At 41.3% G+C, this 57,671-nt stretch carries 48 protein-coding genes (1 of these 48 running past the window's edge); 9 read left to right on the plus strand and 39 right to left on the minus strand.

The annotated features are described in order from the left end of the window. Positions 1–219 precede the first annotated feature (219 nt). The 6 genes from radA to ACDD58_RS19125 form a co-directional block, all read right to left on the minus strand. Positions 220–1,605, minus strand: coding sequence for a DNA repair protein RadA (gene radA, locus ACDD58_RS19100; RefSeq protein WP_118209980.1), 1,386 nt, complete (start codon positions 1,603–1,605; stop codon positions 220–222). 74 nt (positions 1,606–1,679) lie between these two features. Next, a complete protein-coding gene (locus ACDD58_RS19105; RefSeq protein ID WP_370778709.1) occupies positions 1,680–5,615 on the minus strand; it encodes a fibronectin type III domain-containing protein in 3,936 nt (1,311 codons plus the stop codon). Between the two features lie 234 nt (positions 5,616–5,849). Beyond that, on the minus strand, positions 5,850–6,260 hold the full coding sequence (locus tag ACDD58_RS19110) for an endosialidase (RefSeq protein ID WP_117921102.1): 411 nt from the start codon (positions 6,258–6,260) through the stop codon (positions 5,850–5,852). Positions 6,261–6,371: 111 nt separating this feature from the next. Next, positions 6,372–8,819: an ATP-dependent Clp protease ATP-binding subunit gene (locus ACDD58_RS19115; protein ID WP_370778710.1), complete on the minus strand. Its 2,448-nt coding sequence runs from the start codon at positions 8,817–8,819 to the stop codon at positions 6,372–6,374. A gap of 22 nt (positions 8,820–8,841) precedes the next feature. Next, positions 8,842–10,119: a cadherin-like beta sandwich domain-containing protein gene (locus ACDD58_RS19120; protein ID WP_370778711.1), complete on the minus strand. Its 1,278-nt coding sequence runs from the start codon at positions 10,117–10,119 to the stop codon at positions 8,842–8,844. A gap of 69 nt (positions 10,120–10,188) precedes the next feature. Continuing rightward, the gene (locus ACDD58_RS19125; RefSeq protein WP_117921099.1) at positions 10,189–11,055 is read right to left on the minus strand and encodes a 4Fe-4S cluster-binding domain-containing protein; all 867 of its coding nucleotides are present in this window, start codon (positions 11,053–11,055) and stop codon (positions 10,189–10,191) included. Positions 11,056–11,187: 132 nt separating this feature from the next. Between ACDD58_RS19125 and ACDD58_RS19130 the strand changes: the two genes are divergently transcribed. Then, entirely contained in the window at positions 11,188–12,429 is a 1,242-nt protein-coding gene (locus ACDD58_RS19130) for a 6-phosphofructokinase (protein ID WP_370778712.1), read from the plus strand. Here the strand turns inward: ACDD58_RS19130 and ACDD58_RS19135 are convergent. Genes ACDD58_RS19135 through ACDD58_RS19145 form a run of 3 tightly spaced genes read right to left on the minus strand, consistent with a single transcriptional unit; the run spans position 12,404 to position 15,334 of the window. Next, on the minus strand, positions 12,404–13,330 hold the full coding sequence (locus ACDD58_RS19135; protein ID WP_117921097.1) for an alpha/beta hydrolase: 927 nt from the start codon (positions 13,328–13,330) through the stop codon (positions 12,404–12,406). The genes ACDD58_RS19130 and ACDD58_RS19135 overlap by 26 nt on opposite strands. 47 nt (positions 13,331–13,377) lie before the next feature. Further along, positions 13,378–14,043, minus strand: a complete 666-nt coding sequence (locus ACDD58_RS19140) for a DUF6320 domain-containing protein (protein ID WP_117921096.1) — start codon at positions 14,041–14,043, stop codon at positions 13,378–13,380. Further along, positions 14,036–15,334, minus strand: a complete 1,299-nt coding sequence (locus ACDD58_RS19145) for a hypothetical protein (RefSeq protein WP_207724053.1) — start codon at positions 15,332–15,334, stop codon at positions 14,036–14,038. Before ACDD58_RS19145 ends, ACDD58_RS19140 begins: the two co-directional genes overlap by 8 nt. A gap of 265 nt (positions 15,335–15,599) precedes the next feature. Between ACDD58_RS19145 and ACDD58_RS19150 the strand changes: the two genes are divergently transcribed. Both ACDD58_RS19150 and ACDD58_RS19155 read left to right on the plus strand, forming a co-directional pair. Further along, positions 15,600–16,346 (plus strand): hypothetical protein, encoded by a 747-nt coding sequence (locus ACDD58_RS19150; protein ID WP_118209988.1) that lies wholly within the window; start codon positions 15,600–15,602, stop codon positions 16,344–16,346. A gap of 22 nt (positions 16,347–16,368) precedes the next feature. Then, positions 16,369–17,199 (plus strand): hypothetical protein, encoded by an 831-nt coding sequence (locus ACDD58_RS19155; RefSeq protein ID WP_117921093.1) that lies wholly within the window; start codon positions 16,369–16,371, stop codon positions 17,197–17,199. Positions 17,200–17,316: 117 nt separating this feature from the next. Here the strand turns inward: ACDD58_RS19155 and glyA are convergent, their stop codons facing one another. The 11 genes from glyA to ACDD58_RS19210 form a co-directional block, all read right to left on the minus strand. Next, positions 17,317–18,558 (minus strand): serine hydroxymethyltransferase, encoded by a 1,242-nt coding sequence (gene glyA / locus ACDD58_RS19160; RefSeq protein ID WP_186899991.1) that lies wholly within the window; start codon positions 18,556–18,558, stop codon positions 17,317–17,319. 140 nt (positions 18,559–18,698) lie between these two features. Then, on the minus strand, positions 18,699–18,977 hold the full coding sequence (locus ACDD58_RS19165; RefSeq protein WP_370778713.1) for a DUF1294 domain-containing protein: 279 nt from the start codon (positions 18,975–18,977) through the stop codon (positions 18,699–18,701). A gap of 65 nt (positions 18,978–19,042) precedes the next feature. Beyond that, positions 19,043–21,202: a protein translocase subunit SecD gene (gene secD, locus ACDD58_RS19170; protein WP_370778714.1), complete on the minus strand. Its 2,160-nt coding sequence runs from the start codon at positions 21,200–21,202 to the stop codon at positions 19,043–19,045. A gap of 25 nt (positions 21,203–21,227) precedes the next feature. Beyond that, a complete protein-coding gene (gene scfB, locus ACDD58_RS19175; protein WP_370778715.1) occupies positions 21,228–22,601 on the minus strand; it encodes a thioether cross-link-forming SCIFF peptide maturase in 1,374 nt (457 codons plus the stop codon). 286 nt (positions 22,602–22,887) lie between these two features. Next, positions 22,888–23,028 (minus strand): six-cysteine ranthipeptide SCIFF, encoded by a 141-nt coding sequence (scfA, locus tag ACDD58_RS19180; protein ID WP_044998835.1) that lies wholly within the window; start codon positions 23,026–23,028, stop codon positions 22,888–22,890. Positions 23,029–23,175: 147 nt separating this feature from the next. Beyond that, positions 23,176–24,567 (minus strand): uracil-xanthine permease family protein, encoded by a 1,392-nt coding sequence (locus ACDD58_RS19185; RefSeq protein ID WP_370778716.1) that lies wholly within the window; start codon positions 24,565–24,567, stop codon positions 23,176–23,178. 195 nt (positions 24,568–24,762) lie between these two features. Further along, positions 24,763–25,155 (minus strand): TIGR04086 family membrane protein, encoded by a 393-nt coding sequence (locus ACDD58_RS19190; protein ID WP_117921090.1) that lies wholly within the window; start codon positions 25,153–25,155, stop codon positions 24,763–24,765. Between the two features lie 118 nt (positions 25,156–25,273). Then, positions 25,274–26,152 carry an aldose 1-epimerase family protein gene (locus tag ACDD58_RS19195; protein WP_370778717.1) on the minus strand — a complete coding sequence of 293 codons (879 nt, stop codon included), beginning with the start codon at positions 26,150–26,152 and terminating at the stop codon, positions 25,274–25,276. A gap of 120 nt (positions 26,153–26,272) precedes the next feature. Further along, complete coding sequence (locus tag ACDD58_RS19200; protein WP_006856484.1) at positions 26,273–26,926, minus strand: hemolysin III family protein; 654 nt, start codon at positions 26,924–26,926, stop codon at positions 26,273–26,275. 265 nt (positions 26,927–27,191) lie between these two features. Beyond that, positions 27,192–28,583, minus strand: coding sequence for an asparagine--tRNA ligase (gene asnS, locus ACDD58_RS19205; protein WP_117921088.1), 1,392 nt, complete (start codon positions 28,581–28,583; stop codon positions 27,192–27,194). A gap of 54 nt (positions 28,584–28,637) precedes the next feature. After that, the gene (locus ACDD58_RS19210) at positions 28,638–29,924 is read right to left on the minus strand and encodes a trigger factor (RefSeq protein ID WP_370778718.1); all 1,287 of its coding nucleotides are present in this window, start codon (positions 29,922–29,924) and stop codon (positions 28,638–28,640) included. A 138-nt stretch (positions 29,925–30,062) separates the two neighbouring features. Between ACDD58_RS19210 and ACDD58_RS19215 the strand changes: the two genes are divergently transcribed. Beyond that, a complete protein-coding gene (locus tag ACDD58_RS19215; RefSeq protein WP_186899998.1) occupies positions 30,063–30,356 on the plus strand; it encodes a hypothetical protein in 294 nt (97 codons plus the stop codon). A gap of 31 nt (positions 30,357–30,387) precedes the next feature. Here ACDD58_RS19215 and ACDD58_RS19220 read toward each other — a convergent pair whose 3' ends face one another. The 4 genes from ACDD58_RS19220 to ACDD58_RS19235 are packed head-to-tail and all read right to left on the minus strand — an operon-like array spanning position 30,388 to position 33,548. Further along, positions 30,388–31,134 (minus strand): hypothetical protein, encoded by a 747-nt coding sequence (locus ACDD58_RS19220; RefSeq protein WP_370778719.1) that lies wholly within the window; start codon positions 31,132–31,134, stop codon positions 30,388–30,390. 27 nt (positions 31,135–31,161) lie between these two features. Next, on the minus strand, positions 31,162–32,445 hold the full coding sequence (locus tag ACDD58_RS19225; protein ID WP_186900000.1) for a diaminopimelate decarboxylase: 1,284 nt from the start codon (positions 32,443–32,445) through the stop codon (positions 31,162–31,164). Between the two features lie 19 nt (positions 32,446–32,464). Next, on the minus strand, positions 32,465–32,797 hold the full coding sequence (locus ACDD58_RS19230) for a branched-chain amino acid transporter permease (protein ID WP_370778720.1): 333 nt from the start codon (positions 32,795–32,797) through the stop codon (positions 32,465–32,467). Continuing rightward, positions 32,787–33,548 (minus strand): AzlC family ABC transporter permease, encoded by a 762-nt coding sequence (locus ACDD58_RS19235; RefSeq protein WP_370778721.1) that lies wholly within the window; start codon positions 33,546–33,548, stop codon positions 32,787–32,789. The genes ACDD58_RS19230 and ACDD58_RS19235 overlap by 11 nt, the downstream gene beginning before the upstream one ends. Positions 33,549–33,711: 163 nt before the next feature. On the opposite strand from ACDD58_RS19235, the gene ACDD58_RS19240 reads away from it, so the two are divergent. Beyond that, complete coding sequence (locus tag ACDD58_RS19240; protein WP_370778722.1) at positions 33,712–34,806, plus strand: lytic transglycosylase domain-containing protein; 1,095 nt, start codon at positions 33,712–33,714, stop codon at positions 34,804–34,806. A gap of 103 nt (positions 34,807–34,909) precedes the next feature. Here the strand turns inward: ACDD58_RS19240 and ACDD58_RS19245 are convergent, their stop codons facing one another. The 4 genes from ACDD58_RS19245 to ACDD58_RS19260 form a co-directional block, all read right to left on the minus strand. Further along, entirely contained in the window at positions 34,910–35,365 is a 456-nt protein-coding gene (locus ACDD58_RS19245; RefSeq protein WP_117921081.1) for a MarR family transcriptional regulator, read from the minus strand. A gap of 169 nt (positions 35,366–35,534) precedes the next feature. Beyond that, positions 35,535–36,446 carry a S1 RNA-binding domain-containing protein gene (locus ACDD58_RS19250; protein WP_117921080.1) on the minus strand — a complete coding sequence of 304 codons (912 nt, stop codon included), beginning with the start codon at positions 36,444–36,446 and terminating at the stop codon, positions 35,535–35,537. Between the two features lie 266 nt (positions 36,447–36,712). Next, positions 36,713–39,007 (minus strand): sensor histidine kinase KdpD, encoded by a 2,295-nt coding sequence (locus ACDD58_RS19255; protein ID WP_117921079.1) that lies wholly within the window; start codon positions 39,005–39,007, stop codon positions 36,713–36,715. After that, positions 38,979–39,686 carry a response regulator transcription factor gene (locus ACDD58_RS19260; protein ID WP_117921078.1) on the minus strand — a complete coding sequence of 236 codons (708 nt, stop codon included), beginning with the start codon at positions 39,684–39,686 and terminating at the stop codon, positions 38,979–38,981. Before ACDD58_RS19260 ends, ACDD58_RS19255 begins: the two co-directional genes overlap by 29 nt. 494 nt (positions 39,687–40,180) lie before the next feature. On the opposite strand from ACDD58_RS19260, the gene ACDD58_RS19265 reads away from it, so the two are divergent. Then, the gene (locus tag ACDD58_RS19265; RefSeq protein ID WP_007888235.1) at positions 40,181–40,783 is read left to right on the plus strand and encodes a Type 1 glutamine amidotransferase-like domain-containing protein; all 603 of its coding nucleotides are present in this window, start codon (positions 40,181–40,183) and stop codon (positions 40,781–40,783) included. Between the two features lie 304 nt (positions 40,784–41,087). Next, positions 41,088–41,327, plus strand: coding sequence for a DUF6061 family protein (locus ACDD58_RS19270; protein ID WP_055156118.1), 240 nt, complete (start codon positions 41,088–41,090; stop codon positions 41,325–41,327). A gap of 76 nt (positions 41,328–41,403) precedes the next feature. On the opposite strand, the gene ACDD58_RS19275 is transcribed toward ACDD58_RS19270, so the two are convergent. From ACDD58_RS19275 to ACDD58_RS19315, 9 genes are all read right to left on the minus strand, one after another. Then, complete coding sequence (locus ACDD58_RS19275) at positions 41,404–43,611, minus strand: FtsX-like permease family protein (RefSeq protein ID WP_055156117.1); 2,208 nt, start codon at positions 43,609–43,611, stop codon at positions 41,404–41,406. Continuing rightward, on the minus strand, positions 43,601–44,368 hold the full coding sequence (locus ACDD58_RS19280) for an ABC transporter ATP-binding protein (protein WP_055156116.1): 768 nt from the start codon (positions 44,366–44,368) through the stop codon (positions 43,601–43,603). Before ACDD58_RS19280 ends, ACDD58_RS19275 begins: the two co-directional genes overlap by 11 nt. A gap of 111 nt (positions 44,369–44,479) precedes the next feature. Next, the gene (locus ACDD58_RS19285; RefSeq protein WP_055156115.1) at positions 44,480–45,493 is read right to left on the minus strand and encodes a HAMP domain-containing sensor histidine kinase; all 1,014 of its coding nucleotides are present in this window, start codon (positions 45,491–45,493) and stop codon (positions 44,480–44,482) included. Further along, positions 45,490–46,158, minus strand: coding sequence for a response regulator transcription factor (locus ACDD58_RS19290; protein ID WP_015520152.1), 669 nt, complete (start codon positions 46,156–46,158; stop codon positions 45,490–45,492). The genes ACDD58_RS19285 and ACDD58_RS19290 overlap by 4 nt, the downstream gene beginning before the upstream one ends. Positions 46,159–46,266: 108 nt before the next feature. After that, complete coding sequence (locus ACDD58_RS19295; protein ID WP_055156250.1) at positions 46,267–47,013, minus strand: DUF6040 family protein; 747 nt, start codon at positions 47,011–47,013, stop codon at positions 46,267–46,269. Then, positions 46,952–48,673 carry a MobA/MobL family protein gene (locus tag ACDD58_RS19300; protein WP_241070850.1) on the minus strand — a complete coding sequence of 574 codons (1,722 nt, stop codon included), beginning with the start codon at positions 48,671–48,673 and terminating at the stop codon, positions 46,952–46,954. The genes ACDD58_RS19295 and ACDD58_RS19300 overlap by 62 nt, the downstream gene beginning before the upstream one ends. Further along, the gene (locus ACDD58_RS19305) at positions 48,643–49,002 is read right to left on the minus strand and encodes a hypothetical protein (protein ID WP_015520150.1); all 360 of its coding nucleotides are present in this window, start codon (positions 49,000–49,002) and stop codon (positions 48,643–48,645) included. The genes ACDD58_RS19300 and ACDD58_RS19305 overlap by 31 nt, the downstream gene beginning before the upstream one ends. Continuing rightward, complete coding sequence (locus tag ACDD58_RS19310) at positions 49,002–49,316, minus strand: DUF3847 domain-containing protein (RefSeq protein WP_118017874.1); 315 nt, start codon at positions 49,314–49,316, stop codon at positions 49,002–49,004. The genes ACDD58_RS19305 and ACDD58_RS19310 overlap by 1 nt, the downstream gene beginning before the upstream one ends. 140 nt (positions 49,317–49,456) lie before the next feature. After that, the gene (locus ACDD58_RS19315) at positions 49,457–49,687 is read right to left on the minus strand and encodes a helix-turn-helix domain-containing protein (protein ID WP_004843519.1); all 231 of its coding nucleotides are present in this window, start codon (positions 49,685–49,687) and stop codon (positions 49,457–49,459) included. Positions 49,688–49,858: 171 nt separating this feature from the next. On the opposite strand from ACDD58_RS19315, the gene ACDD58_RS19320 reads away from it, so the two are divergent. Both ACDD58_RS19320 and ACDD58_RS19325 read left to right on the plus strand, forming a co-directional pair. Then, entirely contained in the window at positions 49,859–50,488 is a 630-nt protein-coding gene (locus ACDD58_RS19320) for a helix-turn-helix domain-containing protein (protein ID WP_055158601.1), read from the plus strand. Positions 50,489–50,574: 86 nt separating this feature from the next. After that, the gene (locus ACDD58_RS19325) at positions 50,575–51,870 is read left to right on the plus strand and encodes a tyrosine-type recombinase/integrase (protein ID WP_016304811.1); all 1,296 of its coding nucleotides are present in this window, start codon (positions 50,575–50,577) and stop codon (positions 51,868–51,870) included. 651 nt (positions 51,871–52,521) lie between these two features. On the opposite strand, the gene ACDD58_RS19330 is transcribed toward ACDD58_RS19325, so the two are convergent. Continuing rightward, a complete protein-coding gene (locus tag ACDD58_RS19330; protein WP_117921076.1) occupies positions 52,522–54,981 on the minus strand; it encodes a glycogen/starch/alpha-glucan phosphorylase in 2,460 nt (819 codons plus the stop codon). Then, positions 54,982–57,671, minus strand: partial view of an isoleucine--tRNA ligase gene (ileS, locus tag ACDD58_RS19335; RefSeq protein ID WP_157350400.1) — the 3' portion only. The gene runs 502 nt beyond the window's last position; the window shows 2,690 of its 3,192 coding nt (coding positions 503–3,192); its start codon lies beyond the right edge, outside the window; the stop codon is at positions 54,982–54,984. It lies immediately after the preceding gene.

Below are 57,671 nucleotides of genomic sequence, written 5' to 3' on the forward strand. Positions count from 1 at the left end.
TTCTGTTTGTCAACAACTTTTTTATTTTATTTTGGAAGTTTTTCCAAAATGAGGTTGTCCGCTGTAAGATTATGTCACATCTTGCGGTCAGCTTGACTATAATATCATCTGTCTCTTTTTCTGTCAACTCTTTTTTTATATTTTTTCATCTAAAAAATTTGCAGCCTGATTTAAATGCATTCATACACTTAAATCAGGCTGTAATCACTTCACTGCTTTTTACTTCAGTATCGCATCCATCGCATCTTTTACTGATCTGACACCGGTCAGGCGGATTCCTTTCGGTACAGTTCCACTATCTTTCATGGAATCCAGGCTGACCTGTGGCAGGATACATTCATTAAATCCTAGTTTTTTCGCTTCTGTCACACGCTGCTCTGCCATGCTGACTGCACGCACTTCCCCACTCAGACCCACTTCTCCGAAACAGATTGTCTTTTCATCGATCGGTCTTTCACGGTAGCTTGAGATGATAGCAAGTACAATTCCTAAATCGATTGCCGGCTCATTCATTTTTACGCCGCCTGCAATATTAACATAGGCATCACAGTCTCCCAGTTTTAATCCCAGCCTTTTTTCAAGCACAGCCATCAGGAGATTTACCCTGTTAAAATCTGTACCTGCTGCAGTTCTCCGCGGAATGCCAAAATTACTGTGGCAGACTAACGCCTGTACCTCCACCAGAATCGGTCTGGTTCCTTCCATGGAACATGCAACCACAGAACCGGATGCACCTTCCGGTTTTCCACTCAGCATATATTCTGAAGGATTTTCCACTTCCATCAGTCCGTTCTGCCTCATTTCAAACACTCCGATTTCATTTGTTGAACCAAATCTGTTTTTGACGCCGCGCAGAATGCGGTATGCCGCATGTCTGTCCCCTTCAAAATAAAGTACGGTATCCACCATGTGTTCTAAGACCCTCGGTCCTGCAACCACTCCTTCTTTTGTCACGTGACCAACGATAAAAATGGAAATCCCCATTCCCTTTGCGATCTGCATAAATACTCCCGTAGACTCACGCACCTGTGATACGCTGCCCGGCGCAGAGGAAACTTCCTCATTATACATAGTCTGTATGGAATCTATGATCACGATCTGCGGTTTTTCCCTGTCGATCACAGCCTTGATCGTGTCTAAGTTCGTTTCACATAAAAGTGTCAGCGAATCACCAAAGGTTCCGATACGTTCTGCCCTTATCTTGATCTGCTGCAGAGATTCCTCTCCTGATATATATAATACACGCACACCTTTCTCTGATAAATTCCGGCATACCTGTAAAAGCAGCGTTGATTTACCGATTCCCGGATCACCGCCTACCAGTACTAAAGAGCCCTGCACGATCCCACCTCCAAGCACACGGTCAAGTTCTTTCATGTCTGTCGACATACGCTTATCCTGTGTCATCTCGATCTGCGAGAGCGGAACTGTCTTCGCTTCCGTTGTTTTTGCTGCTACCCTGCCGCCTTTTGCTGCACTTTTTTTGTCGATCGTCTCTTCAACAAATGTATTCCATTCCCTGCATGCCGGACACTGCCCCATCCATTTCGATGATTCGTAGCCACACTCCTGGCAAAAAAATACGGTTGTTTTTCCCTTTGGCATATTTCTTCTCCATCTCTTTTTATTGCTTATCAGTATACTTACTTTTGCAGTAAAAAGCAATGTTGATGATAAGGTTATTTTTTTACTTTGATCTTTACTGCAGAACTCTGAGTTTTAAAGTCTGCAAGCAATGCATTTTTACCATTTACAACTACTTTGTAATAGTATGTCTTTTTCTTCTTTGCTTTCTTATCTGCAAAAGTTGTTTTCTTTGTGGTTCCGATCAGCGTATATTTACCGTTCTTTTTTTCTGCACGGTAGATCTGATATGTTTTTGCGCCTTTCACCTTATTGTAAGAAACTGTAACGGTTCCCTTTTTGTTGTTTTTCAGTTTTGCAGCAATTTTCACACCATACAGAATGGATGCAGGTTTACCGGAAGCATACTGGGTACCGCTTCCATAAGACATATAAGAAGCTATTCTTGTTCCCTTTTCTCCATATGCACAGACGGTATAGTAATAGGTCACTCCACTTTTCAACTGCGCCCTATCGTATGCCGTTGTCTTTGTGACAGAACCGGTCTCTCCATAATAATCCGTATAACAAGCCTCATTTTCGTATCCTGTATCATCATTGGAATCTTTTGCGATCAGATTTCCTGACACTGCATATAGTTTTTCATCTGAGTTATATACCGGCATTGATATGGAACGGTATACTTTATAATATTTTGCACCTTTTACCTTTTTCCAGGTAATTTTTACTGCTTTCTTTTTCGTATCATAAACAGCTTTAATGGACTTTGCTGCCGCAAGTGAAGTAGATTCTTTTTCTGCTGTCCATTCGCTGTATATTTTTTTTGAGGTATAGGCTCTTACCGATACGTTTACATATTCCCCACCTGCTAACCCTTTGATGGTATATTTATTTTTCTTTGCCGTAACCACTTTCGGTGTAGCTGTTTTTTTCCGTCCATATTTATCATATATTACATATCTGACCTGATAACCTGCTGCAAACTTGTCTGCATCCCATTTTGCATTTACATTCTTTCCTTTATTCGTAAGAACTACATTTTTTGGTGCTTCTAACTGCATTTCAACACTCGCTGATCTGGAAATATATTTTAATGCTTTTCCATCCTTATAATATGCATTTACAATATAAGTATATTTCTCACCTGATTTTAGTTTTTTATCCGTATAACTTGTTGTTTTTGCATTTGTGATCGTTTTTACCAGTTCATATTTTGAGTTATATACGTTGTTGGCAGAGTTTCCTGAATTTAAGGAGTTTTTAACTTCCGTCACATCCTTGTCAAGCTCAGAAGTTCTGTAAATCTCATATTTCGTTGCAAAAGAGACTTTTGTCCAGATAAGTTTTGCTGAATTTTTTGAACTTTTTACAACCTTTAATTCAATGTTATTTACACGGCTGGTACTTGCTGTAATGTTCTTATATTCACTGTAACTTTTTATTTTTCTGTCCGGATCATAATAATAAGAACGGATTTTATAAGTATATTTTGTATTTTGCTTTAAGTTCTGATCCGTATAGATACGGTCTGTAATCGTTGCTATTTTTTTATATTTTTTACCAGACAAACGATAAATCTCGTATCCTGTATTATTTCCTTTATCAAAAGATAATTTTATGCTGTTTTTTCCGGCTTTTGTGTATACATACGGCACACTTACTTTTTCGGTGCAGCTTACCATATTTGAAGCCGCACTCATTGCCATATAATAAGTCATTCCAACAGACATATCTTTATATATTTCATTTTTCTGATTATCTGTTATCTTTATTTTCTGGTTTATTGTATATACCGGTTTCTTCTGTACCTTGTAAAGTGAACTGTCTGTATCATACGTGTGTGCAACAAATGTATATTTTACTCCCGGCTTTAATGAACTGAAACTGTATGCGCCATAACTTCCTGTTGCTTTATAAGCATGTACATAACTTTTTATCTCTTTCCTCTGAAGTTCTGTCAAAATATCTTCTAAATAAAGTTTTTTCTGTGCCCCGTTACCATCCGTATAATATCCATACGCACTCAAAAGCTCATAATTATAGTATGCCGGTATCTTACTGTCTTCAAAAGCATAAATGATCACATCTGCATCTACCGGCGTCCATGAGAGCTGCCATCTTTGTCCATTTTCCGTCTTTTCTATCTTCAGATTTTTTACGACTGGTATGTTTCCATTTACATTACATGTTACGTTTGCTGCTTCTGAATAACTTCCGTCTGAATAATACCCATCTTCCGTGGCTCCTAATCTGACGCAGAAATAGTTATACGGTAATGCTGATTTTACTGTAAAATCACAATACGGTTTCACTGCATATGTATAGTCTGTTTCAAAAGAATCATTTTCTCCCTTTGTATTGACATATGCATCATACAGCGAACCACCATGTTTGTAAAACTGTAAAAAACTGTCTGCATTTGTGATATTTAATGGCTTGCTGCTTTGTATATAAAACAACTGGTAATTACTTGCACCATTCTGTGGATTCCAGGAAACCGTTATTTTTTTGCCATTTACTGATGCCTTTACACCGGTTACTGCCGACAACTGTTTTACAACTTCATTCTTATAAGTATAAACATCTGACCACTGACCATACATGTCTGCTACATATTTCGTCTGTTTTGATTCTACAATGTATCTGCTGTTATCATCCCAGTTCTTATATTCTGCTTTCTTTATGTCCGTAACTTCATGGTAATATACGGCACGCACTTTTACATTTACCTGCTGTCCCTGGGAAAGGACAACATATGGAATTATTTCGTGATCTGACGGTGTCATTGCATGCAGTTTTCCTTCCGAAGCATCCAGAAACAGACCTGACATGCCGTAAACATTCGTATTGCCATCGCAGATCACCTCATATCCGACTTTCATCAGATCTCCGGCTTTATTTTTGAGTGTCGCCTTATCATTTGTAATCTCATTCCAGCTTATCTTTACATTTGATTTTTCAAATGAAATTTCATAACCTCTGCCTGCATATACAATATATTTATATGTTTTTGACTTTGAATCATATTTTCTAATAGATTGTAATTTTTTATAAAAGTTACCATTATAATTATAATAAATCACTTTATCGCCATCTTTTACCGCATAGCGGTCTATTACATTCTGACATTCTTCGTCCGAATCACACATACCGATCTCCGTGATCTCATCACCTTTCGTTATGTAATGATAACCGGTTCTATCACATGTCTGCATATACAGATACGTCTTTCCATTGACCTTATACATACCATATGCATCTTTATACTGCTCTGTATTTCCTTTTATTATGGCCTCCGCCTTATAATACAGTCTTACGAATCCATCAATATCCGTGCTGCCACACTGTCCATAATAGTCATTGCCATACTTATATAATCCTACTGTCTTATCCCATAAACTGCTTCTTTTGACTATTTTATAATCAACTCTCTCATCCGGCGTACCTGCCACGATCACGCCATTCTGAAACTGATTTACATAAACATATCTCAACAGCTTCCCGGACTGTGTGGTCAGAGTATAACAATTTCTTTCTCCGCTTACATTGATGACCTTTGACGGCTTATCGATTGCAGCCCGTTCTTCCTCTTCGGTTTCTTCTTCTGTCTCTTCTTCGGTTTCTTTTTCAGTTTCCTGTTCCGTTTCTGTCTCAGTCTCAGTTTCCACAGATTCCGTCTCGTCATTATTCTCCGTATCTTCTGTTGTTTCTGTGTTATTCACGTTCTCAGTTGTTCCCTCAGTTTCCGTCTCGTCAACTTTTTCTGTTGTCTCTGTAACTTCTGATACTTCTGCTGCCTCGCTCTCTTTCGTCTGCCCGTTGTCATTTTCCACAGACTCACTGTCTGCTTCACTTTCTGTCTGTTCCGTAGCCCCGACAGCTTCCATCGCATCTTCTGTCTGTGCTGCGGTTTCTGTGACTGTCTGTGGCACTACAGCAGCCCACACTGATGCACCATCTCCTATCGTCAGCGTTAGCGCCATCGCAAATGCCGCCATACGTTTCCAGCCCGTGAGCTTTTTTCTTTTCATAACCTTTTTCTCCTTCTTATTTATTACGCGTAATCACGCGCATTTTTTATGTTACTTTAACAGTTTTTGGCAGTCAATCGTACTTTCGTACCTGAGTGTACACACAACAATACGATACAGACTCTGTGGTCATTTTATGTAACAGGGAATTTCAACGAAATTTCCTATTACATAAAAAAAGAAGCTTACATGCCGCTTTGACACATAAGCCTCTTTTGATTTCATTTTCCGTTTCTAGCACTTTGTAACTTTCACATCTACCGGATGGTCACCAAGCTCTACACTTAAACTTAACTTGCCACCAAGATTTGTCTTCATCTTTCCTGCATCTGCGCCATCGATCGTGATGTCGTACTCTGCCTCATCCTCAAGTCCCACTGTAATCTGTGCATCTTCCGGTCCCTCTACCTGAAATGTCAGGCCTGTATCTGTTGCTTTCAGATTCATGACAGCCGTTCCCGGAACAGATTCATACACGAACATGCCATTGCGCTCTAACTTTGTAATCTCGGAAAATGTCTTCACTTTGTAGATATCTCCCTGGTGTTCGAAATTATCAAGTTTCGCCTTTGCACCTAATGTGTAATCCCCAAAACTGATCGTTCCATCTGCTTCTGAACGAATTAATTCGCTGATCGTTGCCATTTTTTCCTCCTGTGATAAAGTAGTTTTCTCTTTATCGTAAAATTTTGTGCCCTTATTATATAATATCCATGTTACGATTTCCAGTGCTTTCCCGGATATTTCAGTAAAAATTTATTTTGTTTCGAACACGATCTTTTCTTTGTGAATTGTCACGGTCACATCCATGTCTTTTTTCACTTTTCCAGATAAAATTTCTTCCGCCAGCTCATCCTCAATATCATTCTGAATCTGACGACGCAGCGGTCTTGCACCATATTTCGGGTTGTATGCCTTATTTACGATATACTTCTTAACGCTGCCACGTACGGTAAGGTGGATTCCCATCTGTTTTTCACAGCGTTCTGTAAGTTCTTTTAACATCAGGGTAACAATCTGCTCCATATCATCTTTATTCAATGAACGGAATACAATTGTCTCGTCAATACGATTCAAAAACTCCGGTTTAAAAATACGGCGCACCTCTTCCATAACACTGTTTTTCATCCGGTCGTAATTCTGTTTTTCATCATCTGAAGCTGCAAATCCAAGTTTTTTCGGCTCAACGATCGCCTGTGCTCCGGCATTTGAAGTCATAATGATGATCGTATTTTTAAAATCTACCTTGCGTCCCTGTGAATCTGTAATATGTCCATCATCAAGTACCTGAAGCAGAATATTAAATACATCCGGATGTGCCTTCTCGATCTCATCGAACAGGATCACAGAATATGGATTCCGGCGCACTTTTTCACTGAGCTGTCCGCCCTCCTCATGTCCTACATATCCTGGCGGTGATCCGATCATCTTTGATACACTGTGTTTTTCCATATATTCTGACATGTCAACGCGGATCATGGACTCTTCACTGCCAAACACCGCTTCCGCAAGTGCCTTTGATATCTCTGTTTTTCCGACACCTGTCGGTCCTAAAAACAGGAATGAACCAATCGGGCGCTTCGGATCCTTTAATCCTACACGGCCTCTGCGCACTGCTTTTGCCACCGCACTTACTGCATCCTCCTGACCGATGACACGTTTGTGTAAAGTAGCCTCTAATTTTCTTAAGCGCACAGCCTCCCCTTCGGCAATTTTTCTCACCGGGATTTTTGTCCATCTGGATACCACATCTGCAATATCGTCTTCTGTCACTTTTAACTTTTTACTGCGGCCATCTTTCTTTGCCTTTGTCTGTATTTTGGTAAGCTGTTCTTCACACTCTTCTTTTTCATTTTTCTTCTGCTTTGCACCTTCCACATCACCGTCATGTAAAAATTCCAGCATTTCCTCTTCTAACATGTTAATACGGTGTCGCAGTTCCACAACTTCTTCCGGTCTTCCACCTGCACGCAGACGTACTTTTGCTGCCGCCTCATCCATAAGATCGATTGCTTTATCCGGCAGGAAACGGTCGTTAATATAACGTGCCGACAGGCGAACTGCTGCTGATACTGCCTCATCCGTGATTTTTACCTGATGATGCTTTTCATACTGATCCCGCAGTCCTTCTAAGATCTGCACTGCCTCTTCTTCTGTTGGTTCTTCCACTGTAACCGGCTGGAATCTGCGCTCTAATGCAGCATCTTTTTCAATGTATTTGCGGTATTCATCAATCGTTGTTGCACCGATCAGCTGCAGTTCTCCACGTGCAAGTGCCGGTTTTAAAATATTAGATGCATCTATCGCACCTTCCGCTCCACCTGCCCCGATGATCGTATGCAGTTCATCGATAAAGAGCAGGATATTACCTGCTGCCCTTACTTCCTGAAGTACTTTTTTAATGCGTTCCTCAAACTCTCCACGATACTTTGAACCTGCAACGATCCCGGACATATCAAGGGATACAACTCTCTTTCCAGCAACGGTGTCCGGAACCATTCCGGTTGTGATACGCTCTGCAATTCCCTCAACGATCGCTGTCTTTCCTACTCCCGGTTCACCGATCAGGCAAGGGTTATTTTTTGTTCTTCTGCTTAGGATCTGTATTACACGGTCGATTTCGTCCTGTCTGCCAACCAGCGGATCTAATGCCCCCTCGGCTGCTAATGCAGTCAGATCTCTGGAGTACTGGTTTAGTACCGGTGTATCCGATGCAGTTTTCTTCACCGGTTTTCCATTCATGAAATCTTCTTTATACAGGCTTGCATCTTCTCCCATGGCAATCAGGATATCCACATACATTTTCTGGATATTGACTGCTAACGTATTTAAAAGTCTCGATGCCACACACTCCGTCTCTTTCATCATTGCGATCAGAATATGCTCCGTTCCGATCTCCTCTGAATGAAAACGCGCTGCCTCTCTGGCTGCACCTTCTAACACCTGCAATACTCTTGGTGAATATTCTTTTGCCTCTGCCGTCAACACCTGTGCGTCCGGCGCAATGAGTTCTTCGATCAGCTGCATGACTTTGTCAAGCTCGACACCATTTTCAGTTAACACCTGTGCAGCAACACCTGTTCCTTCCTTTAAAAGTCCGATCAGGATATGTTCCGTTCCAATATAGTGGTGATGCAGTGATTTCGACATTTTTGAAGCCAGATCAATTGCTTTTTTTGCCTTTGTTGTATATCGTATCTGCATAGTCTCTCCATTCTGTTTCTATTTATAAATCATTTAAATCGATGATCTCTAAATCATCATCTTCCTCTTCTTCTCTCGGAATATGTTTTTTCTCCGGAGTATGTTTTCTTTCCGGCTGCTCTTTTCTCTCCGGGCGGTGTTTCTCCTCCGGCTGCTCTTTTTTCTCCGAACGGCGTTTCTCCTCCGGCTGCTCTTTTTTCTCCGGACGGCGTTTCTCCTCCGGCTGCTCTTTTTTCTCCGGACGTTTCTTCTCTACCGGTGAGAACTCCTCCTCATCATCCCAGTCCTCATCTTCAAGATCATCCGACATACCCCTTCCGAATAATCCTGCATGTACTTTGTGGATCTTTGACACGCCGATTTCGTTTTCTGTCTCGTCATCGTCCCTGTCTTCTGTTTCATCTGCCGTTTTTGTCTTTCCATGGAAGAAGCCTCTTCTTTCCGGTTCAATATCATTTTCTTCTTCCATACTGCTGTTTTCTTCGAAATCAGCATCCTCTTGCTGCTCCTGATCCTTTACTTTCTTTGCAGATTTCCAGTCCCAGTCATCCTGATTTTCTTCATCATCCCAGTCATCTCTTTTGCTTCCTCTTAATAAGAGATTAACAATAATCACGACGAGTACTGCGATCACAAATGCCATGATTCCCATCATATTTCTGGAAAAGGATTTTTCCTTCGCATACTGTTCTGAGAGGTCATTGTATTCCTGCTGAAGATATTCCATATTATAAGTATCATCATCTTCTGCTGTCTCAGTCTCCGCATTCTGTCCGTCCGTTCCATCTGCCGGCTGGTCTGTCGTCTGTCCATCTGACGGCTGATCTGCGGTCTGTCCATCTGACGGCTGATCTGTGGTCTGCCCGTCCGTTCCATCTGCTGGCTGGTCTGTCGTCTGCCCGTCTGCTGCCTGTCCTTCTTCTCTTGTCAGCGTGATCGTATACTGGGCAAGTGCCCCGTTCTGTGCCTTTACGACAACTTTTATCGTATTGGTACCAACCTGAAGATTGTCATTTCCTGTGATCGACTGCACCGTCGCAAATTCATTGACCGGTGTTGCCGTCACCGTAACGCTTGTAACATCATTTGGTACGGTAGCTGTATATTGTACTGTCTTTCCTGTAAAATCCGGGGATAATGTTCCCGCAGAAAGTGATAAAACTTCCAGCGAATTATCCGCGGAAAGTGTTGTCTGTGCAGCAGCCACCTGAATCCCGGTAGCTTTTATATCTGTCGCAGGCTCTGCCACAATGCAGCCAATGCAGAAAAGTGCGGCGATAATTGCTATTTTTCTCTTCATTTGCTTCACACTCCCTTTATTACCATCATCACTATGGAATTATATGAGATATTCGAAAAAGCGTCAACCTCAAACTCCTTCATTGTCAAATTCAGGAATAAAACTTTCCTCAGCTGTCTCTCCATCCTGAATAAAACCATTTTCTATTCCTATATCAATCGCAAAATCGACAACTTCATTATATTCACGTTCCGTAATCCTTCGGTTTAATTCCGGATATTTTTTTACATTGGAAAGCGGCGTGAACTGATGCATGATACTGATATATATTTCATTGCCATAAGTTTCATGCAGATATGATAAAACTGCTTTGGAATCTTTCGTACATCCCGGCAGAATCAGATGACGCACGATCGTCCCCCGCTTCATCAGAGAATCTTCCCCATTTTCAAAAACAGCTTCTCCCGTCTGACGCACCATCTCCTTTATCGCCTCCTTTGCCACAGAAGGATAATCCGGTGCATGGGAATATTTTGCACTTAAAGCGGCATCCTGATACTTAAAATCCGGAAGATAGATATCCACAATTCCCTCCAGAGAACGGATCGTATCCACATTTTCATAACTGCTTGTGTTATAAACTATCGGAATTGTTAAATTCTGGTCTCTGGCAAGCTCCACTGCTTTTATGATCTGTGGTGCAAACTGTCCCGGTGTTACAAGATTAATATTATTGGCGCCTTTCTCCTGAAGTTCCAGAAAAATTTCACACAGACGTGCGGTACTTATGACTTTCCCCGCCGTACCATTTGCAATATTTTCATTCTGACAGAATACACAGTGCAGCGCGCAGCCTGAAAAAAAGACCGCCCCGGAACCTTTTTCACCCGATATACATGGTTCTTCCCAAAAATGCAGTGCGGCACGTGCCACCTTGATCTCATCTGTCTGTCCACAGATCCCGCGTTCTTTCGCTTCTCTGTTTACAGCACACATTCTAGGACACAATGTACATATTTTCATGGTATAACATCACTCTTTCTATTTAAATTAATGATTGCGCAACCGTGTCTTTTTTTGTATGATAGACATTGCAAAAAGAAGATCAAACACAAAGGAGTTTTTCTTATGAGTCCAAAAAACTGTATGGTAGCACAGTCAGGCGGTCCTACCGTTGCGATCAATGCCAGCCTTGCCGGTGTGATCGACGGTGTGATGCGTTCTGATATGTATGACACGGTTTATGGTTCCTTAAACGGAATCACAGGTATTTTAAACAATGATTTGATGAATCTTTCTGAATTAATGCAGCAGAATCCGGAATATCTCGACCGCTTAAAAGTCACTCCGGCAATGTATCTTGGCTCCTGCCGTTACAAACTGCCAGATTATTTAGATGATGATTCTTCCTATGTATTCATTTTCAAACAGTTTGAAACTTACCATATTGATGCATTCTTTTATATTGGCGGCAATGATTCCATGGACACCGTTTTAAAGCTCTCTGAATACGGTAAGCGGATCGGCAGCCCGGTGCGTATCATCGGTATTCCAAAAACCATCGACAATGATCTCTGCGAAACAGACCATACACCTGGATTTGGTTCTGCTGCAAAATATATCGCATCTTCTCTTTTAGAGATCGCACATGACACATTTATCTATGCAGTCAAGAGTGTGACGATCGTCGAGATCATGGGACGTGATGCCGGATGGCTGACTGCTGCATCTGCACTCGCAAGAAACGGTTATAATACAGCACCTCATCTGATTTATCTCCCGGAGGTTCCATTTGATAAAGAAGATTTTTTACTGGATGTAAAGCGTATGCTTTTTGAGCGTAACAACGTGATCGTTGCCGTATCCGAAGGTATCCGTGATGCTTCCGGCAACTATATCAGTGCTTCTGAGAGTTCTGTTGACACGTTCGGGCACAGCCAGTTAAGCGGCGCCGGAAAAACGCTTGAATTTTTAGTCAAGGAAAAACTTGGTGTCAAAGTCCGTTCCGTAGAAGTCAACGTATTACAGCGCTGCGCAGCACATCTCGCTTCAAAGACTGATCTTGATGAGGCATTTGCTCTCGGCAGAAAAGCTGTTGCACTTTCCGAAGAAGGGGTTACCGCTTCCATGGTAACAATGCGCCGTATCTCCGATGCCCCATATGAGATCGCATATGAGCATGCCGAGATCCGACACATTGCAAACGAAGCAAAATCAATTCCGAGAGAATGGATCAATGATGCCGGCAATGATGTTGCGCAGCCGCTTATTGATTACCTTGCCCCACTCGTACTCGGTGAAGTTCCGGTAAAATATGAAAATGGTATCCCGGTTTATATGGATGTCAGTCATTTAGCAAAACATCAATAAATTTACCGATCTCAACCCACGCTCTTTTAGATTCCGGCAGCATTTTTGCTGCCATCTGAAAGATGTGGAACATCCCATCATAAATACTGATCCTTACTTTAACTCCCTGCTCTCTTGCTTTTGCAGCCACATCCACAGAATCCGAGAGCAGCATTTCATAAGAGCCGACCTGTATCAGCATCGGCGGAAATCCCCTGAAATCTCCATACAAAGGTGAAATATAAGCATTTAACGGATCGTTGTCTCCGATATAATCCTTATTATAGATAAGGCTGTCCCTTGTTTTTCCAAACAGAGGATCCTTCTCATAGTTTGTCTCATAAGACTCTCCACGCGCAGCAAGATCTGTCCAGGGTGACATCGCTACGATCCCGCATGGAAGCTGTTTTCCCTTATCTTTTAAATAATGACATAACGCCATTGCAAGACCACCCCCTGCAGAATCGCCCGCGATGATGATCTGCTCAGAAAACCACCCCTGCTCCAACAGATAACAATATGCTGCATAGGCATCCTCTAAAGCTGCCGGATACGGATGCTCCGGTGCCACACGGTAATCAGGGGTCAGCACGCTCATTCCATGACTGACTTCACAGTATAGTCCTGCGAACATGCGGTATGCATTCCGCATTGCTCCAACATATCCCCCTCCATGAAGCTGTAAAATGACCTTTTCTATATTTGGATTTTCTTTTGACTGCAAATATTCCATGGAAAAGTTGTCCATTCCGATCACTTCTAAGGAAAAACAGTCCGGGCATTTCCATGGCGGTTCAGAATCTCCGATCTTTTTTCTTAATTCTCCGTTTTTTATCTTCTTCCCAATCAGGTGATCATTTGTCACATGGGCGATCAGGTCCCTCATGACTTTTCCCCTGATGCTCGCTTCGTTTTCTCTCATCCGATTGCTCCTGTTCTGCTGATGTTTGCTCTTTTTATTCTAATGTATCAGCGAATGTGAAATCTTCGCTTTAACTCCACTCTTGCTCTGCGGTCTCCGATGATCAGTGTTCCAAGAAACAGAAACAGGGAAAACGCAAATGCGATCAGTGCAAAAAGCTGTGCCGTCACGATACCGGTAAAAATCAGTATTACCGGAACAATGCTGCATAAGATCATAAAAATCTGCCACATCATATAGCTCTGCCAGTTTCTGCGGTTTACGATCATACATATGATAATACCCATATCGACCAGAATGATTGCTGCCGGTATCGCATAGTTGACAGACCAGCCACGGTATCCGACCACAAAATCAATCGCGATCACGACCAAAATCGCCATCAGCGTAAGTACCGTGATCTTGGCACGGTAACCTGTTTTTCCAAGGATTGCAAAGCGGATCAGCATATATCCGTAGAAAAATGCCAGTCCTGCAATGGCACTCCACGCTATTTGGGACTCGGTAACTATATTGATATAAATAAGCAGCACCTCAGCTAAAAGTGCACAAAACAGATAAATCTTGCTTATCAGCGTCATTTTTCTGGTGTGCACTCTCACATCCGGGTACATGTTTTCCACATCACCTGTATGCTCTAACACTGACCCACAGAGCGGACAACGCTCTGTTTCATCTGATATCTCCACATTACAATTTCTGCATTTACTCATAATTTACTCCATTACTCTTTATTTCTACTGCAATCCCATCTGAAGCAATTTTCCGGAAAAAGCCACGCTGCACGGATGCATCCACAAGATCATAACTGAAACTGAATACAAGTGTATCTCCGTAAGAGCAGATAGTTCCTTTCAAATGCTGCCCTTTCGACATTGCAAGAAACGCCTGAAACATTTCCACGTATGGACGGTAATCTTCTGACACGGAAATATTTCCAATATTGGTGATTGTTGCAGTATTTGCAAGCGCAGAGGTTGTATAAACATATTTCATTGCCAGATTTTTCAGAAAAAGTGGAACTATCCTTGCGATCATAAGCTTCTCATTGGAAACATTATAAGAAAAAAGTTTTTCAAGATTTTCCCTGTTGATCTGACTGCGCAGGCTTTCTTTCACTATCTCAACTACCTCCGCAAACGTATAGGTTTCTTTGGTCGGATGAAACTCTGCAGAAACCATGGCAAAAAAGTTTTTTGTGGTAATCGAATTAAAATACGGGCGCAGATTGACCGGTACGGCAACACGGATCGGGCACTTTGACGGCATGCCGTGCAGACACTCCGTATAAACACTCCAAATATATACGCTTACCAGATATTCATTGATGCTGACTCCCATCGCATGACAGACATTTTTTAATTCGGGGATTTTCATGTAGCCGTGCATCACACCAAACTCACCCGGTCTTAACTTTTCCCCACGGATCAGGTATGCCTTTTTTGTCTGATAACCTTTTGCAGAGCTTTTTTTGTAATTCTTTAAAAAACTGTCCTCCCTGTTCAAAGACGTATCAACGCTTAAAGAATCCCCTAATTTTTTCTGAAGATCCTTATGTGCCAGACGCAGATACTGATAGGTCAGTTCTTTTAAGAAATTAATTCCTCCCATACCATCTGTCAGTACATGGAATACTTCCAGATTGATCCGGCATTTATAATAAGTCACACGGAACATATAACTGCGGTTTTTGTTCTGCTGAATATACCTGCATGGGAAATTGTTCTCCATACGGACTTTCGGCGCTGCCTTTCCGTTCTCCTCAAAATAGTACCAGAATACACCCTGACGCAGTCTTAAATTAAAACCGTCAAACTTCGGCAATACCATATCAAGTGCCTTCTGCAATAATTCCGGATCAATCTCTTCTTTCAGTGTAACACTGATCCTGTATACATTGCTCATGCTCTCCCCGGCTATGACAGGAAAAAGATGGGCTGTATTATCAAGTCTGTCCCAGCGAATGTCACGGTATGCCGGAACTCCTTTATTCTGTTTCTTCATATATTCCTCGCTTCTGCATACTCTGCATGCCGTTTTAATTTCTATTTTGTCTGTCCTTAGCCGGCTTATAAAATATGCAATCTATTGTATACAATTATAAAATAACATCACATAAAATACAAGTTTTGGCATATTGAAATTCTCTGATATATTTCTGTAATTTTTCTTATTTATTTCTTAAATTTACGATTGTATAAAATTTTTCTACATATTATAATATTTTTGTAACATTTATAAAATACTTATAAAAATGGAGGATTCACTTATGAAAATTTTCAAACGAACAGCAAGCTTGTTCTTAGCTTTCTGTCTCTGCGCCGGAATGCTCTTACTGCAGCCGCAGTCAACAGTATCCGCAGCCACCACAACCACACCAACCACCAAAGTACTGCGTATATACAGCAGATCACAGAGTAATTCAGATATCCATATCAATTTACCAAAAGGTAAAGTCTGCTATGTAAAAAATATCAAGACAAACAGCAAAAATCTGATTGCCAAAAACACCCGCTACTATACCAGCACTTCCACAGACGAATATACAAATCCTTACGCAGAAATCGGTCTTTATGCAAAGAAAGAAGGTACATACAAAGTAACCTACAACATCTGTGATAAAGCAGGTAAAAAACTTTCTTCCGGTAAAGTAACCGTATATGCAAAAAATGACTCACCGGTTAAATCTGCCAAGTTTGCAAACAAAGAAATTAACAGTGCTCTTACAGGCAAATCATCCGGCAAATTAAGCATCAGAATGAACAAAGGGTATAAGCTGAAAAAAATTACCGTTGCCACCTACGATAAGTCAGGTAAGGAAGTTGTTAAAAATTTCAAAAACAACAGTACATTAAAACTTGGTCAATATGCCTATATCAGCAGGAATACTTACTCTGACAGTTCCAGTTATTATACTTCACTTGCTGCCCGGACCACAATCACCGTCACTTATGTTGACAAATATACAAAACAGAAATGTCAGCTTGTTTATATAATCAGGCGTCTTGCAAAATAATCCAACAGGAGGAATATTTAATATGAAATCAATGAAACAGATTGTCTGCACCATTCTTACACTTTGCCTGTGTGTCGGATTATTCATGATCCCTTCCACTCCGGTATCCGCTGCAACCACACCAAGTGTGTCAAAAAATGTCGATGTTTACTATTATCCAAGCTACCCTGATGTCAATGATTATGCCATTAGTGTAAATCTTGGAACATACGGAAAAAACATTAAAAATATAAAAACAAACAGTAAAAATCTGAAAGCAAAATTAACAAGCCTGAATCTGAATACCACTCAGAACACTGGCTATATCGGTGTCTATGCAAAGAAAACCGGTAATTACAAAGTTACTTTTGATGTATACAATGCCAAAAACAAAAAAGTAAAATCACTCTCTGTAAAGGTAAGGGTACTAAGCGCAGTCTCTTCCAACAATTATCCTTTCAAGAGTTTAACTTTCGATGGGAAATATTATGATTATTCGACTCTTTACACCAAAGATTCTGTCAAGATCAATGTAAAAATGAACAAAGGATATAAATTAAAGAAAATTGAATACAGAACTTACAGTAAACCAACAGTAACCTATTCAACTTCTACCAGTAAATCCATCTCAAATACAGAGAAAACCACAAAAACCGCAAACGGAAAAGCTATTAAATTAGGACGTTATGCAAGCTATTCCGGATACAGCTATGTATATGAATCTACATACTCCCCTGATTATAATTATGAATCACATAATATGTATACAAGCCTGCTTGCGCCAACGACTGTAACAATTACTTATCAGGACAAGAAAAAACAGATCCGAACCATAAGCTATACACTCTTCCGTGTTGCAGATGATGTAAAATAGAAGGCTGTATTCTTTACAGATATATACTTATTATTACACCAAAAAGCGAGAAAACCATCAAAAACTGGTTTCCTCGCTTTTTGTTCTATCATATCAGAATATTGTTTGTATTCTTTTCTATCTCTCTAACGGATATTTCTCTGTCAGGGATTTTACGATTGCACGCGCTTTATCAGCTGCCGACTCACCCTCCTTGATCATCATGGCGATCGCCTCTGCGATCTGATCCATATCCTCTGTGTTTAGTCCACGGGAAGTAACTGCCGGTGTTCCAAGACGTACACCGCTTGTTACGAATGGGGACTTCGGATCGTTCGGGATCGTGTTCTTGTTGCAGGTGATATTGACAGAATCGAGAAGTTTCTCCACTGCCTTTCCTGTCTGATCATAATTGGTCAGATCAACTAACATCAAATGGTTGTCTGTACCGCCGGATACGATCTTAATATCCCGGCTTAACAATCCCTTGCAGAGTGCCTGCGCATTATCGATGATATTCTGCTGGTAAACTTTAAATTCCGGCTGAAGCGCCTCTTTAAAGCAGACAGCCTTTGCTGCGATCACATGCATCAGAGGTCCACCCTGGATTCCAGGGAAAATAGCTTTATTAAAGTTATATTTGTCCGCAATCTCCTGACTGGATAAGATCATACCTCCACGCGGTCCACGCAGCGTCTTATGAGTTGTAGTCGTAACAACATGCGCATACGGTATTGGGCTTGGATGAAGTCCTGCTGCAACAAGTCCTGCAATGTGTGCCATATCCACCATCAGGACTGCTCCGCATGCATCTGCGATCTCACGGAATCTCTTAAAGTCGATGGTTCTCGCATAAGCACTTGCACCTGCGATGATCATCTTCGGCTTGCACTCCATTGCGATCTCTTCTACTTTATCATAATCGATAAATCCCTCATCATTGACACCGTAAGGTACAATATGGAAATACGTACCGGAAAAGTTCACTGGACTTCCATGTGTCAAATGTCCGCCATGGTCTAAATTCATTCCCATCACTGTATCACCCGGTTTTAAGATGGCAAACTGGACTGCCATATTTGCCTGTGCGCCGGAATGAGGCTGTACATTGGCATACTCACATCCAAAAAGCTCTTTCGCACGCTCTCTTGCAAGCTCCTCCACTACATCCACACATTCGCATCCACCGTAATATCTTTTTCCCGGATAACCCTCTGCATATTTATTCGTAAGAACGCTTCCCATTGCTGACATTACTGCCTTGCTCACCCAGTTCTCGGATGCGATCAGCTCAATATGGCTGTTCTGACGCTCAAATTCATCGGTAATGGCATTTGCTACTTCCATATCAACTGCCTGAATATCTTCCAGTGTATACATAATTGGTAATACTCCCTTCCTTTGCTGTTTGATCAATGTGTCTTTCTACCAAAAACACTTGTCTTTTATTTCTGTTTATCATTATATATGACTTCCCTTTTTTTGGCAATTCCAAATACCACAGCAGTTATATCAAATAATTATAAATGGTATAAGCCCTGTCGATAAAGCAGGATTGCTGCCACGATCTGCAAAGCCAGGATCAGCGGCATTCCTATGACAAAATACCAGTGTCTCGTCTTATGGTGGAACACATACATTCCAGCCCATGTTCCGATACTGCCTCCTAAAATGCTAACCAGAAAAAGCATTCTCTCTGAAATACGCCACCGGTGCATTTTCGCACGTCTTTTATCATCTCCCATGATAAGGAATCCAGCCAGATTTAAAAATACCAGATAAGCTGTGATTGTATCCATGATTTTCTCCTCTCACAAAAAAACCCCGGCAAAACTACCGGGGCTTTCATTCATAATAACAATTTTTATTCTGTTACCTTATTTTTACCTACATGAATCTTCATCACATACCACAACTCTGTTGCAATACAGATAGATGAATAAGCACCACAGATAAGACCTGCCATCAGAGGAAGTGCAAATTCACGGATGCTGGTCACACCGAGGATGAACAGCATAAATACCATAACAAAAGTCGTCCAGGAAGTATTGATGCTTCGTGACAACGTCTGTGTCAGGCTTCGGTTTGCAATTTCCATCAGTGACTCTTTCGTCTGCTTGCCATGTTTTGCTGCAAGGTTCTCACGGATACGGTCAAAGATAACGATCGTATCGTTGACGGAATAACCAATGATCGTCAGCATACATGCGATAAAGGTATTTCCGACAGAAATACGCATCAGGGCATATACGGTAAGTACGACTAAAACGTCATGAACCAGGGCAATGATCGCACTTGCACCAAAACGGATATCTTTGAAACGGAACCAGATATAGATCAACATGCAGATTGTTGAAATGATCACCGCTTTAAATGCATCCGCACGCATCTCGCCACTGACTGTGGAACTGATACTCTGGAATGTGATCGTAGATTCATCCACATCAAAATTGTCTGCAAGTGTCTGGTTCAATGTATCACGTTCTTCCTTAGACAAAGTTCTTGTCTTGATCGTGATCTGTGTTGTTCCCTCCACTTTGTTTGCCTGGATATTGCTGTCTCCGGTCACTTCTTTTACAGCCGGGATAATGTCTTTCTCAATGTCCTCAATGGTATATTCTTTACCAAAATCAGCAGTGGTGGAAGTTCCTCCCATGAAATCAAGTCCATAATTTAAGGAATTCTGACCGGATGCTTTATGTACTCCCATACCAATGAATCCGGCAGCAATAATTGCAAGAGAGATTCCAAAGAACACATATCTCTTCTGCAGGAAATTAATAGTCTTTCTCTCTTTGGCACGTCCGTAGAATTTCTCATCTCTAAGTCCTAACCAGTAGAAAGCATAAAGAATCCATCTTGTCACAACAAGTGCTGTAAACATGGAAAGGATAATACCGATCATAAGTGTATAAGCAAATCCTTTTACAGTACCGGAACCTAATGACATCAATACGACAGATGCGATCAAGGTTGTGATGTTACCATCTAAGATTGCGGACATTGCCTTATGGAAACCGGTTTTCATTGCAGTAATAACTGACTTACCTGCTGCGATCTCCTCACGGATACGTGCGAAGATGATAACGTTGGCATCTACCGCCATACCGATACTTAAGATGATACCGGCAATACCAGGTAATGTTAATGTGATTTCAAATAAGTATAAGGTTGCGATCACAAGTGCTGTATAGATCGCAAGTGCTAAAGTTGCTGCAACACCCGGAACTGCATATACGATGATCATAAAGATCATAACGATCACAAGACCGATCGCTGCTGCTTTTAAACTGGAGGAGATTGCCTGGCTTCCAAGCTGTGCCCCTACCACGCTGGACTCTAACTCTGATAACTGCAGGGAAAGAGAACCGATACGGATCTGTGTTGCTAAAGTCTGCGCCTCTTCAAAAGTACTCTGACCGGAAATCTGTGCTGTACCTCCGGTAATTGCCTCCTGTACGGTAGGATAACTGATGATTTCTCCATCATATACGATTGGAAGTGCTTTTCCGACATTTTCAGATGTAACATCTCCGAAAGTCTTTGCACCCTCATCCGTCAGGGTAAGCTGTACAACGTACTGTTTGTTACCATACTGGTCTGTGGTTGTTGCAGCCTGTGCATCTGCTACCTGATCACCTGTCATAAATACAGTACCATCAGAAAGCTGGAACTCTAAGGAACCCGGATTACCCAGTTCCTCTAATATCTTGCTCGCATCTGTAACACCAGGGATCTCAACGGCAATACGGTCATCTCCGACCTGATATACAGAAGCCTCTGTACTGTAACTTTCCACACGCTTCTGGAGTTTGTAGATCGTATCACTCATATCTTCTGCGCTTGGATTTTCATCCATGACCTGATAGGTAATCGATACACCACCGGACAGATCAAGTCCAAGCGGAATACTCATTTCCTCCCCAATACCGGTCGATGAAAGAATAATAGATGCATAATAGGCAAGTCCCGCAAATGCAGCGAGAATCGCAACTAATATGACTGCTGCTTTACTCTTTTTCATTTTCTTTTTCCTTCCTGTTTCTTTTTTATTCACAATCGGCTTCGGCAGCCTTGATCATGATTGCACATTCAATACGTTTTTTCTGCAGTTCACATCCGATATCATATGCTCCGCAGATATCACCGCTGAAATTATACGCATTTGCTGCACATCCGCCGCTGCAGTAGAACCTGGCAAAACATTTTCTGCATTTTTCTTTTGCATAGACGTTGCAGCACTTAAATTCATCACGGATCTCTGTATTTTTAATCCCCTCATCCACATTGCCGAGCAGGAACTTCTCATTGCCTACAAACTGATGGCACGGATAAAAATCACCCCAAGGCGTTACCGCAAGGTACTCGGTTCCCGAACCACAGCCGGACAGACGTTTTGCCACACACGGACCACCTTCAAGATCGATCATAAAATGGAAGAAATTAAAATCATCTCCCTCTTTGTGACGTCTTACCATCTCCGCTGCAAGTTTGTCATATTCCTCAAACAGCTGTGGAAGATCTTCCTCTGTGATCGCATACGGTTCACCCGGTTCTGCAACTACCGGCTCCACGGAGATCTGTTTGAAACCAAGATCCGCAAGATGAAGTACATCTGCTGAGAAATCAGGGTTATAATGTGTGAATGTACCACGTACATAATACTTGTCCTGATGTCTGCTCTCTGCAAACTTCTGGAACTTCGGAACGATCAGATCATAACTTCCTGCGCCTTTGCGGAACGGACGCATCTTATCATGGACTTCTTTTCTTCCGTCGATACTTAAGACCACGTTTGCCATCTCTTTGTTACAGAATTCCATGATCTCGTCATTTAAAAGCACACCATTTGTTGTCAGGGTAAAACGGAAATTCTTATCGTGCAGCTTTTCCTGCTCTCTTCCGTATGCAACCAGATCCTTTACGACCTGCCAGTTCATAAGAGGTTCGCCGCCAAAAAAATCGACCTCAAGATTTCGTCTGTTTCCTGAATTTGTGATCAGGAAATCAAGCGCTTTCTTTCCCACCTCAAAGGACATGAGCGCCCTTCTTCCGTGATATTCTCCCTCCTCTGCAAAACAATACTGACATGCCAGATTACAGTCATGTGCAATATGCAGGCAGAGTGCCTTTACAACCGTTGGGCGTTTTTTGAAATCCATGATATAGTTTTCATAAGTGTCCTTTGTAAAAAGTGACTCCTCATCGATCAATGTCTGGACTTCATCGATTGCCTCTTCGACTTCTTCTTTACCGTATTTTCCGGACAGAGCAGATACAATCTCATCCTTTGCGTACGATTCCGGCTGGCTCTTATCTATCATTTCAATAACATCGTAAGTCACATCATCCACCACATGAATCGCTCCGCTGTTTACATCTAAAACAATATCATAGCCGTTGTTCTTATACTGATGAACCACTATAATATTTCCTCTCTTTCTATCTGATTTTACAGCAAAACATTTAAAGTTTTCTGCAAATCAATGTATTTTTTTCAAGTATTACGGCATTTTAATGTTGCCGATAAAACGTACAAATGACCGCACGCTATGCGAACGGTCGTTTGCAGATTTCACTTATATCCGACCGTATGATTTTCATCGTTGTATCACACAGTCATTTTGTATCATGCCATGATGGCATATCCGGCACTCATATGCACAATTTTTACCATGCTATGCATGCCCGGCTGTACCAGTTCAAATCTTATTTGTGCTCGCAGCTCTGGTTTCCTACTGTACAGGATGTCTTGCATGCAGACTGGCAGGATGTCTGGCACTCGCCGCAGCCACCTTTTTTGATTGTGTTCTGTAATCTCTTGGTATTTAATGTCTTTACATGTTTCATGATGCTTCTCTCCTTTTTTGTAATTTCCGCACACATGGGATACGCCATTTGCCCACTCCCCGTAATACTATGTATTTATTCGCTTTCGCGCGGAGTTCTATTAACCTGTATAGTATAACATAACTTTTTTCATATGGGAAGTTTTTTTTATTCCGCATCCTTCGGCAGGATGATATTAAAGATGATCGCCACAATGGCTGCCGGAACAATACCGGAACCGCCAAAGATCAACTGGATACCCTGCGGCAGATGTGCAAGAATACCACTGCTTGATCCGATTCCGTAGCCAAGTCCCAACGCAACGGAAACGATCGTGATATTGCGCATTGTCATCGGTTCTTTTGTGATAAGCTGGATTCCACTGATCACGATGGATGAAAACATCATAACAGCCGCTCCGCCAAGTACACTCTGCGGCATGATCGAGATCAGTGCTGCAAGTTTCGGGAATAAACCGCATAAAATCAGAAATACTGCTCCTGAGGCAAGCGCCATACGGTTTACGATCTTTGTCATTGTGACAAGTCCTACATTCTGGCTGAAAGAAGTATTCGGCAGTACACCAAAAAGTGCTGCAAGGGAAGAACCGATCCCATCACATATGACACCGCCGGAAAGTTCTTTGTCAGTAGCTTCTCTGTCCATTCCGCCTTCCATAACGCCGGAGATATCTCCAACCGTCTCAACTGCGGTAACAATAAACATGATCAAAACCGGTATGATCGCTCTCCAGTCAAATACCAGTTTGACCGGCATTAATTTCGGAACGGAAAACCACGCTGCATCCGCAACTTTATCCCAGTTTAATACCCAGGCTTTTGTATATTCCACACCGTCTGCATTGATCCCTGTTGTTGGCAGAACCAGCCCCATGACTGCTGCAATAATATAGCCTGCCACGATACCGATCAGAATTGATGAAGCGCTCGCCATGCCTTTCATCCAGTGTTTGACTGCTACGATGATCAGTAAAACGGCTGCACCAAGCAGTAAATTTTCAACAGAGCCAAAGTCATTTGCCGTATTGCCGCCGCCAAAAGAATTGACCCCAACTGCGATCAGGGATAATCCGATCGACAATACGACCGTTCCTGTAACAACCGCAGGGAAAAATTTACGAAGCGGTTTTAACAGGAAACCAAGAATACCCTCAAACAGACCTCCAATGACGGATGCACACATAATTGCCCCATACGCAAGAATGCCTCCTCCCATCACCTGAACTACACTGTTGAACACACCGATAAATCCGGAACTGGTTCCCATGATGATCGGTACCTTTCCGCCAACCGGTCCGATCGCAAACAACTGAATCAGCGTCACGATTCCGGCGATCAGCATCGCATTCTGTAAAAGGTCGACCTGCAGACCCCCAAACTCTTCACCCGCAATGCCACATGCCCCTGTAATGATCAGGATCGGTGTAAGGTTTCCAACAAACATTGCCAGCACATGCTGTAATCCCAGAGGGATTGCCTTTTTCAGTGGAAGTTTTCCATAAAATTCGTACTCTGCTCCCTGTCTCTTTTGACTTTCCATCTTTTCCTCCTCGTGTGTATTTTTTGCATGAATCATTGATATTCCCTGCTCATACACGCTTTTCTATGAGTATATCACGCTCCCAATATCCAGCGCAAGTACTCTGTGTATATCTGATGACCTGGGCAGATATTTAGCTGTTACTGTTCACACATACTGTGTGAGCAGTAACTTTTAGCTAACCTGGGCAGATATTTAACTGACCATGCCCCCCGCCATACCGGATGCTGCACAGAGTATAAATGTTGTTGCCACCTTGGGAATCTCCATGGATATTCCCTGTTTAACCAGCACCGATATCAGAAATAAAATGCAAAAATAAATGGTACCTGCCGCAAATCCCCATAAAAATTTCTGTGTTTTCATAATTTTTCCCATTAAAAATCCACCGATCGCACCGGAAACAATATAGATGACAACGATTCCAACTTTCACTGCCGCTTCACTCAGATCAAACTTATACAATAGTGCTGCTAAAAGCAGCAGGAACAGGCAGCTTAACAGGAACATGACAAGTACAGACACCACTGCCGCGGCGACCGGATTGTTCTTTGCATCTCTTGTTTTCATTTTTGACTGTATATTCATTGTCCACTCCATAGATTTTAGATTCTGTTTCACTATATGAAAAAAACGCAAAAGCTATGCTCTTTTTACATGCTTTTGCGTTTTTTATTTTTATGATCCACCTTTTTCTGACTCTATCTTACAGATATGCAATACTATAAGCTGCCTTGAATGTTCCGCCCTGCGGCAGCATATTTTCGTAGTCGCGCTGCTGCAATGTGCCGGTAAAATCTGTGGCATCGCATCTTCCGTACCATGGTTCAATGCAGACGAAAGGTGCATTTTTTTCTTCCGGTGACCATACTGCAAACAGCGGGGTATCAAATTTTACGGTTACATACGGGATACCTTCACGGTCAAGCAGGGAAACCTCTCCGGTCTGTTTTCCTTCGACCATGTAAGTGCACTTATCAAAGAATCCTTCCGTAAATGTCACACAGCCATCTTTCAGTGCCAGGACTTTATCCTCCATCACCGCCATACCGTCCGGTGTGTTTCCATGATGATGAATAGTATCTGCCAGACCGCCAAATTTGAGACCATATCCGGTTTTATTTTCCTCTCCGTGAACCGGGCAGTTGAATGCCGGATGTGCACCGATGGAAAAATATAATTCTTTTGTGTCGGTGTTTTCCACAGTCCAGTTCACTTTTACCTCATTTTTGCACAATTCATAACCAATGTGCAGTGCAAAATGAAATGGATATTTTTCACAGGTTTCCGCAGTATCGGTCAGTACAAATGAGATGTTCTCTTCCGTCTGTGCCTCTAATGTAAACTCCATATCTCTTGCAAATCCGTGCTGTCCCATCGTATAAGTTTTTCCGTCATAACGGTATTCTTTGTTTTTCGGCGCACCGACAAACGGAAATAATACAGGGGATGTTCTGCCCCAGTACTTTTTATCACCACACCACATATATTCAAAGTTATCTGATTTTCTTTTTACAGATTTGATCTCTGCTCCAAATGAGTCAATCTCCACTTTTAAATTTTCATTTTCCAACGTATATCTCATATCTGTCTCCTCTTCATACAGGCATTTCATTTCTCATCTGCCTGTCACTGCTCATTTTTCATTGCTGTTACATTATAACCTAACTTTTCCATAAAATCTATCCGGCAATCGTTTTATTTTTCACGCTACATACTGATACATGAATACAAAATGGCAGATGCTTCCAGCCATGACAAACAGATGAAATACTTCATGGGAGCCAAACTGACTGTGCTTCGCGTTGAACACCGGCAGTTTTAATGCATAGATCACACCGCCGACAGTATAGATCAGACCGCCTGCAAGCAGCCACAAAAATGCTGCCTGGGAAAGAGTGGCTAACAGTTCCCGAAATACAAACAGACACACCCATCCCATTGCGATATAGATCACGGATGAAAACCACTTCGGGCAGTTGATCCAGAGCACTTTTATCAGCATTCCTGCCGCCGCAATGCCCCACACTGCCGCAAGCAGCGTATAACCCGACTTCCCGCCAAGTACGATCAGACATACCGGCGTATAAGATCCGGCAATCAGGACAAATATCATCATATGGTCGAGTTTGCGGAATATCTTTAAAATTTTATCCCGGACAACAAGCGAATGGTACACCGTACTTGCACCATAAAGCAGCACCATGCTTCCCATAAACACGGCCATTGCCAGAATCGTTGTATGATTTCCATTCAGCGCAGCCTTGACTAACAACGGCGATGTGGCAAATATTGCCATCATCATAGCTATAAAATGTGTAATGGCGCTTCCCGGTTCACGAATCCCTATCTGTAACATAATATGACCTCCTTTTAGCAAAATAGTATTTATTATTTTTACATGTAGTATTTATTACTATATCTTTTGTATTTTGATACTACTACTTATTATACATTATGTCAATTATATTTATGCTACATTTTTTCTCAATTTTTGCAGGTTTTTGGAAGGTTTACACAAATTTGCAGAACGCATTTTCCTATGAAGATTCGGATATCAAAAAACTGCCGCCCGCAGAATCTTATTCATCCGGGCGGCAGTCCTCTGTAAATCTATTCTTTTTTTATAATTCGCAGTTATTTACGGTTCTTGGGAACGGAATAACATCACGGATGTTAGACATTCCTGTCAAATACATAACGCAGCGCTCGAAACCGAGTCCGAATCCTGCATGTCTTGCAGAACCATATTTGCGGAGATCCAGATAAAACTGATAATCTTCTTCTTTTAAGCCGAGTTCATTGATTCTTGCAAGAAGTTTATCGTAATCATCCTCTCTCTGGCTTCCTCCGATGATCTCACCGATGCCAGGTACTAAACAGTCTACTGCTGCAACTGTCTTTCCATCATCGTTCATCTTCATGTAGAATGCCTTGATCTCCTTCGGATAATCCGTTACGAATACCGGACGTTTGAAGATCTCTTCTGTCAGATAACGCTCATGCTCTGTCTGAAGGTCTGTTCCCCATGATACTTTGTACTCGAACTTGTCATTGTGCTTCTCTAAGATTTCAACAGCCTCTGTATATGTCACGCGGGCGAAATCAGAATTTGCTACATGCTGTAAGCGCTCTAAGAGTCCCTTATCAATAAAATTATTAAAGAATGCCATCTCTTCCGGTGCGTTCTCAAGTACATAGTTGATGATGTATTTTAACATGCTCTCTGCTAAGATCATGTCATCCTCAAGATCTGCAAATGCGATCTCCGGCTCGATCATCCAGAACTCTGCTGCATGTCTGGTCGTATTGGAATTTTCTGCACGGAACGTCGGTCCGAATGTGTAGATGTTCTTAAATGCCATCGCATAAGTCTCACCGTTTAACTGTCCGCTTACGGTAAGGTTGGTCGGCTTATTAAAGAAATCCTTGGAATAATCCACGGTTCCATCCGGATTTTTCGGAAGATTGTTCATATCAAGTGTTGTCACCTGGAACATCTCTCCTGCACCCTCACAATCACTGCCTGTGATCAGTGGTGTGTGTACATATACGAAGTCTCTCTCCTGGAAAAACTTATGGATCGCATAAGCGATCAGGGAACGTACACGGAAAACCGCTTCAAATGTATTTGTTCTCGGTCTTAAATGAGAGATCGTTCTTAAATATTCAAAACTGTGTTTCTTTTTCTGCAGCGGGTAATCCGGTGTGGAAACACCCTCGATGTCAATCTTCTCTGCCTGGATCTCAAACGGCTGCTTGGTTCCCGGTGTTGCAACGAGTTTACCTGTCACAATGATCGCTGCACCAACGTTTAATTTTTCAACGTCGTCAAAGTTTTCCAGAACATCTGAATACACGACCTGAACCGGTTCAAAAAATGTTCCGTCGTTTACCACGATAAATCCAAAATTTTTGGAATTACGGATGCTTCGCACCCATCCACCGATCGTCACGGTCTGATCCACATATTCTTCCTGTTTGCGGAATAAATCCCTTACATTTACCATATCCATAATTGAATCCTCCAATCCCCATCTCTTTGGTCTTCTTTTGGGATATTTATTTGATTAATTTGCTGCTTCTGTCTCTGTTGCATCAACAGCTTCCTGTGGCTCTGCACTTTCTGTGCTCTCTGTCTCTGCCGGAGCCTCCACAGTTACTTCTGCGTTATCCTTGACAGACTGTAATGCAAGATTATCCACATAGATCTGTCTTAAATACTTCTCGCCATACGCTGCATCGCCATAACCATAGTTCTTATATAAATCTTCTTCTGATGAAAAATTGTTACTGCTCATCAGTGTCTGCACATAGGAAGAAAATCCGTCTTCATCAAGCTCTGTTCCTTCTTTTTCTGCGATCGCACCTGTGATGAACTCCATGGAAATATTTTTCTCCATGCCGGATCTCCATTCCTGGCGTACCTCATCAAGTGTCATATTATACTGTTTGCTGACATAATCTTCCAGTTTGGAATCATCCCCGTCACAGTTGTTCTGTACAAACTGTTTCTCATAATCATTGACACGGGCTGTCAGATAATCCTCCGGAATGTCTACTTTACAGTTATCTAACAGATACTGCTGCACTGCTGCATAAGTGTCACTGTCCTTGTTGCTGCTTGCAGTGTTCTCAAGAAAAGTTTTGATCTGTGCATACATATCATCTACAGTATCAGCCTGGAACTGTTTCTGTGCGAACTCGTCATCCACATCATCAAGTGTCATCTCTTTCTGGATGGAATTGACTGTAAATGTAAATACAACCTGCTTTCCGGCAAGATCTGCATTACCGTAATTATCCGGGAATGTCACATCGCTGTCAATGACATCGCCGACCGATGCACCTTTTAAATCATCTGTAAAGCCATCAATAAAGGAGCTTGACTGGCTTCCTGCGGAACAGTTATTGTCCACATCGATATTCTGATCCTCGGCACTTCCATTATCGAATGCCTCTCCGTCTAATTTTCCAACATAGTCCACATTTACGATGTCACCCTCACCAACCGTGGTTTTGGTATCATCTGCAACATAGAACGGTCCATAATAAGAGAACATCTGCTCAAAATAATCTTTTGCATCCTGATCGTCCACATCATAATCACCGGTGATCGTAACCGGCACCTTGCTGTAATCGCAGAGTGTCACATAATCGGAAGGATTCAGATCATAAGAAAGACTCTCATATTCCACAGCAGATGTGCTCTCTGCATTTTCTGTACTATTTTCTGTACTGTTTACTGCCTCTGCAGCCTCCGTACCCTCTATGGCATTATTTTTCTTATTGCCACATCCTAATGCAGTGACTGCCATCATCGCACAAAGCATTACTACTACTACTTTTTTCTTCATAATTAAATTACCTTTCTAATCCTTTAAGACAAACTTTTCCGTCTAACCTTAATAACATACCACAATTTCTGCAAAAATAAAAGCATGTTTGACAAAAGTTATCACATATGATAGTTTTTTGAAAAAGGGGCTGAAATAATGGGAAAGACACTTATATTAGGAAAAGATACAAAACAACTCGATAAAGATGTGGAATTATGCCGCACAACCAATGAAAGGATCAGTAATCAGGCAGCACAGTTACTGATTGAAAACCAGATCCCTTTTACAAGAAGTTTTATTAAGATTCCATTTTTTTTACGTGAAAAATACCGTGGCGCACACCAGTTTTATGTGATCAATACCAACCGCAACCGTTATTCACAGGCAAGACATACACTCGATCATATGGATTCTGTTTTCCGGCGCGGATTGATCGTGAGCAATTATTAAGATGGGTACTTGAAAATTCAGGTACTCTTTTTTATACCTCACAGACCTCATACAGGTAACTGTTTCCCTGCTTTCCAACTCTGTCTACAATCTTTAAATCTGTCAGTATCAGAAGTACTGTCTGTGCAAGCGACACAGGTATTTTCGCAGATTTTGAAAAATCTTTCGTAGTAAAAGGTTCCGGCAGATCAAACGGGATAAACTGCATATAATCTTCCCTTCTCTCGATGCATACCTCTTCCACAAACTGCACCGGAATACGGTCATAGCGCTCACTGCCTTTCTTTTTATCTTTGCTCCAGCCGTTTAGCAGACGGTATTCTTCCATATCGATCAGGGCAAAGCGAAATCTCAGATTTTCATCTTTTAAAAAAGGACGGATTTTATATAACTCTTTAAATGCCAGATAAGGATTACCTTTTTTCGGTGACCTGCGCTTTGGTGACATTTCCCCGCTCTCCTCGTCGATCCAGGAAAGCCATTTGATATGAGGGATCGGATAAACGATCGTTACCGGATAGCTTTTTAGAAATGCATCGAGTTTTCTTCTCATAACATTAAAGGAGCGCGTCTGTATCTCGATGATCTCGGTTCCCGTAAAAATATCTGCCACAAAATTTTCGATCGGGATCTCATGCATGTCCGTATCCGGTGCATAATAATTTTTCAAAACAGCATGTACCGTTTTCTCGGAAAGCGTCCCGATTCCCTGACGTTCCCTGTTTATCCCGATCACTTTATTTTTTGCAGCTTCAAACCTTACTTCATCAATACACATGACACACTCCCTTTGCAGAATGCAGCCCTATTTTCTTTCCGGATGCTTCATGTCCTTTAAAATATCAAAACAGTCAAAAGTTCTGAAGTAATCATCCGGTGTCTCCGCACGGCGGATTAACTGGGTAGAACCATCTTCTTTTAACAATACCTCCGCAGAACGAAGTTTTCCGTTATAGTTATATCCCATGGAGAAACCATGTGCCCCTGCATCGTGGATCACAAGCAGATCTCCCATGTCGATCTTCGGCAGCATACGGTCGATGGCAAATTTATCACAGTTCTCACAGAGGGAACCTGTTACATCATATTTGTGGTCACATGGCTCGTCCTCTTTTCCCATAACGGTAATATGATGATATGCCCCGTAAATTGCCGGACGCATCAGGTTGACCGCACAGGCATCCACACCGATATACTCTTTGTAAGTATGTTTTTCATGGATGGCTGTCGTAACAAGGCAACCATACGGTGCTAACATGAAACGACCCATCTCTGTATAGATAGAGATATTTCCAAGTCCTGCCGGAACTAAGATCTCCTCAAAAGCCTCTTTGACGCCCTGACCGATCACACGGATATCATTCGGAGTCTGATCCGGAGTATAAGGTACACCAACACCGCCGGAAAGATTGATAAACCGGATATCGCATCCGGTCTTATCGCGCAGTTCCACAACTAATTCAAACAACTGTCTTGCCAGTTTCGGATAATATTCGTTTGTCACTGTGTTGCTTGCTAAAAACGCATGCACGCCAAAATGCTTTGCACCTTTTTCTTTTAAAATTTTAAATCCCTCGATGATCTGTTCATGGGTGAATCCGTATTTTGCATCACCAGGATTGTCCATGATCCCGTTGCTCATCTTAAACACTCCGCCCGGATTATAACGGCAGCTAATTGTCTCCGGAATCTTTCCGATCGTTTTCTCTAAAAAATCAATGTGTGTAAAGTCATCTAAGTTGATGATCGCACCAAGTTCATTTGCAAATTTAAACTCCTCAGCCGGTGTATCATTTGAAGAAAACATAATATGTTTTCCATCAAAACCCTGGGAATCTGCCAGCATTAATTCTGTTAAAGATGCACAGTCGCAGCCACAGTCATATTCTTTTAAGATATCAAGAATATATGGGTTTGGTGTTGCCTTTACCGCAAAATATTCACGGAATCCCGGATTCCAGGAAAATGCCTCTTTGACTGCCTTTGCATTTTCACGGATTCCTTTCTCATCGTAAAGATGAAACGGTGTCGGATATTTTTTTACGATCTCTTCGAGCTGTTCTTTGGTTACAAAAGGTTTCTTCTTCATAATTTTTCCTCCAAGATATTTAAAATACAGCCTGTACCAGCACCATATAAAGCACTGTGCCGACGCCGATACTAAGCAGGTTGTTTCGTTTCCAGACATGAAGCAGTATCACCACTGCCACGGATATAAACTCCGGAAGCCCATATGGATAGGATGTAATACTTACCGCCTTTAAGCAATAAATCACCAGCATCCCTATCACTGCGGGCGGCAGCACCTTTCCAAGGTACTGTATCACAGACGGGATCGGTTTTCCCGGCGGAAAGAATAAAAACGGGCAGAGTCTTGTAAAAAAGATCGTTCCCGCAACTGCTGCAATGATAACAAGTGAACGTGCCACACTAACCGGCATGATGCTCTACCTCCTTTTTCTGTTCTGTTTCTTTATCCAAAAACTTTCTGTACGGAAGCAGAATTAACATAATGCAGATCATGGTCGGCAGGATAAAATTGTCTGCCCCAAAGATCAGCAGGCAGATCAGTCCGCATCCAAGTCCGATCAGCACACTCGGACGGTTTTTTGATTCCATCCACTGTTCCACCATGATCACAACAAACAATGCCGTCATCGCAAAATCAATGCCTGTTGTGTCGATTGGAAGCACCGAACCAAGCAGTGCTCCGATCGCCGAACCTGCGATCCAGTAAAGCTGGTCTAACAGTGCGATCGCAAATAAGAACTGTCCTTCGTCCACATCCTTTGGCACTTTCGTTACAAAAAATAAGGAATATGTCTCATCTGTCAGGGAAAAGATCATATACAGACGTTTTTTTCCTATCTTTGCAAAACGCTCTAACAACGACAGTCCATAAAAAATATGCCGGATATTTAACATAAACTCCATAAAGATCACCTGTAAAAGGCTCACACCCGGTGCGAAAAAGTTCACGGCGAGATATTGTCCGCTCCCTGCATAACAAAGAACGCTCATCAATATCGCCCACAGAAAATTATACCCTTTTTCCTGGATCATCACTCCGAAAGCCATGCCGATAAACAGATATCCTGTCATGACCGGTATGGTATATGGAAATGCGGCTTTAAATGCTTTTCCATAGGAGGATTTTTTACTTATTTTGTTTTTTTCTATTTCACAATCCATTTCTTTTATCTATCCCCTGCACTTTATCACTTTAGCTTATCGCACTATGTACTCTACAACAATTTTTGTGATACATCAAGACAATTTTCAACAAAAACTTCACTATTGCAAAAACATGTGCTATACTTTTTCTAGTCGCGTTTTACACGAAAAGGAGTTATGAATGAGTATTACCGTATTAAACTATATGGATCAGGCATTAGTTGACCGTATCCATTCGCAGGCTGCCAAACATGCCGAAGCTGCAAAGCAGACTACTTCAGACGATTTTGCAACCGTGTTAGCTGACAGTACAAAAGCTATAGAAAACAATCAGAACACCATCAGCACCAATACCGCCGTATCTGATACATCGACCGTATCCACAGGTCAGACTGCTGCATCATCCGCAAGTTCTTATACTTCGAGCGAGCTTGACTCTATTTTCGAAGATGCAGCCAATACCTATGGTGTTTCTTCTATTATACTAAAATCAATTGCAAAAGCAGAATCCGGATTTAATCCGTCTGCCGTAAGCAGTGCAGGTGCCGTCGGTATCATGCAGTTAATGCCATCGACCGCTGTTGCTCTTGGCGTTTCTAATTCCTACGATGCCAGAGAAAATATCATGGGCGGTGCAAAATATATCAGTCAGTTATTGTCCAACTATCAGGGAAATATTTCCCTTGCTCTCGCCGCTTACAATGCCGGCAGTGCAAATGTTGACAAATACGGTGGAATCCCGCCTTTTACTGAGACACAGAATTACGTTAAAAAGGTTCTCTCTTATATGGAAGAATTTGGTTCTGCTGTTTCTAATACGGTATCTTCCGTTTCAGACCAGCTTTCTTCTATTTTCAGTCTGACCGGAACTGCAAGAGATGAAGCAAATCAGATGCTCGCTGATTTCTTCTCCTCCAAAAATATCAGTAAAGATGCACTTGATATCTTAACTGCTATTTTAAAATTAAAAAATATGATATCTGGTCAGACAACATCAACAGATGTCTCTTCTGCTTTACAGAATACGGATACTACAACATCTGCTGTGGGAAGTACCTCTGAAACCCCATCCGACCGCACTGCAGTCCTTACTTCCATAAATTCTGATTCTGAAACAATTGAAGATATCACAAAAGACATCCCTGTACGCGTGATTCCTTCTGCAGAAACAGATACGGACGAAGATACTGATACTAAAACAAACACAGATATTGATGCAGCTGTCAGCACAGATACTAATGACGATGTCAGTACAGACACTGACAGTGAATCTTAAATATCCTGTTGCCTGCGGATTGCCCGCAGGCAATTTTTATGTCGATCCTATGGATCTCAAAACTTCTGTCTGATCCGTAACTGTTTCATACTTTCCTATATCGTTATGATAATTCTTCAATCTGTCCCTCTAAGTAGTGATTAAATTCTTTCATAAACTGATACACCGTCTTTACATCCTCTGTAGAATAATGGGACAAAAACTCCATATCCCTTTTTTCCCAGCGTTTGTGACGTTTTGCATGTTCCTCAAACAACATTTTTCCTAGATCCGTCAGTTTAAAATAGACTTCTTTTTTGTTTGATTCCAAAGTGTATTTTTCAATCAGACCTTTCGCTAACAGCTTCTTTGTCATTTTGCTGATCGCGCCTCTTGTCATCCCCATATTTTCTGCGATCTTGGTAACATTGGGTAACTCTAATCTTCCAATATAGTCAATACAGTGCGTCTCGGAATAGCCATATTCATCGAGACATTTCCCCTCGGTCAGCTTCGAGAGCATGTCCTGCCGCTCTAACATCAGCGCAAGCTCTTTTAACAGAAGCTCCTGCTCTTTCATACATCCACTCCCTTACATAAAAGCAAATATTGTTTCCTTGTCAACAATTACTTCTGTTTTAATATAGCGCAAGTTTGTTTCCTTGTCAACAATATATGACAAAGATTCTGGGGAAAAAAACAGAGGCGTCAAGATTTTTGTCTCTTGATGCCTCTGATGTTTTTACTGCTTACGCGTCAAAGTGAAATCCTGCCAGTAAAGAGCCTAGGCTGGTGCCTGTGGATTCTGTATCGGTATATTTTTCTAATTCTTCCTCTGCAACACCTTCGGTATCAACCATCTCTTCCTGCAGTGCTTTCATGCTGAGGCTGATCTTATTATCGTTGGTATTGACAACTTTTACTTTTACCTTCTGTCCCTCTTTTAACACTTCGGACGGCTTTTTGATACGGCGCTCACAGATCTGTGAAATATGTACCAGACCACTCAGTCCGTTTCCAAGGTTTATGAATGCACCATATGGCATCAGTGACTCAACAGTTCCTTCCATGACAGTGCCAGGCACGATCATGGAGATCTTGTGGTTACGTTCTTCGGCTTCTGCCTCTCTTGCTACTGCCTTGCCGGATAAAACAAGTTTTTCTTTTTCTGCATCCACAGTGATCACGCGTACCTCGATCTCTTTTCCGATCCATGCATCGGTATCTTCCACATAATCAAGTGTGATCTGCGATGCCGGGATAAATGCACGGATACCTTCCAGATAAGTAACAACACCGCTCGGTACGCTCTCTTGGATGCGCACTTTTACTGTCGTCTCACCTTCCATCATCTGTTTTAATTTATCCCATGCAAGTATATCGTTTGCTTCTTTCTTGGAAAGTACGATATTGCCTGCACCATCGTCTTTCTGTACCACTGTTGCCTCGATCACATCACCTTTATGTACCTGCTCTAGCACATTAAAATCAGGATCATTGCTTAAATCTGCAACTTTGATGATACCCTGCGCATAATATTTTAAATCCAGTGTTACTTCCTCTTCATTTACATCAATGACAGTACCGGAAATGATGTCTCCCTCGTTGATCCTGCGGAAAGAGGCTTCCAGTTCGTCTTTGTAGTCGTCCATTGTTTCCATTGTGTGATCCTCCCATTTGTTAATTGTAATACCTGTAAAACTCACCCACTTTTTCTGAAATTGCGAGAGACTGACACATGAAACGAAGGCACGCTTCCGCTGCGTGTCGCTCGCAACGGATACTAAGTGACCAAAATACGGTCACTTAGTACCGGCGGCTCCCCAGCACCTTCTTATTCATTTGTCAGTCTCTCGCAATAGCTCCACATTTTGTTGAGTTTTGCAGAGATCTACATTTTCTAAACGGTATTATAACACACCCGTCCCTAAAACAAAATGACAACTTTGAACAGATCCCCGTCGACCTCGACGTGGAATTCGCCGTCCTGGGCTTCGGTAAAACTTTTTGCGATCGCAAGACCAAGTCCGGAACCTTCTGTGTTTCTTGAACTGTCGCCACGCACAAATCGTTCCGTGATCTCATCACCGCTGATATGTATTTCCTCAGCAGACATATTTTTTAAGATGATTTCCACAAGGGATGCTTTCTTTCGCACCTCTAAATAAACCCTGCTGCCCTGCATTGCATATTTGACCACATTGACAAAGAGATTTTCAAAAATGCGGTAGGTTTTCTGGTTATCAAGCATTAACAGTACTTTCTCTTCCGGCACATTCCACTTAAGTTCGAGTCCCCGCTCTTTCATCTTATCCACATGTTCAATGCTGACCTGTTTGATCAGGTTTACAACGTCAAGTTCCATCTTATTAAGTACGATATTATTGCTGTTTGCCTTGCTGACTTCAAAAAGATCTTCGATCAGCACCTTAAGGCGCAGTGATTTACGCTCTAAAGTATCAATGTAAGAACGCCTTTCTTCCTCCGTGATGTCTTCTTTTTTCAGCAGTTCAATGTATGTCGTGATGGCAGTGAGCGGTGTTTTTAAGTCATGTGAAACATTTGTGATCAGTTCTGTTTTCATACGCTGGCTCTTTACCTCTTCCTCCACTGCTTTTTTCATACCGGTCTGGATCTGCGCAAGTTCGTCCCGGAACGGATTAAATATGCCAAAATCCCCCTGAATCTCCTGATCAAGATTACCTTCTGCGATCGTCTGCATGGCATCTAACATCGCATGATAATCTTTATTGATCTGCTCATAATGTTTCTTTATAATAAAAAACAGGACGATCGAATAGACAACTAATGCACCGATCCCAAAGAACCAGAACAAGGAACAGGCTGCAAGCACTGCAAAGTTTATAACGACAACTTTTAAGATCAGTTTTGTCGTTTCCTCACTGAAATCAATGTGTGTGATCTCCCCGGAGAGTGTGTTCCACCACTGTCTGATCCGGTTGCCTGTCTTTTTAAACTGTTTTTTTATCCATGGGAAGATCTGATAGACCAGACTGTATCTTTTAACATATTCCCATAGTCCGACTGAAAATACCGGTCTCAGCAGATATGCGGCTGCAAACCACATTGCATAGATCAGCCACAAAGTTCCAACTACAGTAAGTACGCTGATCACAACATCATAAACCTGTCCACCCATCAGTTCATCTGCCGCATCCGAAAATGAATCAAATCCATATGACCAGATAAGTTCCATAAAGTAATTCTGCAGACACAGTCCGCAGATCACACCTGTGACTCCAAGTTCTGCCGCGTAAGCATGTACCTTTCCATCATTTAAGATATTGCCTCCGGCTTTTTTCCCTGTCATAAAAAACATAAATGCGATCACCGCTACAACCGATACGCCATACAATGGAAGTGCCCCATTAATTTTATAGGCGGACAGCTTTTCAAAATAATCTTCTTCCTCATCACTGCCAGAATCATAAAGAATATTTTCAGATGCTTTCTCTTTGGAAATACCGATCACAAACTCTATATTTTCCGGTCCTTTGAGCACGGGCATGTCTGTTGGATTAAAATACTCTTCCAGATTAGTTTTTAACAGTTCACTGCGTTCCTGTGCCCCTAATGATTTTACTAAAAGATCGCCGCTATTTTCCCTGTCTGACAGCAGAGGAATTACTTCCATCGCCCCGACTTCATTAAATTTTACCGCAAACAATTCGCTGTAATATTGTGCCAGTTGTTCACTGACATCCTTTTCCTCTCCACCGAGTACGCTCTCTAAATTCTGCGTTGTATTTTTCAGTTTACTTCCATCTTCGGATTCCATGACGCAATAATCAATCTGGGAACGGATTTTTTCAAACTGACTGCTCCATTCATCCATCACCGACAATACTTCATCATTGGTTACCTGCTCTAATTGTTCCTGTGACTCCCACCTGTCGGTTTCATCCGCTTTTGCATAAGATGCGATATAAAGATCTGTTGCTGACATCTCCGTCTCACTCTTCTGATTCTGATATTCCAGATCGAGCAGATAAAATCCCTCATACAGATTTTTCAGAAACTGTGTCCGAATCTGCATATCACTGTCTGCACCTGTTTTTGCTGCTTCTGTCTTTTGCATCCAGTCTTTGCTTCTGCGATTGATTCCCGGATAGCATAAAAAATTGATAACTGCTAAAACAAGAAGAAACCCTGCTGTTATCACAATCCCCGCCTTACGGCTGTTTTTCCATTTTATATCCAACGCCCCACACCACCTTTAAATATTTTGGTTCTCTCGGATTGATCTCGATCTTATCCCTGATATTTCTCACATGCACCATAATCGTATCCGTATTGATCGCTTTTTCATTCCAGACACGCTCGTAAATCTCGTCCGCCGAATAAACTCTTCCCGGATTTTTCATCAGAAGTGCTAAGATTTTAAACTCAATCGGTGTCATTTTTACCGGTTTTCCATCCACAAATACTTCTACCGTATCTTCATTCAGCTCAATTCCGCCAATGCTATGTATCCTGTCATTTTCCTTTTTCTCCTGACTTTTGTTGTTAAACTTTGTATAACGCCGGAGCTGGGAATTGACGCGCGCCATCAATTCTAACGGCGTAAATGGTTTTGTCACATAATCGTCCGCTCCGATGTTCAGCCCGATCACTTTATCTGTCTCCTCTGATTTCGCCGAAAGCATAATTACAGGAAAATCATGATGTTCCCTGAGTTTTAATGTCATTGTTACCCCATCCATACGCGGCATCATGATATCAACGATCGCAAGATGTATCTCCTTACTCTCAATAATCTCTAAACCTTCTATACCATCTGCCGCCTTATAAACGTTATAATTCTGGCTTTTTAAAAATATCTCGATTCCATCACGGATCTCTTTGTCATCTTCTACGATTAAAATATTGTACTGTTCCATTATTTTTGTCTGTGTGAAAGATTTTCACACTTCTCCCCTTTTCTTTCTGTGCCGCAGATATTCCTTTTTGCCACACTTCCTATCAGTATATCATTTACCTTATCAAAATGAAACAAATCCTGTATTATTCCCGGCACAACTGATATCTTCCTGCTCTTACCCTCCTTTGAGTATTATCATACCTTCCGAATGCAAAGAACGCCCGCAGAAAAAAATAAAGATTTTTGAAAGATTCTCTTTATATTTTCCTTATTTTTGCAAAATTCTCTTTTTTTCTCTATATTTTTGTCCCTATTTACATTTGTGTGTCTGATGTATCAACAGTATAATGATACATTTCACGAATTGCGTATGCAATTAGAAAATCAAGTAGTCCAAATTCCATAAAATGAAATTTTAGGGCAAATTACAGACATTGGCTTGGCTGTAGTATTTTTAAACAACGTGTGTTAGACTACTGTTATACAAATCAAAATTTATAAAGGAGAATATTGATGAAATTATTTTTATGTTCGCACTTTTCAAGTGTAGGAAGTCTGATAAAGGAAGAAATTGAAAATAAGAAAGTCGCATTTATTCCAACAGCTTCACTGCGTGAAGGCTACACCGGTTATGTCGGCTCGGCTCGAAAATTATTCAAAAAGTTGGGAGCGATCGTAACTGAAATTGATATTTCAACGGAGGCTTATTCAACGATACAGTCTGTTTTTGAAGAAGCAGATGTGATATATTTTACCGGCGGAAATTCTTTCTTTCTTATGGACCAGCTCCGTAAAACGGGAACTGATGGACTGCTGAAAAAGGAATTGGCAAATGGAAAATTGATGATCGGCGAGTCGGCAGGCGCAATTATATGCGCTCCAAGCATCCAATATATCGAGCAAATGGATGAAAAGCCGGAGGACTACTCACAAGAAGATGATGCAGGGATTGATTTGATTGATTTCTATGTTCTTCCGCATTATCTTACAGCACCATTTAAGAAAGTTACCGAGAAAATAATGACTGAGTTTTCGGATTTGAATCTATGCCCAATTAACAACCGTCAGGGAATTGTAATTGATGGTGAAGATTCTAAGGTTATTTGCAAAGACTAATTTGAAAATTCCAGTTGATATTTCACATATTTTAGGAAATTTAATAACTGTTATATTTGATTATCAAATTCTTCGCAAACCCTTGAAAATACTAAGTTTGTAGCAAGTGTACTTTCCCTTACTCTTTCCCTTGTGTTACATTCTCCCATTAGCTTTCATGAACCTTAATATGGGAAAAATTAAGGGAAAGAAAATTTCATAACACAGTATAACATATAACAATAACGACATGGTGAACTGATTGAAATGTTTTCGATATTTAACTCTATTACTGATTATCAAAAGAAAATGGAGATAAGATACGATGAGAACAATTTATGCAGAATACAACATAAATCACGATAGTATTGATGTTTACACAAGTGCTGGATATATGCTTCGCATTGACTGCTGGGAAGCTGAAAAAGATTTAAAAACCACATATGGATCAGAATGTGCACTTACTTCATTAGCTGTGGATGAGCCTTTGGAATATGCAAGATTATATCTTGAGGGCAATTTACAGATGTGGGTGGATGCAGAAGATTCATTAGAATTTTATTAAGTGAAAGAGGGATAGTGTTCATTAAGAGTGCTATCCCTCTTTAAAGAATGTGCGAAATGCAATAATTACATATTTTCTATGGATTAACAGAATGCCTAAAAATAATCCATGTACTTATGAAATAACAAATCAATAAAATTGCCAAAATGCCCATTGTTGCCCCTATTTGTAACATCAATGCACCAAACCCGATATAGGCTGAAATTTCTGCTGATATGGTTTGGATAAAGTAAGCTATTACAACAGCAGCTACAATGATTGCTGTGATAATTGGAAGCCCAAACCAAACACTTAATTGTTGCAAGATAAGTTTTCCGATATGCTTTTCTTCCACCCCCAATTTTCGGAGTACAGAGAAGCGATATTTATATTGTCCTGCGTCTAAGAGTTGTTGCAAGGAAAGTACGGTAAGACATATAATCATCAATACAACAGCACCATAAAGCATTGCAGCCTGTAAAACAAAATTATTTGCTATTGTACTGTTCCTCTGTAATGTACTGAACCGTATTCCATACATAACACCGCTTTCTGCTTGCTCTGGGTATTCCTCTGTAAAAAATTTTTCCAGTTCCCTTGCATTTTCATAGGAGATGTTTTCTTCTGTTGTGATATAGCGGTTTTTTATTACCGGCAACAGCTTTTCACAAATACTGTCTGGAAGTACATAGAGTATATCTGTATAGGAATTGTACGCTGTTTCTCCGATTGCTTCCTCATAATAGGACTGCTCGGAAAGAGTCAATTCTCCTGCGTCTGTCAAAATACTGGTATGCTCTTTCAAAAAGCTATCCCGTTCTTCCTCGGTGGCGATTGCCGCCCATTGTGTCGTAAATTCATCTTCCCCCAGAGAAATCTGTTCATAACCCAACATTTTCCTTATGGTGTTATAATCACTTAAAGAAATTGCCACAATCGGAAAATCATATTTCTGTCTGTTGTGAAAATCGTCTTTCTCTGGCAGATATAGATTGAAAGTGCAATCATAGTCTGTATCTATTTTATGTTCTGCCAGAAAATCAGTAATGATTTCATAACTGTCCTGTGGCAGATTTTCTTCTTCATAAACATCATTGTATCTCGAATATACCTGCACATCATACATAGAGCGTATATCCAAATAACCAGACGACCAGCCCGTCAAAATAGGGGCTGCAACGAACATGAAAATTGCTAATACCAAAGTGATACAAATGACTGCCATAGTCTTGCTGGTCGTATTCAGCTTTGAGGTAATCTGTCCGAAAAAGAAAAGTGCTTCCTCATGGTATCGGTGTTCTGGCGATTTTTCTTTCCATGCTACAATCAAACCACTGGTAAGATAAATGAAGGCACAAATGAAGAAAAGTAAGTCAATCACAACAAAAAGCAGATATTGATTGAGCGTTCCACCACCTAAAGGCAGATAATATTTATTTGTTAATGCTGCAACGCTGGCTGCTGTAAAAGCATTCAATACAGAACATATCAGCAAACCAGCAATGAAACATTCTCTTTTTTTCTTTCTGATTATGCAAAATATCGACCACAGCAAAGTAAGCAGCGGAAAAAGAATATTTCCCCAAAACATAAGCTGCACCGGAAACGCAAAGCGGGTGTCATAATAAAACCAGACCTTTTGTATTCCTGCAATCAATCCCCATACGGTAAATACTTCAAAGAGGACTACTACAACAGAAATGAAGCGGCTCTTTTTTAGCTCTGGTTCGTTCTCTTTCTCTGCGGAAAGCATATCAATAATTTTTGTTTTCTGAATGGTACGGGTATTGAAAATTCCTACCACAAAAAAACTTGCCACAAAAAATACCACTGTCAACAAAACGGTATCCGGGAATAATGTCCATGAGATTTCATAAGGCTTTCCATAAGCAGTAAGGAGCATTGCGGTAATGAATTGAGAACAAAATACACCGCAAAAAATACCAATCAAAATGGAAAACATACCCATAATCAGTGTTTCTGCAAAGAAAATCCTGCCAATAGTTTTTTGTTCCATTCCCATAATGGACTGGACAGCAAACTCTTTTTGCTTCCGTCTTAGCATATAATGATTGACGAACCGTATCAAAAATAACAACAGCAATGTTATCATGCAGATTGCAATTTTCATTCCGTCACTTAACAGAGTAAAATCATACTCGCTGCCTATATCCGGGCTATAATAACTACTGGAAATAGACAAGAACGCATAAAACAAGGTAACACAGATTGTCATTGTGACAATGTAGACCAGATAGTCTTTTACAGACCGTTTTGCATTTCTGAAAACAAGTTTAGCATACATGGCTCTGTCCCCCTCCAATCATGGTAAGGACATTCAGAATTTTATCAAAAAAAGCACTTCTGCTGTCGTTGCCCTTGCGCAGTTCCATAAAGATTTCTCCGTCTTTCAAAAAAAGAATACGGTTGGCATAGCTGGCGGTAAAAGCGTCATGAGTTACCATAAGAATTGTCGCCCTAAGCTGTTCATTGATACTTTGAATGGTAGACAGCAGCATTTGTGAGGAATGGCTGTCTAATGCTCCTGTCGGTTCATCTGCCAATAAGAGTTTCGGATTGTTGATAATTGCTCTTGCACAGGCACAACGCTGTTTTTGACCGCCCGATACCTGATAAGGATATTTGTTTAGAATATCGCTGATATTCAGCTTTCCGGCTATATCCAAAATGCGGGGTTCTACAATCCCTGCAGGGACTTTATTGATTGCTAATGCCAGTGCAATGTTTTCTGAAATTGTCAATGTATCCAGCAAATTGAAGTCTTGAAATACAAAACCTAAATTCTCTCTGCGAAAGCGGGCAAGGAATTTTGGTTTGATTTCCGTTATATCTGTTCCCTCTAAAAAAATATGCCCTGCACTTACGGTATCAATCGTAGAAATACAGTTTAGCAGCGTTGTCTTTCCAGAACCGGACGCACCCATAATTCCGAGAAATTCTCCGGCTTCCACAGAAAAACTAATATCTTTAATGGCTTTGGTAATATTCCCCTCATTGCCATAATATTTCTGGATATGCTCCAGCTTCAAAATTGTATTCATCGGATAAACCTCCTTAACTGTTCCATACCCATATTGTAAATGGAGTATCTCATTTTTTGTATCAAGTTTTCTTACACAGTTCTTACAAAAATGTAAGAAGTGCAGAACCTGTCAGCCCTGCACTCCGATAATAAAATCATTCATTTGAAAGATAAGTGAAATCGTTGTTCCTCTGTTTTCGGAATAAGCAGTAAGTCCTATTCCCAGTTTATCACATAGACGCTTGCAAAGATATAAGCCAATTCCAGTAGAATTTTTCCCGGTTCGCCCATTCTGACCTGTAAATCCTTTTTCAAAAATACGGGGTAAATCACTTTTAGGAATACCTATCCCATTATCGCTGATAGATAGCACAATCTTGTCATTCGTTTTTGTTGCCCCAAAGTGCAAAATAGGCTGCTCTGCATGGTATTTGATTGCATTACCGATAATCTGATTTAAGATGAACCGCACCCATTTTTCATCAGTGTAAACCATTGTTTCTATATCGTCTATCTGAATTGACATATTACTTTGACGCAAAAGATACTTATTATCTGCGATTGCACTATTCACAACATCGCATAAATTGACTTCACGGACAGAATAGTCTTTTTCAGCGTGTTCACTTCTGGCATAGTAAAGTGCCTGTTCTGTATATTGATTGATATTCTCTAACTCTGCCAATACCTCTCTGGAAAAGGGAGAACGGTTATTCTCACACAGCAGCTTCATAGCTGTAATTGGTGTTTTTACTTCGTGTATCCATTGTTCAATGTATTCTTTATATTCCCTGCGTTCCCTCTGTACTTCGCCAATCCGTTCCAACATGGATTTTTCAGCCATTTTCATAATCTGGTAAAAAACCTGTTCATCAGCCCTTTCCGGCACTTGCATGATTTCCGGCAATAAATATCGTTCTTCTAATTGCTCCGTCATATTGAGCAATTTATTCAGATACTTTTTTCGTGAGAAATAAAAAGTCAGCAAAGATAAAACAAGGACAATCGACCAGACCGCAAGAATAAACAGGACTGTTTGGATAGGATTATCGCTTGCAATCAGGAACAAGGCAAAGGCAAGCATACCCAGCAGATTGATTAAAATAACGGGGAGTTGATTTTTCAAATATTGTTTTCCATTCATAATGTATATCCTTGCCTGTGTTTTGTTTTAATGAAATCTACAAGTCCGATTGTTGCCAGTTTGTCACGAATACGGGTAATATTGACACTTAGGGCATTATCATCAACATAAAGCTGATTATCCCAAAGAAAATCCACAATATCATTTCTGGAACAGATTTTTCCAGCGTTCTTAAAAAGGTAGTAGAGGATTTTCAATTCATTCTTTGTCAATTCTGCTTTCTGTCCTTTGTACTCTATCATGCTACTCTCCAAATGCAGGGTAGCTTCTTTCCACATATAAATTTCTGTTTGAGAGGAACGGTAGGCTTTCTTTAACAATGCAGCAATTTTAGCAAGAAGAATAGCAGGATTATAAGGCTTTGTGATAAACGCATCTCCACCCAGCATAATGCTGTTTAGTTCGTCCATATCTGTATTGCTGCTTGTTACAAATACAATCGGAATATCTGAAAAAGTGCGAATTTGAGAACATATTTCAAAACCGTTATTCCCCGGAAGTTTTATATCCAGAATAACCAGATGTGGTGCAGCTTCTTTTAACTGCTCTATTGTTTGGGAAAAATCCGTAACTGCAAATACTTCATATCCATTCCCATACAAAAGAGTTTTAAGCTGTGTTTGTATCGTAAAATCATCTTCAATGATTAGTATTTTTTCCTTCATAGAGATACCTCCCTAACACTTTATTATACTGTATCAGAGAGGTTTTCTCAATCGTATTATTGAATGGGAATTTTAGAATGATTTTGTACATAGCTTTGTAAAAAATGCTTAATAGTTTCTTTTCTCAAGGTACGATTCTAAATAACACCTAAGTCCAACATATGCGCCCTGCAAAAGTACAAAAAGCAATAGAAGATTTACTGACAGTGCTTTTTTGATTGCTTCTCCAAAATAAATGATGACAGCAGCACTTGTCAGTATCATCAGTAGAGTAATGACATCCCAACACTTTTCCCTATATAATTCTATAACCTTTATTTCTATCAGTATCGCCAGTATCCCTGTTCCTGCCACACATATTCCTACAATCAATATTAGCAATATCCAATATACCATTCCGGCTATAAAAGGATTTGGAATTTTTGTGCTAATCTGTGCCACAGATTGCCCGACCTCAATCGTCCAACCGATAAAAGTTTGTATGAATGACGCTGCATCATGGAAGAATGATTTGCAATCGGAAAGAAACACATCTGACTGTACTGCCTGAAAAAGAGTGGTTGTCAGCGAATACCATGCAAGAAGGAACAAGGTTGTTTGGAACATTACCGTTTTTGCTTTATACTGTCCTGCAAGTCGCTCTTTTTGTGTTTCGTATTTCGCTTTTTCATTCTGATAGGCTGTCCGGTCACAGGCTTCACATTTTTCATAGGGTACCGGCTTTTCTACCGGTATCTCTACGATTTTCTGATGTGTCCGGGCATAATCCCGTTGTTGTGTTAAGCATCGTATTTTATCTTGACATTCCCCTATCGTGACGTTTGCGCTTCGCAGCTTCTCTTTCTCGTTCCGCAATGCTCTGTCTGCTAGCTTCAAGTCGTTCTTTAATGCTTGAATATTCCCGGCTCTGTTCTCTTTGTTTAATTTCTCGTTCAAGGTCAGAGATTCGTTGAGCTGCGTCTTTAGTTCCACGATAAGCTGGTCTTTCTGTTCCAGTTCTTCTTGTATCTCCTCGGTCAAGAGGAGAAGTTCTTCCAACTGTTCGGCGTTCTTTGATTCTCTGGATTCGTTCATCTATATCACGTCCTTTCTCTATCTGCTGTTCCAGTTCAGCAATTCGGTGTTCTGTTTCAGTAATAAACTGTTTTCGCTGTTCAGCTTCTGTACCAATTTCTGCCATTGCTGATTTTCGTTTTCCAAAAGTTCTATCTTCGTTTTCTGTTCTTCCATCTTGGAAAGCAGTTCCTCGGTATTTGGCAAAATGTTGAGCAGCTCGGATAACTCGCTGTTTAATTTTTGCAATTTCTGATTCTGTTCCTGCATAAGAGAGAGTTGGGTGTCCCGATTCTGCATTTCCAGAATCATTTCTGCCATTAAGGTCTGCTGTTCTTCGATTTGCCCAATCATGGATTCCATTAAGGGTATAATTTCCCGGCTTTCTTCTAATGTCATTTAATCGCTCCTTCCATAATGATAATGCACCTGATACTTTTCCAAAGGTGTCCAGTATCTTTTGCAATAACGTGTTTTGCTGTTTTATGATTTGATTTTCCGCTACTTTCCACGAACCTTTTATTTCCTGCCCGGCAAGAAATTTTTGTTCAATCTTTCTTGCGTCAGCACCTTCATGGATGGTAGGAATCTGGAGTTTTCCCTGTTTTTCATAAGAACGGTGATCAACCTGATTATGCAAAGGAAGATGTTCATTACACACCTTTGCCCACTCACTCCGCCACAGCTCACAATTTTTGGGATTGTTCCATCCAGTAGCATCGGTCAGCACCCGTTTCCATTGCAGGCGGTTTCTTGCACCAATCTTCTGGATTCCGTTTTCGTCTAATACAGGGATACGGATTCCATGACGGTCAGGGTTTTTCTTATCCTGCCACCAGTCCGGGTGGGATTCGTCAATCACGATATTTCCGCTTTTATCTCTGACAAAATCCCAATCCTTGACTTCTTTCTTTCCCCAAGAATGGTCCGGGTTAAAAGGTCGCATCGTCAGAAGCAGGTGGACATGGGGGTTGCCATCCCCTTTGTCGTGGATACTCCAATCAGCACACATTCCCTTATCCACAAATGTTTTTTGGATATAGTCGGATGTATATTGAATCTGTTCCTGTCTGCTCCATTCTTTTGGGAGGGCAAATTCAAATGACCTGCCAAGTTGGGCATCCGCACTTTTTTCAATCTTCAATACCTCATTCCATAATCTTTGTTTCTGAAATGTGATTTTGAATTTTTCTAAAGCAGCTTCTTTATCTTCTGACCTTTTGTAGCGGACAGATTTTTGAAAGCGTTTTATATTTTCTTCTGGTACTATCTGCCATTCAGGAGGTGCGTTTTCACACATCATCAGACTGGTGTAGACCACTTCTTTTTTAGAAGTGTAATAACTGATTCTCCCGGTTTCCTCGTTTTTCATCACATCCCCATTGAGATATGCGGAAGCGGAGATAACAGATTTCCCTTTACTTCGTCCGACTATTTTGATTGTGTAATGAAAAATCGCCATGTCTGGATTCCTCCTTTCTGACGTATCCGGCATAGATTTCCGGCAACATTGCTTTCAGTTTTAGAAAAAGCAGCATTGCCGGAACGCCCTCTGCGTAAGAGTGCCCTGCGCATAGCAGCCTGCATGGAATGCGCCTCTCTGGCGAAGAGTGCCTCCTGCGGCATGAGCAGGTCTGGCTGAAAGCCCCGCCGACGGAACGAGCCCGGCAAGCGTGAGCGCAGACCGGTTGCCACTTGTGGCAAACTTATTGGGACGACCTCTGGTTGTCCATAAGTGCGCCCTTCATGAAAAAGCAATGAAGGGAATGAAAAACTCATCCCCTCCGCCATTACACTTCCTCCATATCAGTATTTGTTTCTTTCTGCATTGCCTTTGAGAAAAATTTCCCATTGGCTTCCTGCTTTTTCAGAAAACCAATCAGCTTTGGGATGTCTTCCTCCTCAATAGGCGCACCAAGAACGGATTCCACCGCACCGCCAACCTGACAGAGCCTATGGGTTCGTTTTTTTCTTTCTTCGGCTTTCTTTCGTTTTAGAAGTTCTTTCTTCTGTGCTGCATATCGTTTTGCTTTTTCAAGGCTTTCCTGTTCCTTCTTTTCCATTTCAAGCATTCGTTCTTCATAACTTTTTGTTGATTTTGCCATTATTACATTCCCCTTTCTTTTGCAAACATAAGTTCTCGGTTGCGTATCAGAAGAAGCACATGGTATAATCTTCTTGCGTGTAGGTATATCATGGCTTCGGTCTGATAGAACCTTTGGCGGTTTCTTTGGAAGCCGCCTTTTTAATTTGCCGCAGTTCTTGTTACGGCTTTTACATTTCCTCTATCCCTCAAATCACGACCTTCATTCGCTTCCATAAACATTTCCAGAATATCGGTTTTAATCAGGACTTTACGACCAACCTTTAATACCGGAAGTTTCTTCCATTCTACAAGCTGTCTTAAGGTGTTTCTGCCGATTCCCGTATAGTCGGCAGCTTCTTCGATGGATAATGCAATTTTTCTTTGCGTCATATAATCACCTCCCTGTAAATTGCATTATGCAATTCTTGTGATGTAAGTATATCCCTTCCAAATCTTTTTGTCAAGCGTTACGAAATATTAAAAACAATTTTTATATTGCATATTGCAATTTTAGAGAAACAATGCTATAATTCATACATACCGAAAAAGGAGGCAGTCAGCATGAAAGATAAAGAACTACGCAAGCTGATAGGCAGCAGAATAAAACAGCGCCGTCTGGAATTGAATCTGACACAGCCTTATGTCGCAGAAAAGATGGGAGTTACCGCTTCTACAATCCTGCGTTATGAGAATGGTTCGATTGACAATACGAAAAAAATGGTGCTGGAAGGTCTTTCGGAAGCACTCCATGTATCTGTGGAATGGCTCAAAGGGGAAACAGACGAATATGAAACCGACATTACGGATAAGAGAGAGTTACAGATTCGTGATGCGATGGGAGATATTCTGGAACAGTTACCGCTTGCCCTTACCAAAGAAGAAGATGCTTTTTCAAAAGATTTATTACTGCTGATGTTAAAACAATATGGTCTGTTTTTGGATTCCTTCCAGTTCGCCTGCAAAAACTTCAAGGGGAATGATGGTCAGACGGATATTGCCAAAACAATAGGGTTTGAATCGAATGAGGAATATAATGAGATTATGTTCTTAAGGGAAATCACTCCTACCATCAATGCTCTTAATGAGATGGCAGACGTTGTAAGGCTCTATTCCAAGAAACCAAAAACAGCAGAACAAAGGCTTGCAAATCTTTTATCAGAAGTCTTATACGAAGATTCCGAATCGGTATAGTAAGACAACCGGAGTTATGATATACTTACACGCACGAAGCATTTCATCAGTTCCGATTGTCTAATATCGAAAGGAGACATACGATTATGGCAAAAGGATCTGTAAGAAAAAAAGGAAAGAAATGGTACTACCGCTTCTATGTAGAGGACGCAAGCGGCAATCTTGTTCAGAAAGAATGCGTTGGAACAGAAAGCAAAAGTGAAACTGAAAAACTGCTCCGTCAGGCAATGGATGATTATGAGAAAAAGAAATTTGTTGCCAAAGCGGAAAATCTCACAGTCGGACAACTTCTGGATGTGTGGGCAGAGGAGGAATTAAAAACAGGTACGCTCAGCAATGGTACGGTGGAGAATTACCTCGGAACAATCCGAAATATTAAGAAACATCCGCTGGCAGAACGGAAATTAAAAAATGTAACCTCTGAGCATTTGCAATCCTTCTTTGATTTGCTTTCCTTCGGGGGAGTTCATCCCGATGGAAAAGAGAAAAAGGGTTACAGCAAAGACTACATCCATTCTTTTTCCGCAGTCATGCAGCAATCATTCCGCTTTGCAGTATTTCCAAAACAGTATATTACGTTCAATCCTATGCAGTATATTAAACTGCGGTATCAGACGGACGAAGTTGATTTGTTTTCGGATGAGGACATGGACGGAAATATCCAACCAATTTCACGAGAAGATTATGAAAGACTGCTTACGTATCTTCAAAAAAAGAACCCAGCCGCAATACTTCCAATCCAGATAGCCTATTATGCCGGGCTTCGTATTGGAGAAGCCTGCGGTTTGGCGTGGCAGGACGTAAATCTGGAAGAACAATGCCTTACCATAAGACGCAGCATCCGATATGATGGCTCAAAGCGCAAATATATCATCGGACCAACCAAGCGGAAAAAAGTGAGGATTGTTGATTTTGGAGATACGCTGGTAGAGATTTTCCGTAATGCCCGGAAAGAGCAGTTAAAGAATCGAATGCAGTACGGAGAACTTTATCACACGAACTACTACAAAGAGGTCAAAGAGAAAAACAGAGTGTACTACGAGTATTATTGCTTAGACAGAACAGAGGAAGTCCCGGCAGATTATAAAGAAATTTCTTTCGTCTGCTTAAGACCTGATGGCTGTCTGGAACTTCCGACTACTTTGGGAACGGTATGCAGAAAGGTAGCAAAAACATTAGAGGGATTTGAAGGCTTTCATTTCCACCAGTTACGTCACACCTATACAAGCAACCTTTTAGCAAATGGAGCTGCCCCAAAAGATGTGCAGGAATTGTTAGGACACTCAGATGTCAGTACCACAATGAACGTCTATGCTCACTCCACAAGAGATGCGAAACGAAAATCGGTTCGGCTTCTTGATAAAGTGGTAGGCAATGACTAAAAAATTTCCCTTATTTCCCTTGTGATTATCTCATAAGGGCAAAAATAAGGGAAACTACATATCATTTCACTAATGAACAGGCGGGAAAGCCTGTAAAATAGGGAAAGTTAGAGGAATAATTATATAAATTCCAGTTTGTCAATTACAAGTGACATTGAAAGAGTCAGCCCATTCAAGGTGCTGGCTCTTTCAAAAATTCCATTCTAATAAATTGCATGATAACTTAGAGTAAAAATGAATACCCATTAGCCGGAAATGAATAGAAAATGAATAAAAGTGTGGTGTTTCGTATAATTATGAGTTAGTATGCATCAGACACACTTTTGTAAAAAGGGAGATATTTTTTTGCATTTTGCTGACAGGAGTGTTAGAATACGAATGTTATTAAATTTTCGAGGAGGTTCACTTATGGACAAGAAAACAACAGGAATCGTTTCCTACATCACGCTTATCGGCTGGCTGATTGCATTCTGCGCCGGTGACAAAGAGCTTCCACTTTTAGGAAGTATTAAGATTTTAAACTAAGATATTAAAAAAAACATTATTATGTAAAAACCCGGCTTTAAGGTACATGACTCCAAAGCCGGGTTTCTTTTTCTGTGCACAGATCTGCCTGTTAAAACAGGCAGTCTGCTATCTTATACGATTTTCTTATACCTCTACGGTAATTTTGTCTAAGTGCCAGATATCATCTACATATTCCTGGATCGTACGGTCAGATGAGAATTTACCGGCATGTGCGATATTTAAGATTGCACTCTTTGCCCAACCTTCTTCATCTTTGTATGCTTCCATGACGCGTTTCTGTGCATCTGCATAGGAACGGAAATCCTTTAAGATGAAATAGGTATCTGCAAACTGTGTACACTGTGTATTGAGCAGTGAATTGTACAGGTCACGGAATAACTCAGGATCATTCGGTGAATAAAATCCATTGATGAGCTGCATCAGTACCTTACGGATATCCTGATCACTGTTGAAGATCTGCATTGGATCATAGTCACGGTTTCTTTCATGCGCAATGACTTCATCGGAACTCATACCGAAAATAAAGGCATTTTCTTTGCCGACTTCCTCTACGATCTCAACATTGGCACCATCCATCGTTCCGAGCGTCAGCGCACCGTTTAACATGAATTTCATGTTACCGGTTCCGGATGCCTCTTTGCTGGCTGTAGAAATCTGCTCACTGACATCTGCTGCCGCAAAGATCCACTCTGCGATCGATACACGGTAGTCTTCAATAAATACAACTTTGATCTTGCCATTAATGCTTCTGTCATTGTTGATGACATCTGCAACATTGTTGATCAGCTTGATTGTAAGTTTGGCATTCTTATAGCCTGCTGCTGCTTTTGCGCCAAAAATAAATGTTCTCGGATAAAAATCCATATCCGGATGCTCTTTTAATTCATTGTACAGGTACATAACATGCAAAATGTTGAGCAGCTGACGTTTGTATTCATGCAGACGTTTTACCTGCACATCAAAGATAGAACGTGGATCTACTTCGATACCATTATGCTCTTTGATATATTTTGCAAGACGCAGTTTATTCTGGTATTTGATATTCATGAACTCCTGCTGTGCTTTCTTATCAGTTGCATAAATCGCCAGCTTTTCAATATGGGCAAGATTTGTGATCCAGTCATTTCCGATATGCTCACTTACCCAGTCTGCAAGCAATGGATCACCATGCATTAAGAAGCGGCGCTGTGTGATTCCGTTTGTCTTGTTGTTGAACTTCTGCGGGAATAACTCATAAAAATCATGAAGCTGCTCATTCTTTAAAATCTCTGTGTGGAGTTTTGCCACACCGTTTACGGAATATCCTGCTGCGATTGCAAGATGTGCCATCTTCACCTGACCATCATAAACGATCGCCATGCGTGCAACCTTGCCGTTATCGCCAGGGAACTCCGCCTGGATCTGTAAAATAAATCTGCGGTTAATCTCCTCAACGATCTGATAGATACGCGGAAGCAGCCTTGAGAATATCTCGATCGGCCATTTTTCAAGTGCCTCAGCCATGATCGTGTGGTTGGTGTATGCACAGGTCTTTGTTGTGATCTCCCATGCCTCATCCCAGCTTAATCCTTCTTCGTCAAGTAAAATACGCATAAGTTCTGCCACTGCAACAGTCGGATGTGTATCATTTAACTGGAATGTCACTTTCTCCGGCAGTTTGTGGATATCATCATGATGTTTTTTGTAACGTGCCAGCGCACGCTGTACACTTGCAGATACAAAGAAATACTGCTGTTTTAAACGAAGCTCTTTTCCTGCGATATGATTATCATTCGGATAAAGTACTTCCACTAAGTTGCGGGCAAGATTTTCCTGCTCTACTGCCTTGTGGTAATCACCTTTATCAAAAGAGTCTAACTCAAAGCACTCCATCGGCTCTGCATCCCAGATCATTAAGGTATCTACCACATGATTGCCATAACCTACGATCGGCATATCATACGGTACCGCTAAAACAGACTGGTAATTTTCCTGTATAAAACGTGTTTTCCCCTCTTCTGTCACTTCTGCACGGACATAACCGCCGAATTTAACTTCATAGGAATACTCCGGACGGCGAAGTTCAAACGGATATCCATTCTTTAACCAGTTATCCGGCACTTCCACCTGAAAACCGTCTTTGATCTTCTGTTTGAACATTCCGTACCGGTAACGGATACCGCAGCCGTAAGCTGCGTATCCAAGTGTTGCCAGTGACTCCATAAAGCAGGCTGCAAGACGTCCGAGTCCGCCATTTCCAAGTGCCGGATCCGGCTCCTGATCCTCGATCTCATCTAAGTTCAGACCGATCTCCTCAAGTGCCTCTTTGACCTCTTTGTACATTTTTAAATTGATCATGTTGTTGCCAAGCGCACGACCCATTAAAAACTCCATGGACATGTAGTAAACCATCTTTGGATCCTGTTTGTCAAACGCTTTCTGTGTGGCAAGCCAGTCATCAATAATGACATCTTTTACCGTGTAGGAAACTGCCTGAAAAATCTCCTGCTGTGACGCCTCATCTAACGTTTTGCGGTAAAGATTCTTTACATTTTCTTTTACATCCTCAATAAACGCTTCTTTGTTGAAAACATTTTCCTTCATCTAGTTTTCTCCTTTTTTGACTCCAAGCAATACTTTTTCCCCATTGATGTTCCATTCCTTGCAGTAAATTCCGTTTTCTCCGGAGTCAAAAGAATCAGCTTCTGCTACAACTTCAGTACCTAAAACATCACCCATGATGTCATTTTCGTACTTATTAAAGATGTCGGCTACTTTTTCATCTGCATGATAGTAAATGGAAATTTTATCCATAACCTCAAATCCAGCTTCCTTACGCATGGTCTGGATCTTGCTGATCAGCTCACGGACAAATCCTTCCTCTACCAGTTCAAGTGTCAGGTTCGTATCAAGCACAACTGTTACCGTATTATCTCCTTCCGTCACATAACCTTCCATCTGTGTCATCGTGATCAGAAGGTCTTCCTCGGAAAGTTTTACATCATCACTGACAGAAGGCAGCGCAAGCACGCCGTTTGCCTTTAATTCTGCCATTGCCTTATTTCCGTCTAACTCTGCAAGTGCTTTCTGGATCTGTCCTAAGAACTTGCCATATTTCGGTCCGACAGTACGAAGCTGTGGTTTGAAAGTATAGCTTGTATATGCACTGACATCCTCTTTGAAGTTTACTTTCTTCACATTTAACTCATCCTCGATGATCTCCACAAAATATTCTGGCAGTACATTCGGTGCTTTGACATACATATTTCCGATTGGCTGACGATTCTTGATATTTGCAGAGTTACGGCACGCACGACCCATAACAACGATCTTTAAGACCTCATCCATATTTTTCTCTAAATCTTTGTCGATCCAGCTTTCATTGACTGCCGGGAAATCGCACAGATGGATACTCTCCGGTGCCTCTGTATTGATGGAACGCACCAGATTCTGATAGATCTCCTCTGTCATGAATGGGATCATAGGAGCTGCTGCCTTACAGATCTCAACAAGTGCAGTATAAAGTGTCATGTAAGCATTGATCTTATCCTGCTCCATGCCCTTTGCCCAGAAACGGTCACGGCTTCTTCTGACATACCAGTTACTCATGTCATCCACGAACTCATCGAGTACCTTTGCTGCCTCCGGGATGCGGTAATTTGCAAGGTTCTCATCTGTTCCTTTGATCGCAGAATTCAGTTTGGATAACAGCCATTTATCCATAACGGATAATTTCTCATAATCTAAAGTATATTTCGTCGCATCAAACTGGTCAATATTTGCATACAGTACAAAAAATGCATAAGTATTCCACAGAGTACCCATGAATTTGCGCTGTCCTTCCTGTACCAGCTTACCGCTGAAACGTTTCGGGATCCACGGTGCACTGCTTGTATAGAAATACCAGCGGATCGCATCTGCGCCATAAGTCTCTAATGCATCAAACGGATCTACTGCATTTCCTTTGGACTTACTCATCTTCTGTCCGTTCTCATCCTGTACATGGCCAAGAACGATAACGTTCTCGTAAGGCGCTTTGTTAAATAACAGTGTAGATTCTGCCATCAGGGAGTAGAACCATCCTCTTGTCTGGTCAACTGCCTCAGAGATAAACTTCGCCGGGAACTGTTTTTCAAATACATCTTTGTTCTCAAATGGATAGTGATGCTGTGCAAATGGCATTGCTCCGGAATCGAACCAGCAGTCGATTACTTCCGGTACACGATGCATTTCTTTTCCACAATCCGGACATTTGAATGTAACCGCATCGATATACGGACGATGAAGTTCTACTTTGGCATCATTTGGATTACCGCTTCTCTCCGCGAGTTCTGCGCGGCTTCCGATACACTCCTGATGACCACACTCACACTCCCATACCGGAAGTGGTGTTCCCCAGTAACGGTTACGGGAAATACCCCAGTCCTGGATATTCTCAAGCCAGTCACCAAAACGTCCTTTTCCAATGGACTCCGGAATCCAGTTTACGGTGTTATTGTTGCGGATCAGGTCATCTTTGACTGCAGTCATCTTGATGAACCAGGATTCTCTTGCGTAGTAGATCAGTGGTGTGTCGCATCTCCAGCAGTGTGGATATTCATGTTCAAACTTCGGCGCATCAAATAATAATCCTTTTTCATCGAGATCTTTTAATACCATAGGATCGGCTTTCTTTACAAAAATACCGGCATATGGTGTTTCTTTTGTAAGCTCACCTTTTCCATCTACAAGCTGTACAAATGGAAGGTCATATTTTCTTCCGACAGCGGCATCATCTTCACCGAATGCAGGTGCGATATGAACGATACCGGTACCATCTGTCATGGTTACATAGGTATCACATACGATGTAATGCGCTTTTTTGTGCTGTTTTTCGATGATCTCTTTTGCACAGTCAAATAAAGGCTCATACTCTTTGTACTCTAAATCGCTTCCCTTGTAAGTCTCTAATACCTCATATGCCTTTGTTCCCTCTGCTGCATCCTTATCAAGCAGTTTGCCAAGAACCGTGTCAAGCAGTGCTTCCGCCATATAATAGGTATATCCGTCAACCGCTTTTACTTTGCAGTAAGTCTCTTCCGGGTTCACACAGAGTGCGACGTTAGACGGCAGTGTCCAAGGAGTTGTTGTCCATGCAAGGAAGTATGCATCCTCTCCGATTACTTTAAAACGTGCAACTGCAGAGCGCTCTTTGACCGTCTTATATCCCTGCGCAACTTCCTGGGAAGATAACGGTGTACCACAGCGCGGGCAGTAAGGAACGATCTTGAATCCTTTATATAAAAGGTTTTTAT

Source organism: Roseburia sp. (assembly GCF_041325975.1).
Classification (GTDB): Bacteria; Bacillota; Clostridia; order Lachnospirales; family Lachnospiraceae; genus Roseburia; species Roseburia rectibacter.

Excerpts from the sequence above, each read along its gene's own strand:
- ACDD58_RS19310 (WP_118017874.1), bottom strand. The coding sequence starts at position 49,316 with ATGGCAAAATCAACAAAAAGTTATGAAGAACGAATGCTTGAAATGGAA.
- scfA (WP_044998835.1), bottom strand. The coding sequence starts at position 23,028 with ATGAAACATGTAAAGACATTAAATACCAAGAGATTACAGAACACAATC.
- ACDD58_RS19220 (WP_370778719.1), bottom strand. The coding sequence starts at position 31,134 with ATGTGTATTGATGAAGTAAGGTTTGAAGCTGCAAAAAATAAAGTGATC.
- ACDD58_RS19235 (WP_370778721.1), bottom strand. The coding sequence starts at position 33,548 with ATGGATTGTGAAATAGAAAAAAACAAAATAAGTAAAAAATCCTCCTAT.
- ACDD58_RS19240 (WP_370778722.1), top strand. The coding sequence starts at position 33,712 with ATGAGTATTACCGTATTAAACTATATGGATCAGGCATTAGTTGACCGT.
- secD (WP_370778714.1), bottom strand. The coding sequence starts at position 21,202 with ATGAAAAAGAGTAAAGCAGCAGTCATATTAGTTGCGATTCTCGCTGCA.
- ACDD58_RS19120 (WP_370778711.1), bottom strand. The coding sequence starts at position 10,119 with ATGAAGAGAAAAATAGCAATTATCGCCGCACTTTTCTGCATTGGCTGC.
- ACDD58_RS19105 (WP_370778709.1), bottom strand. The coding sequence starts at position 5,615 with ATGAAAAGAAAAAAGCTCACGGGCTGGAAACGTATGGCGGCATTTGCG.
- ACDD58_RS19275 (WP_055156117.1), bottom strand. The coding sequence starts at position 43,611 with ATGTATGCTAAACTTGTTTTCAGAAATGCAAAACGGTCTGTAAAAGAC.
- ACDD58_RS19330 (WP_117921076.1), bottom strand. The coding sequence starts at position 54,981 with ATGAAGGAAAATGTTTTCAACAAAGAAGCGTTTATTGAGGATGTAAAA.
- ACDD58_RS19115 (WP_370778710.1), bottom strand. The coding sequence starts at position 8,819 with ATGCAGATACGATATACAACAAAGGCAAAAAAAGCAATTGATCTGGCT.
- ACDD58_RS19110 (WP_117921102.1), bottom strand. The coding sequence starts at position 6,260 with ATGGCAACGATCAGCGAATTAATTCGTTCAGAAGCAGATGGAACGATC.
- ACDD58_RS19145 (WP_207724053.1), bottom strand. The coding sequence starts at position 15,334 with ATGAAGAAACAGAATAAAGGAGTTCCGGCATACCGTGACATTCGCTGG.
- ACDD58_RS19225 (WP_186900000.1), bottom strand. The coding sequence starts at position 32,445 with ATGAAGAAGAAACCTTTTGTAACCAAAGAACAGCTCGAAGAGATCGTA.
- ACDD58_RS19285 (WP_055156115.1), bottom strand. The coding sequence starts at position 45,493 with ATGAATGGAAAACAATATTTGAAAAATCAACTCCCCGTTATTTTAATC.
- ACDD58_RS19325 (WP_016304811.1), top strand. The coding sequence starts at position 50,575 with ATGGCAAAAGGATCTGTAAGAAAAAAAGGAAAGAAATGGTACTACCGC.
- ACDD58_RS19195 (WP_370778717.1), bottom strand. The coding sequence starts at position 26,152 with ATGAGATATACGTTGGAAAATGAAAATTTAAAAGTGGAGATTGACTCA.
- ACDD58_RS19265 (WP_007888235.1), top strand. The coding sequence starts at position 40,181 with ATGAAATTATTTTTATGTTCGCACTTTTCAAGTGTAGGAAGTCTGATA.
- ACDD58_RS19130 (WP_370778712.1), top strand. The coding sequence starts at position 11,188 with ATGAGTCCAAAAAACTGTATGGTAGCACAGTCAGGCGGTCCTACCGTT.
- ACDD58_RS19280 (WP_055156116.1), bottom strand. The coding sequence starts at position 44,368 with ATGAATACAATTTTGAAGCTGGAGCATATCCAGAAATATTATGGCAAT.
- ACDD58_RS19320 (WP_055158601.1), top strand. The coding sequence starts at position 49,859 with ATGAAAGATAAAGAACTACGCAAGCTGATAGGCAGCAGAATAAAACAG.
- ACDD58_RS19185 (WP_370778716.1), bottom strand. The coding sequence starts at position 24,567 with ATGGAAAGTCAAAAGAGACAGGGAGCAGAGTACGAATTTTATGGAAAA.
- ACDD58_RS19245 (WP_117921081.1), bottom strand. The coding sequence starts at position 35,365 with ATGAAAGAGCAGGAGCTTCTGTTAAAAGAGCTTGCGCTGATGTTAGAG.
- ACDD58_RS19200 (WP_006856484.1), bottom strand. The coding sequence starts at position 26,926 with ATGTTACAGATAGGGATTCGTGAACCGGGAAGCGCCATTACACATTTT.
- ACDD58_RS19210 (WP_370778718.1), bottom strand. The coding sequence starts at position 29,924 with ATGAAGAAAAAAGTAGTAGTAGTAATGCTTTGTGCGATGATGGCAGTC.
- ACDD58_RS19300 (WP_241070850.1), bottom strand. The coding sequence starts at position 48,673 with ATGGCGATTTTTCATTACACAATCAAAATAGTCGGACGAAGTAAAGGG.
- ACDD58_RS19155 (WP_117921093.1), top strand. The coding sequence starts at position 16,369 with ATGAAATCAATGAAACAGATTGTCTGCACCATTCTTACACTTTGCCTG.
- ACDD58_RS19250 (WP_117921080.1), bottom strand. The coding sequence starts at position 36,446 with ATGGAAACAATGGACGACTACAAAGACGAACTGGAAGCCTCTTTCCGC.
- radA (WP_118209980.1), bottom strand. The coding sequence starts at position 1,605 with ATGCCAAAGGGAAAAACAACCGTATTTTTTTGCCAGGAGTGTGGCTAC.
- ACDD58_RS19125 (WP_117921099.1), bottom strand. The coding sequence starts at position 11,055 with ATGTGTGCTGTAAACAGAGAAGCGAAAGAACGCGGGATCTGTGGACAG.
- ACDD58_RS19260 (WP_117921078.1), bottom strand. The coding sequence starts at position 39,686 with ATGGAACAGTACAATATTTTAATCGTAGAAGATGACAAAGAGATCCGT.
- ACDD58_RS19135 (WP_117921097.1), bottom strand. The coding sequence starts at position 13,330 with ATGAGAGAAAACGAAGCGAGCATCAGGGGAAAAGTCATGAGGGACCTG.
- ACDD58_RS19305 (WP_015520150.1), bottom strand. The coding sequence starts at position 49,002 with ATGGCGGAGGGGATGAGTTTTTCATTCCCTTCATTGCTTTTTCATGAA.
- glyA (WP_186899991.1), bottom strand. The coding sequence starts at position 18,558 with ATGTATACACTGGAAGATATTCAGGCAGTTGATATGGAAGTAGCAAAT.
- ACDD58_RS19315 (WP_004843519.1), bottom strand. The coding sequence starts at position 49,687 with ATGACGCAAAGAAAAATTGCATTATCCATCGAAGAAGCTGCCGACTAT.
- ACDD58_RS19150 (WP_118209988.1), top strand. The coding sequence starts at position 15,600 with ATGAAAATTTTCAAACGAACAGCAAGCTTGTTCTTAGCTTTCTGTCTC.
- ACDD58_RS19270 (WP_055156118.1), top strand. The coding sequence starts at position 41,088 with ATGAGAACAATTTATGCAGAATACAACATAAATCACGATAGTATTGAT.
- asnS (WP_117921088.1), bottom strand. The coding sequence starts at position 28,583 with ATGGATATGGTAAATGTAAGGGATTTATTCCGCAAACAGGAAGAATAT.
- ACDD58_RS19230 (WP_370778720.1), bottom strand. The coding sequence starts at position 32,797 with ATGCCGGTTAGTGTGGCACGTTCACTTGTTATCATTGCAGCAGTTGCG.
- ACDD58_RS19190 (WP_117921090.1), bottom strand. The coding sequence starts at position 25,155 with ATGAATATACAGTCAAAAATGAAAACAAGAGATGCAAAGAACAATCCG.
- ACDD58_RS19165 (WP_370778713.1), bottom strand. The coding sequence starts at position 18,977 with ATGGATACAATCACAGCTTATCTGGTATTTTTAAATCTGGCTGGATTC.
- ACDD58_RS19215 (WP_186899998.1), top strand. The coding sequence starts at position 30,063 with ATGGGAAAGACACTTATATTAGGAAAAGATACAAAACAACTCGATAAA.
- ACDD58_RS19140 (WP_117921096.1), bottom strand. The coding sequence starts at position 14,043 with ATGAGTAAATGCAGAAATTGTAATGTGGAGATATCAGATGAAACAGAG.
- ACDD58_RS19290 (WP_015520152.1), bottom strand. The coding sequence starts at position 46,158 with ATGAAGGAAAAAATACTAATCATTGAAGATGATTTTACGATACAAACA.